Below are 57671 nucleotides of genomic sequence, written 5' to 3'. Positions count from 1 at the left end.
TCCGCGCTCTCCCCGTCAGTTAGCCCGTATCCGAAAAGCGTGGAAAGGGCGGGCGTTCCTGCGATGACCGGGAGGTGTGTCAGTTCGATACCGACGTTCGAGCGGTCGGCCACCACGCGGCTCTGGCCGGCGAGGCCGAAGCCGGTGATGTCGGTCGCGGCTGTCGCGTATTCACGGCACGCCAGCGTTGCGTCCCGGTTCGGGGTCGTCATCCACGCGATGGCCTCCGAAGCAATACTGTCGAGCGGGCGGTCAGCGGCGTCGGTGACTGTCTCAACGAACTGCGCGTCGGTCACGCGGGTCGCCCCCATAGCCGGCTGTGTCCCGAGCGGTTTGGTCAGGTAGAGCCGGTCGCCCGGGCTGGCCCCTGCGAAGTGAGCAGGGCGTCTGGCCGTGCTGTCGCCGAGATGGCGCCACCGGCGAAAGGCCACGGACTCATGATTGTGTGGCCGCCGGCGATGACGCCGTCCATCGCGTCCAGTGCGTCGGCCATGCCGGCGAGGATTGAGGCCGCGCTGTCGGTTAGTTCTCGTGGGAGGCCGAGGACGACCAGGCAGTCGACGTTCTCGACGGCCCCCGTGGCGAACGCGTCGCTGGCGGCGTTACAGGCCGCGACACGGCCGAAGTCGTACGGATCGTCGACGATAGGCGTGAAGAAATCCACCGTCGAGACCAGCGCGAGCTCGTCGGTAAGTTTCCGGGCGGCGGCGTCCTCGCCGACACCGAACAGCAGCGCGTCGCTGTCACCCGTGAGGCCGGCATCGGCGAGCAGCGAATCGAGATCGCTCTGGCCGACTTTGCAGGAACAGCCGTGGAGTTCCGTGTACTCCGTCAGGCGAGTCGTCTCCTCGTCTCCATCAGCCGCCGTATCGGTGCCCACACTCAGGCCTCCGATAGCGACGCCATCTCGGTCACCTGAAGTTCGAGTTCGAACTCGTCGGACTCGCCGGCGGTCTCTGCGGTCGTCACGTCGATGCCGTGAGTCGTACACATCCGCCGCAGGTTCTTTTCGGCCGGTGGGTAATCACCTCGAACGACGAGCGTCTCCCCAGGGTCGAGGTCTGAAAGCGCCTGCCGGACAATGAGCGCCGGCCGGGGACAGATTTCACCACGAACGTCTACGCGGGGCATACGGGTACGTGTGCCACTAGATCACAAAAACGCTGTCGGCGACACACGTTGTTGCCCCGGCAAGCTATTTTTGTGTGTCCCGCGGAGCGACTGTATGCATCTGGCTGCTGCGCTGGGTCTGGGTTCCAGCGCTGCTGTCGCCTTTGTCGGGGCCGGTGGGAAGAAAACCGCGATGGGACAGTTGACCGCCGAAGGGACCGACAGGGGGTACGACGTGGGTTACACGACAACGACAGCGATGCCACCGCCGCCTGACCTGCCGCTGACGCTCACTGGCCCGGACGAGTGGCGGGCCGACCTTCACGCACACGAACTGCCAGTTGCCTTCGCTCGCGAGGAGGTAGCCGATCCGGCGCGAGTCGACCGGAAGGTTCGTGGGTTCGACGCGAGTGTGGTGGAACAGCTATCCGAGGCTGGACTGTTCGACTGGCTGCTCGTCAAGGCTGACGGCGCACGCAAGCGCGAGTTCAAAGCGCCCGGTGCTAGGGAACCGGTCGTACCGAGGACAGCGAGCCACGTCGTTCCGGTCGCCTCAGTCGCCGCCGTCGGTGAAGTGCTGACGACGGACGTGGTCCACCGGCCGGAGCGGGTAGCGGACATCACAGGCCTCGATGTGGGCGACACCATTACGGTGGAGGCTGTCGGGACAGTGCTCACACATCCTGAGGGTGGGCTCCGAAACGCGCCAACCGAGGCGTCTGTGATACCGCTGGTCAACAAAGCGGATACCGAATCACAGCGGCGTACCGCCAGAGACGTTCTCAGCCACGCACTGTCGCAGACAGGCCGGTGTTCTCGGGGCGTGATTACGTCGTTCGCGTCGGATATCTGTGAGGTCGTCGCTGCGACGGATGTGCAGGAGGACCAGCGGTGACGAACGTCGGTGAACTACTCAGTATCGTTGTGAAACGAGGGCCACGATGAGCGGGCAGCACCGGACCGAAGTCGGTGGCGTCGTCCTCGCCGCTGGGCGGAGTTCACGGTACGAGCCGGGTAACAAACTACTGGCAACCATCGGCGGAAGGGCAGTCGTCCGACAGGTAGCCGAAACCGCATGTGAGTCACCGCTGTCGGACGTTGTCGCCGTCCTCGGATACGAGGGCGTGGCTGTCGCTGAGGCGCTAGAGGCGCTCTCAGTTTCGCTTCGTCATAACGACGATTACGCGGCCGGCCAGAGCGCGTCGGTTCGACATGGAGTCGACTATGCACAGGAATCCGGCTGGGACGCCGCCCTGTTCCTACTGGGCGATATGCCCTTCGTCCGGGCCGAAACTATCGAGGTGCTTATCGAAGCGTACCGTACAGGGACGGCAACCGTCGTCGTTCCCGAACACGAGGGGACGCGGGGCAACCCCGTGCTATTCGACGGCTACCACTTCGATGCGCTCGCCTCAGTCTCCGGCGACCGCGGCGGTCGGGATATCATCGAGACCACCGAGCGGACAGCGTTCATCGAGGTTGAGGACCCCGGCATCCACTGGGATATCGATACCGATGCTGACCTCGCCGAGTTCGCGGACCGCCGCGACAGCCTGTAAATTTAAGACACTGATGGTGGAACACTCGACTGATGAAACGGACAATCAGCACGGCCGATGCACCCGATGCGGTCGGCGCGTACAGCCAGGCGACGACAAACGGCTCGCTCGTGTTCACCGCGGGCCAGATTCCGATGACGCCAGACGGCGACCTGCTGGACGACGAACCGATAGCGACGCAGGCGGAACAGGCGCTATCGAACGTCGAAGCGGTGCTAGCTTCGGAGGGACTGGAGATGAGCGACGTGTTGAAAGTGACCGTCTATCTGGACGACATCGACGATTTCGAGTCGATGAACGACACGTACGCCGGCTTTTTCGACGACGAGCCGCCGGCCCGGAGCGCGGTCGAGGTCGCAAGCCTGCCAAAGGGCGTGGGAGTCGAAATCGAAGCAATCGCGACGAGCGAGTAAGGGCACCGCCAAGGGCCACTCAGGGCTTCTGTTCCTGTGCGGACTTGCGTTCGTCTTCGAGGTCCATCTCAAGCCCCATAGTCGAGGCCTCTTCACGCACGGCGTCGGCGTCGATGGTGGTTACCTCGCCGTGTTCCATAAGCACGTTCCCGTCGACCATCGTGAAGCGGACGTCGTCGCCGTGGGCCGCAAACACCAGATGGGAGAGCACGTCGTGCAGCGGCGTTGCCCGCGTAAGGTCCGTATCCAGACCGACGATGTCGGCGCGCCACCCCTCCCGAATCGCGCCGAGTTCGTCGAAGCCGGCGGCTTTCGCGCCGTTGCGCGTCGCCATCTCGAAGATCTCGGCCGCGGGCGTCACTGTCGGGTCTAGCTGATCGACTTTCTGGAGGAGACTCGCCTGTCGCATCTCGGTGAACGCGTCGAGCGTGTTGTTACAGGGCGGTCCGTCGTTGCCGATGGCGACGTTGATACCGCGGTCACGGTAGTCCCAGATCGGCGCGATGCCGCTGGCGAGTTTCATGTTCGAGGACGGGCAGTGGGTGACGTGCGTCCCCGTTTCTGCGAGGACTTCGCGCTCGCTCTCGTCGGTCCAGACGCAGTGCGCAAGGACGACGTCCTCACCGGTGAGACCCACCTCGTCGAGCCAGTGGATGTTGCGCATCCCGGTATCCTCTTTGACCGTCTCGATTTCGCTCTGGTTCTCACTGGCGTGGGTGTGGATGCGGACGCCGTCGTATTTGTCCACGAGTTCGCGCACTCCCCGGAGACAGGCCTCGCTACAGGAGACGGCGAATCGCGGGGTGACAGCGTACCGAATCCGGTCGTTGTAGGCACCGTGATACTGCTGAATGAGCCGCTCGGACTCCTCCAGTGCGGCCTGCGTATCCTCCAGCAGCCCATCCGGCGAGCGCTGGTCCATCAGCACCTTGCCGAGCACGCCACGGATACCGATCTCGCCCGCCGCTTCGAAGGCGCGGTCCGCGTGGGCGACCGAGAGGTGGTCGATACAGGTCGTAGTCCCGCTTTCGATCATCTCCAGATAGCCCAGTTTCGCCGCGACTTCCATCTCCTCGGCGGTCAAGGAGGCCTCCATCGGCAGAATGTAGTCGAATAGCCAGTCGAGCAGTTCCGTGTCGTCGGCGATGCCACGGCCAAGGCTCTGTACGGAGTGGATGTGGCCGCCGACGAGTCCCGGCAACAGCACGTCGTAGGACTGGTGTTCGTGGTTGGTGTACTGCGATTCGAGTTCGGCACGTGAACCCACAGCCTCGATACGGTCCCCGGAGACGACGACCGCCCCGTCCTGCAGAACAGTCTCAGAATCCGCAACGACAGTCCCAGTGAGTAACATACGTCCTGCAAGACGGTCTCTACATAAAGAAGGTCCTCATATCGGGACGAGCGCCGAGTGCAGACAACCCGGCCACAGACGTGTGGCATTCCGTGTGTCGCGTGTGCTTCGCAGTGGCCTCATCTTTGCGAGCCGTTCCGTGTCCGTTTTTGATGGGTGATGTATCTGGTGAGTCTGGTTTGGGTACGAAACGAATCCACGCTGGCAAGTCGCTGAACGAGACGGGTGTTTGTCTCGTACTGCTCAGTAAACAGTTCGGGGTACTCCGACAGTAGCCTGTCGCCGATGTCGATTATCTCCTGAGGGTCGGCCTGCATGGGTGTGAGAATCGCGGAGTGTGGCTGTTAACTGCTTTGCTCACAGAAATACCACGTTTGGCTCGTACTGTTGGCTGTCCCTCTTGCGAGAGATTTGTGACTCCCCGAGGGTGGCGAAATACGCCACAGACGAACAGCCGACAGTGTCAGTTATCCATCGATGGCTTTGGTGGCGTGTGTCGCTTGTGGCGCGTACTGGCACACCACTGAACCGTACGCTCAACGACAGATTCGCTGACGCCGACCTTGTCGGCAACCACCGACACGGAACAGCCTCTATCAATCGCGAAGTGGAGGACGCTGTCGAGGTCTCGCTGGTCGATACCCAGTTCCGCCGCATCAGTTGCCCCAGTGTGCTCCATTGGATGGGGTGACTGGTCGAGGAGGTCCGATGGAACCGCAAGTGCAGCAGCCAGGGCCTCGATCTCAGTTCTATAGAGGTCGCCAAACAGCGACAGGTCCACGCCGTTCTCGCCGTGTTTCGCAACGGAGCCCAGCAGTCGGTCAGTCCGGGAGACAGTCCCTACAACGAGTTCGTTCCTGGTGTTTGCGACGTAGTACTTACACGCCATCCGGAAGCGTTCGCCAGCGTTTTGCATCGCCACGAGGTCGTCGGTCGGCCCCCCGGTCTCACCGACAACTCGCTGGAACGCCGTCAGCACTGGCTGCAGATTGAGCCGGTGACAGTCGATGTCAAGCAGCGACGCGACGGTTTCAGCCGTCCGAGCAGGCCCCTCGTCGCTTAGCTGTACCGGCATCACCAGTCCAGTCACGTAGTCGGCCCCGATGCCGTCGACAGCCAGCGCCGCCGCAACTGTCGATTCGATGCTGCCGTCGAGCGGAACGACCAGTCCGTTAGCCTCCGCCTCCGTGATCTTGTTCTCCAGGAACACCGGAAGGATTCCCTGTATCCGTCTGGTCGCTGCCTTCGACGTCGCCAATCCGTGGTCCTCACGCGGGAGTGTGAGCGTGTGAGGGTGCGTCGCTTTACTCACGGACTTTCTCCTCCCCCGCTACCCAAGGCACGCTCGGAGATACGACTACCGAACGCGTGCATCCAACCAGCCTAATCATACTACAACGTAGGCCACTGGTGTCGTATAACTGTTGTCGACAAACGTCATGAGTGTCTTCGGTAGCCTCGATACACCTTATACATTACCTATGGTTATACAAAACTGTATACGGGTATCTGACCAATATCACAATATTCTTGTGACTATAATCGGATGTGCGCTTCACTATATCCAGTATATCGTTTTATCTTTAACCCTTTGCTGAGGGGGAACGGGCGCTTTCAGAGCAATTGTACTCCCCGCTCATCCCGGCCCCGCCAAACCGTGTTCTGAAAGGCAGACCGCGTACACCAGCAATAAGCCAAGACGGTTGGCATCGTGATTCATCAGGTCGTGGGTTTGGTCGTTCCCACGGCCTGCTCGGCGACGACAAGTTCCCGGTTGACGATCCGGTCGACGATTGCACTGCTGTCTAGCTGGTCCGAGACGACATCGCCGTCTGCAGCGTAGCGTCTGACTGTGTACGCATCCATCGCGTTCCGGTTCTCGGTGACAGCTTCGACGACTTCGATTCGCTCATCAGTCACGGTGTTGCGATACGTGACGCCGGGGACAAAACTGACAGTCGGGACATCAGTCGGCCAGTCCCAGGAGAACTGCTTGTGATACTGATCGAACTGCCACACGAGACGGTCGGCAGGGGCCTCTGTGTCGAGAGTATCGTTAGCCGCCGCCTGCAATGTCCGGTCCCAGTAGTCTATCACACAGGCTTTGAGATCTGCCTGAAGCTGTCCCTCGATCATCTTCTGTTCGATTGGATACTGCAGTTCGATAGCGACGATGGCCCAGCTGTCGAGATGCGTAAGACACCGCTGGCACTCCATCTCAAATACGGAGCAACCAAGCGGCCGCTCGACCGTGAAGTGGACGAGTTCGTTCCCGCAGTTCGGACACCACAGGAACAACACGTCGTCGTGGCTACCAGTCAGTTCTGCCAGCACAGTCATATCGTCGAACGGCTTATCGATGTCGGCGTCCTGTGACTGCACGGACTCGCCAGTCACGGTATCGGAGGCGTCGTCCGCGTACTTCGCGATTTTACGGTCTTTTAGCAGTGTTTTGACGACCGAATCGTACGATGAGTGTGACTCCGCAGCCCGTATTCCCCTCAATTTATTTTTCGTCCAATCTTTGACCCGTATGTTTGCCATCTGGTTTGAAAAAGCCGTCTTTGTTAATAGTATTTTTGTATTATTGTCCTAAAAGTGAAATTACACCTAGGTAGATATGCTATTCTCAGACACCAGAGGCCTGCAGCTAAGGGTATCGGCGTCAGTGACGAGAACACTCCAGTTCGGTCGCTATCAGTCGGCCGAGGCCTCTTTCTCGTTCGCAACAGTCCACTGGGTCGGGTCGATCTCGCGTCCGTCGAACGCCGTGTATTCCGGGTACGCAGTAAACACCAGATACTCCGTTCCCTGCTGCAGGTACTCGATGAGGGTGTGGAGGTTGTCGTCGTCGAGCCCGCCCAGGCCGTCGACGAGCAGAAGTGGCACAGCGTCGCCGACATCGAACGACTGCCGACCGGCCAGCGCTGCCACAAAGCCGATGAGTTCGAGTTCCCCCTCGCTGAGGGCATCTAAGCTCGCTTCCTGGCCGTCGCGGGCGACCACAATATCGAAGTCAGCGGTGAGTCGAGCCGTTTCGAACCCTGTCCCGAATCGGGAGAGGATATCCTTCATCGCGGTGTCAAACGCTTCCCGTGCCTCACGCTTGATTCGGTCTTTCCGGTTTCGAAGTTCCGCGAGGTCGTCACGGACGGTTTCGAGGTCGGTTTCGAGCGTGTCGACACGGGCCGCCCTCGTTTCGAGTTGCGCCAGTTCGTCGGCGGTGTCTTCGAGTTCGGCCTCGCGGTACTTGATCTCACTTTCGACGTCCGAAAGCTCCGCCACGGCCGCATCAACGTGGTCCGAAAGCTGCTCCACGTCCGACTGAGCCTGTTCGAGCCTGTTTCTGGCTGCGTCGAGACTCTGTTTCCGGTCGGCCAGCGTCGCCTCTAGCTCAGCGATGTCTTCCTCTAGATCGGCCTTTCGACGGCGGGCCTGGCTGATCTCCTCGCGCTGTGTTTCCAGTTCCTCGACAGTATCTCGGTAGGTCTCTTTCTGGGCCCGGAGCGCCGTGAGTTCGTTTCCGAGCGCGTCCAGTTGGTCAGCCAAGTCCGCCCGTGTCGTCTCACTGCCGCACGTCCAACAGGCGACGGTGTCACCGTCGATATCGCGCTCCACCTCGGTAAGCAGGTCAACCCGGTCCTCGCTGAGTACCATCTCAGTGGCCGAGTACATGGACTGGAGTACCTCGGCGTCTCGCTCCACTTGCGAGAGGCTCTCGCGCGCCTCCGAGAGTTTGTCCGCGACGTCATTGTACTCCGGTATTTCGAGAGCGTCGAGAGCGTCCTGGCGCTCCGAGAGACGCTGTTCCGTCCGCTCGATACTTTGTTCGAGTCGTTCGACGCGGTTTTTCGCCTGATTCTGTTCAGTCCGAGCTTGGCTGAGTTGGCGGCGGACCGACTCCGGACTGTCGTCGCTTCCTGCCTCACTGTCGATCGTCTCGCGTTTGGCCCGCAGGTCTTCGATCTCGTTTTCCAGCCGTGTCACTTTCTCTTGCACGCTGGGGAGCCGCTTTTTGGCCTCGCGTGCCTGCGTGAGTTCCGTTTCGATCTGTTCGCGTTCCCGTTGTAACGTCTCGATCTGCGAGTCGATGTTCTGGAAGTCCAGCGGCCGTAACAGCACGTCCTCGAGGTTTTCTCCTGTCCGGACAGCGCGACGGACTTCGTTACGCTCGTCCAGACACGCGAACAGTTCAGCGCGGATCACGTCGTACTCGTCGCTGAGGTACGGCTCGCCGTGCCGGACTACGGTACCGTTCTCTCGGGTAAGCGTCACGTCGTAGACACCGGTTGGCGTTTCGAGGTGCACCGCACCGCTGTCTGCGCCTTCGGTCAGTTCAGTGGAGGTGCCAAGGGCCGTCTTGACAGATTCGATGAAGCTCGATTTCCCCTGCCAGTTCGAGCCACGGACGACGTTCACTCCCGGCTCTACTGTCGCCGATCCGTCAAGTATACCCGCGATTCGTTCGATTTCGATGTTCCAGGTCATGAATCGTGTGTTGACAAGTTCGCGCTCCGGTGTTGCTTGCAGACGTACCCACGTTCGAGTGCAACATCGAACGGAACACGGGTCGGACAGTCCGGGCATCCGAGTTGTATCTGGGCCTCTATCTCCGCGGTGTCACCGCCGTCGATATCACCCTTCTTCGCGAGTGAGGACAGTGCCGTTTCGGCCTTCCGTTCGACGACCGTTTTGGCCGTTGCCACGCTCTCCTGCTCCCAGTTAGTTGTCGCCTTCCTGGGCTCTTTTTCACCGTCTAAACAGTCGTTGAGGTGCGTTCGCATCGTTCCCCACGACACCATATCGTCGTGAAGCGACGCTCCCGGGATACCCGTAGCTTGCAGTCGCTCGATGAGTTCGTCCCGTCGCAAGTCGTCGTCACCACGCAACGTGTCGTAATCGCTGTCTACACGCGTGTCAAGGGTTTCACGCCCGTGTTCGGTATAGACTTGTTTAAGCAGCCGTTTGTTGAACCACGCTGTCAGCGACCGATACCCCATTTCGGTTCGGTCATCAGCGCCCGTCCAGCGTGCGAGCAGGCCATCATCAAGGGTGTCGTAGACTGGGTCTGTTGATGCCAACCCGTACTTGTCGATAACCGCGTCTACTTTGCAACCGGAGTTAACAGCCATTGTTCAGCTTTTTCTGCCTGCTCAGTAATAGTTTTTGACAGTCGGTGTACGCACAGTGTAGGTATATCCTGCAGAAAACACACCCTTAGTGTGTATTTTAGAGATGGAATACAGGGTTGAACAGAGTGTGTATTTATGAATCGAGGATACTATCAAATTTTCTGAATTTGGGGTGTTTATACTGAAATCTGATAATTAAAGAACGTTATTATACTATAATTTCACGCAGAACTAAAGTCGATTTTCCATCTATTCCTTCGATTATGGGCGTTTCAGGATGTTTCACATCTGTATAATAGTATAAGCAAAAAGTGTATTTTAGAACATACAAAGTTCCAAGATATACAACCTCCCAATAAAATTTGGAGGGGAACTAGGGTAGATCGCAGTATCCGTATACATTCCAAAATATGAGTTTCCTACGCATTTGGAGGGCAGACCGGATTCCTCGCGAGAGATGGTTACTGTTACCAGACGTAGAACCGTGCAGCGTTGCAACCAAGTCAAACGTTTATACGGACTGTTGCGTAAGTAGTGTAGTATGCGGAAGTTGGCCGGTGAGACTGGACCGGCACCAACGGATAGTGGAACGGCAGCCTCGAAAATCAAGGTGTTGTTAGTCGATGACTACGGAGAGTTCCGGCGGACAACGGCGGAACTGCTGGAACACGAGAACGACCGTATCGAGGTTATCGAAGCCGCAAGCGTCGAGGATGCGCTCAGCTACTTCGGTTCCGAGTCGATCGACTGTATCGTCAGTGACTACGAGATGCCCGAAGCAGACGGGATTGAATTCGTAGAAACGGTGCGACAGTCTAACGGCGACCTCCCATTTATCCTGTTGACAGGCCAAGGAAGCGAAAAACTCGCCAGCGAAGCGGTTTCAGCCGGCGTCACCGATTACTTCGTCAAGGGCGGCGGGCCAGAGCAGTACGCGGTGCTCACAAACAGGATAGAGAACGCGGTGGAATCATACCGATTCCGCCGAGAAACAGCGCGACTATCGCGGATTAATTCACTATTCAGGGAAATAAATCGCCAAGTGCTGAGGGCGTCAACAGCCGAAGAGATCCAAGAGGCTGTCTGTGAAATTCTGACCAGTTCGGATGCCTACCAGTTCGCCTGGATCGGCGAAAAAAACGAGGCAGGTGATATCGTCCCCACCGCGGGCGGTGGCGACGCACTCGAATACGTCGAAGCGATGGTCTCCCGCTATGGCCGCTCAGTTTTCGATGACGGGCCGTTCGGCCACGCGATCGAAACCGGCGAACATCAAGTAGCGTCAGATATCCGGACTGAATCATCTGTCCAGCCCTGGCACGAGCTCGCATCGGAGTACGGGTTCCGGTCGATGATCGTTCTCCCGATCCAGTACACTGGATCAGTACAGAGTGTGATTTCGATATACGCGGACACGCCTTTCGCGTTTGACGAAGCGGAGCAGGCAGTGCTGACAGAGCTTGCGGAGATTGTCGCCGATGGCCTCCATTCAACCGCAACGCGTGCCGAACTCGAAATGCGGGAAGAAGTCCTACGAACAATTACCGAAGTGTTCACAGCGCGGGACGGGGCGCTCCGGGAACAGATAGCGGATCTCATGCAAGTCGGTCGTAGCGTGCTTGGAACCGAGTACGCGACGCTCTCTCGCGTCAACGGGATGGAATACGATTTCGAAGTGCTCCAGACACCCGACGAAACGATTTTTTCAGGCGGAACGATTCCGTTGTCGGAAACCCCCTGTGCGAAAGCTATCGGGAACGAGGAGACAATCGTGATGACAGACGTCGATGCCGAATGCGGCGACGCTGACCGAGATCAGATATGGGGCGACGAAGTCAATCGGTATCTCGGAACGCCACTCACTGTGGGTGGGAGCATATACGGGACGCTCTGTTTCTATGGGTCCGGAACGGGCGGATCAGAGTTCTCAGACTGGGACGTGACACTCGTAGACCTTCTGAGCAAGTGGATCGGAAACGAACTACAGACGCAGCGGGCTGAGATGGGTTTTACACAGTTGTACGAAACGGCGACAGATCTCTTGGGTGTGACTTCAGAGGAGGAAGCCGCTCAAATTGTCGTCTCGCGGACCCGTGATATCATCGGTCTCCCTGAGGTCGTGCTGTACGCGTTCGACAGCGATACGAACACCTTTCGCCCGCTTTCGACCACGGAGACCGAGGAGCAACAAGCTATCCCAGCAGACGGTGATAGCTTCGTGAGTTCGGCCTTTTTCACCGAGGAAACTATCGTTTGCGACGGAAACTCGACCTCGAAAGCGGGCGAGGACACGATGACTGACGGAAAGGCCGTGTTTGTCCCGCTGGGCGACCATGGAGTGCTTCGAGCGGGCGACACGATCGGCGGCGAGTTCGATACCCAGACCCGTCGAATTACCGAACTCCTGGGGGCGACGATTCGAACGGCGTTCGATAGGCTGACATACGAGACAGAACTCGAAGACAGGCAGCGCGATCTGGAGCAACAGACGGTTCAGCTCGAGCAGATGAATCGGTTGACAGAGCTGAGTCAGAAAATTCACGAGCGAGTGCTCAGGGCAGACAGTCGCTCAGAAATAGAGCAAGCGGTGTGTGACCAGTTGGTCGCGTCCGACATCTGTTCGTTTGCGTGGATCGGGGAATACGAATCCGATACCGACCGAGTCACGCCACGGACGTGGGCAGGGACCGACCGTGGCTTTCTGGAGGAATCGCGCACGCCCTCCAATGAGACACCGCCTCCACCAGCAGTCCAGACAGCCCGGACTAACGAACAGACGCTGAACAACAATATCGCGGACGGACTCAGGGGAAAAGGGTGGCAACGGCGACTACTGGAACGTGGGTTCCAGTCAGTCGTCAGCATTCCGCTCAGCTATCAGCAACTCTCCTACGGCATCCTGACTGTGTACGCGAAAACGCCGGACGTTTTCGATCTGCCGACACAGTCAGTACTCGAGGAGGTGAGTGAAACGGTCGGATACGCCATCAACAGCATTGAGACGAAGCAGGGGCTCGTCGCAGATCGGGCTGTCGAACTCCAGCTAGAAGCAACGGAATCCGACGATATCATTCATCGGATTGCGGGCGTCGCCGATACAGAAATCACATTCGAGGGTATCGTCCCACAGGGAGATACCAGCTGTATCGTGTTTTTCAGCACTGACGCTCCACCAGATGACCTACAAGCGTGTTTGGACATTCTTCCCCGAATTGAGCGATTAGAGTGTTTAACTGACACAGAAGACACGAGCTTGTTCGAAGCAACAGTATCGGGTACACAGCTCGCACTGACAGTCGCCGAACAAGGAGGAGCCCCGCAATTAATCCAATCTGATGGGGAGACTCTGGAGATTCAGCTTGAGGTCCCACAGACGGTTGACATTCGCCAGCTCATAGCTGAATTACGGCGTTCATGTCCGGACATCGAACTCGTGGGCCGCCACAAGCGGGAACGTGGTGTCCAAACCCGTGAGTCGTTCCATTCAGAATTGACAGCACAGCTAACCCCCCGCCAATTCGAGGTCCTGCTTGCAGCCTTTTATAGCGGATTCTATCAATCACCCCGTGACAAGACCGGTCAGGAGATCGCCGATACACTCGATATATCACAGCCGACGTTCAGCCACCACCTCCGGGTAGCTGTTCGGAAGCTTCTAGAACAGTTGTTTAGCGAAGGGGGAACGACCCAGCATCTAGATAGATAGCGCCTGTTGTCTGAGTTTGCTAGTCTGATAGAGTATATGCTGATACGGGAGTGTGTTCATACAAAGAACAATGAGTCTGGAGTGGAACGAGACAGAAACTGTCTTTTGGACAAACCAGTACGAATCACCGAGTGAAGCGATTGTGACCGCTATAGCAGCTAAAGAATCCGTAACGGAAACCAGTCTCCCACCGTTGTACAACCGAATCGACCCGGACGCCCTTGATACCCTTGTCGCAGGGCAGACCAACGACGACATTCAGATTAGTTTCACATACAGTGGGTACACCGTTCGGATTCGAGACAGCGAGACCATCGAGATCACGCCGACGTAACCGGCTAGAACTTTCCTCCTGGTTCTTGACTGAGCGGATAACGAGGAACCTCCGGTAAGAGAGTATGCCATGGAGAAGATGCAGGAGAGTTCACGATGTATTATTAATAGGATGCTATGTAGTTTCTGTCTATCCTCACTGGAATTCGATAGCGTAGTACTAATATATGCATTTATACCAATATGAAAAGGTTCGGAGGTTCGCAGTAATGAAACAGAGACTTGTACCGAGCCGAACAATAACACACCGTACTGCGTTTTCACATGCAGATTTATTTTATTTATTGGAGGTCGTTGTGATTGAGTCATGTAGTACGCCAAATGATTCCGGATGTCACAAACTGAAGGATTATATACAGACTGTGGTCAGTCGGTGAAGAACGGGAGTACGACGTGCGATACAAGTAGCTATTTCTTACTCAGGAATTAGAAGGTAACGGGGGTGTAACAAAACGGTACCCCGGGTTTCGTGTATATATGTGGCTCTCGCGGCCTGAACACAAACCAATGCAGCAATCGAGGTCATGAGTGAACCGATGGTAGAGGAAGAACCAGAGCTCTCACGCGACCAAATGTTCGACATCCTCAGCAGTTCGAGGCGTCGATATACGCTTTACTATCTACGCCAACAAAAGGAGCCAGTCCAGCTAACCGACTTAGCTGAGGAGTTGGCTGCGTGGGAGAACGACACAACCGTCGAAGAACTCTCCTCGCAGGCGCGAAAGCGGGTGTACGTCTCGCTGTATCAGACCCATGCTCCGAAGCTTCAAGAGGCAGGGCTAATAACGTACGACGCCGATACGGGCGAGATAGCTCTTCGAGAGGATGCTCCGGAGGTTGAACCGTTCATTAGCAATAGTGATGATGATTCTAAATGGTATCAGTACTATGGGGCCGTAGCCCTGTTGAACGCCATTTTACTCCTCGCAGCAATTGTCGGTGTGTCGCCGCTCAGTGCAATCAGTCCATTAGTTATCGGACTAGTCGTCATTAGTTCATTTCTCGTGCTGTCCATTGCTCACGCAGTCTCCAGGCGGCGAGGGGAAAATGACAAGACCTTCGATATCGGCGAGCCGTGAGCTGAACTATGCGCTGACTGAAAATACCCCCCAAGGGTATGTTATTCTTCGTCGTCGGCCGCACCGTCCGGCAGTAACTGATCGGGCGACCGTTTGTACATCGGAGTGCTCGCGAATTCCGAAATCCGTTCCATTTCGCTGTCGGAGATATGTTCCGGCATACACCGCTACGTGTAACTGTTACAGTTTAGTAATTAAGTTCATATTTGAGGTAGTCGGCTACTTCTATAGTAACAATTGAAACGATTTACACACTGATCACACTGCTGTCGTGCGAGCAGGTGTGCATTGATTTCCAATCGCTACTATAGACGCTTGCCAGTTGTAGATATCCGGGGTATACTAGTGTTGATCTTTAGGAATTTTGTTGTAAAACCCCTCCGGGTATTGCGACTATCAGAAGTACTCACCCAGATATCGGCTATAGGAGTGTTTATCGGGGATTCTGAATGCAATCATAACATCCGTTACTCGGTCACAAGTTCTGGTATGCAGTTTCGCTGTGTCTGCTGGGCATCAATGACTTCTGATGACCTAAGTTTAAGTTATGGACGTCTGGAGTGTATCCATAATTAGTTAGGAGAATCGGCGAAGCCTTAGCAAAGGATTAGAATCCACGTCATAGCTAAAAAATCAAGAACGGAGTGAGCCGGAAAGGACGGTGTGACCGAAGCCGTTCCGGCTCACTATCAAAGTGGAGAGAGCGATCCGAGTCGACAGCGACTATACAGGGCACGAGCGTCCCTGAGGGGGGTGGTAAGGATTGGGCCGGTGTTGTGGGTGTCGGGTAACTGCCCTCTCCACCAGTATCTTATGTGCAGGAGTGTATTGTTATAGTCGTGTTATTCCGCCATAGCGGAGCTTACCACTCCAAAGGTATGTGGAGCAGCTGTAGCTGAGCCTTTTACTCAAGTGTTGAATGCGGGTTGAAGTACGTGGTGGCGCCATTTGAGAGGCATTTTCGGTTTAGAGCTTCAAGCGTAACGATCACACCTATAAGAGAGTAAGGAGTAACATAGATAAATTGAGTTTCATATACAGGAGAGATACTGATACGGGGACACTCAAAAATCTCCGAATGAACTTGATCCGATAGTAAATTCGAAGGCTGTACCCAGTTCATCTGCTCCTCCGCGCTATGCCACAAAACAGTGATATGTCCCAGTCTAGTTCATCGAATGTCGGAGTAATTTTATCCTACCATTGGAGATTAGTCTGTTTTCACCGTATTATTGGGGGGAGACGGTAGGATAGATTGGTAAGTAAATGGAGTATAAATGATGTGTAGATGCTGGGTATAAGGACGCAATCTTTAATATAGTAATTACACCTTTCCGAGATATGCTCGATGTAAGTGCAGTAGAGAGACAATTTAAAGATTGTCTTAATCTAAGAGTAGGGCTATGGGGCCAGGGTCAGAGTGCGCGGTTTACACACAAGCGATTGAATTTGTCAAGACCGGGAAATTTGAATGGAGTGGCGGCTGAATGATGTCCTCAGAGGAGTGGGAAGACGTACCGACAGATCCAGACTGGGAATCGGACCTAGGCTACGAGATGGAAGAACTAACTGTTGTCAAATCTTCGACTGATTCACAGTTGATATTTTTGCCGGAGCATGAGTCACAACTCGGTGAAGAAGAGTTCATCGTTATCCACTCGGATTCGCTTCGAGATCTACGCCGATAGCTGAACAACGTTACCAGCGGAAAGAATAGTGGTTTACCCACCGATGACAGGGCCGATTAGTAGCAGCATTACAATGTGGTATCTGGGAAAGCGTGTGAGTGATGAAAGCAGTAGTTCTCGCGGCCGGGAAGGGCACACGACTTCAGCCGCTGACTGATGACCTCCCGAAAGCGTTAGTTGAGGTAGACGAAAAACCGCTTCTGACCCACTGTCTTGACGAGCTCGTTTCACTTGATGCAGACGAGTTTGTTATCGTCGTCGGATACCGAAAAGAGCAGATTATCGACTATTACGGAAACTCGTATAACGGCGTCCCGATAACGTACGTCCATCAGGAGGAACCTGCTGGGCTAGCACACGCCTTGTTACAGGCCGAACCGGAAATCAAGGACGATTTTATGTTGATGCTGGGAGACAATGTGTTTCGAGGAAACCTCGACACAGTCGTACAACGACAACGAGAACAGCGTGTCGACTGTGCATTTCTGGTAGAGGAGGTTCCGGAAGACGAAGCGTCTAGATATGGCGTTTGCGTGACGAATAAATATGGTGAAATAACCGATGTAGTCGAGAAGCCGGACGACCCTCCGTCAAACCTAGTCATGACCGGCTTTTACACGTTTTCGCCAGCAATATTCCAAGCATGTAGTCAGGTTCAGCCCTCTGACCGTGGCGAATACGAACTTAGCGATGCCATTGATTTACTGATGGACAGCGGAAGAACGATCGACGCTGTTCGTCTCAACGGGTGGCGTGTCGACGTTGGGTATCCTGAAGACAAGGAGACTGCAGAACAGCGCCTTTCAGAAGAAGCGGCTACACTAACCTGACATCGAAGGTTCACTCAAAAGACCGGTCCACTAGGATCACGACGATGTGACACTGGGAGTTCCTATCAATTAGCTATATTATGTACCGTGAGTTGATCGCGGATCCCAACGCCAGTTACATCATTGGCTTCGAAATACTGTCTATTTCATTGCCAGTTTTCTATGGCAGAGATTGTGCGCCGGCAGTTACCACACGGTGGCTGCCGCTGTAAGTAGATCCAAACCACCTACCAATAGTACGCGCTAGTAGTAGCATAACAAAACAGGAAGACCATGTATTGATTGGCTATGTGCGCTGGATGGGTTCGACAGTTCGTGGGAGTCTTCATCATCTGGCTCTCGGCGACGTTGGGGGGGATGATATTTATCGGCCGTTGGAACCCGTTGTTGTATTACCTGCTCAGCTACGCAGGCTTTCTGTTTGCGGTCGAACTCAGTAATCCAGACGGTGTCCGCCCAAAAAATCACAAACGACTACGCTGGGTTTCCATGGGTGGGTTTGTGGTGTTCATCTATGGAGTTGTATCGTGGGTACAGGCAGTCATTGCGACCATGCCAGGGTAAGACAGGTGAATGCGTTGCCTACTAATAACAGGATGCCTATACTAATGTCTTGAAGGAGAGTTCTACTTCGTAGAAGAATTAATGGTATCGGTCAGCGTTGTTATCGCGACATTGAAGCCGCGGGATGAGATTGAAGCAATACAGTGCCTCAAAGAGCACGCGTTCGACGACTTTGAGGTTATCGTGTGTGATGAGAGCCCTGTGACTAGAGCCCGAAATGAGGGGATCAAACAAGCCTCAACCGACAAGATCGTATTTCTGGATGATGATTCCCGACCTCGCCCAGAATATCTTCAAAAAGCGGATGAACTCCTCGAAACAGAGGCGGCATACGCCGGTCGAACCATCCACCCAGTCGATGATGTGTTTGCTCGCCATTTCACCACCCATTACGACTGGGGGGACGATCCTTGCTATGTCAACCACTTCTGGGGCTGTAACATGGGCGTTCACAGGGACGTGTTCAAGGCGGTCGGTGGGTGGGACGAACAGATGGGGTGGGGTCACGAGGAAAAGGAACTCGCCAGGCGAGTTAGAGCCGAGTTTGATATTCGGTACGATCCCGAACTCATCGTTGACCATCCGTACGCGTCGTCTATTACTGAATACTGGAAGAAACAGTATAAGCTCGAAACAAAGAGTCCGTACTACTGGTCAAAATGTAACGTCTCGCGAGCAGATCAACTCAAGAATATTTTCTGTGAGGCACTTGACCCGCTGAATTATGTCAGAATAACGCCGGTAGCTACCGTTATAGAAGCGGGCAGTACTGTTGCAAAGACAGCTGGACGTATTCGAGGATTCCTCAACCACACCCACTACGAAGAGGACAGAGGCGAAGTACCTAATATTGACCGACCCTCGGAATCCGCGGGACCGTCAGACTAACTGTCTCTGGGTCTCTTCGGTGTTCTGAATTTAGGCAAACTAGCAGCTGCTGGCCCAACTCTTTCCTCAGAGAGAGTCGTGATATATGCCGTACTAGTTACTCGCCGAACCCCTGTTCACCATACCCATCTTCGCCGTACCCACGATACAATATCTCCCGCTTCAAAAGCACTGCAACTCCGAACGAGAGTCCAGTCGCAACAAGGGATAGAATGGTCCGTCGGGTCGCCTGCTCCGACTCCACGGTCCTAGTCTCTTCATCTGAAGACATCAGTACGGTGAGATAGTCCCCCTCGCGACCGTAGCTACGCTTTGTCGGCGACGAATGTGGTCCATCGTTATCAAGAATCCAACGACGGAGACCGTTTTAGTAAACAGGCCATACCGGCAGCCATGCTGCAGCGTATCCTATCATTGATCACATATGATTTGGACAGGGACCCGGCTACTATACAAATAGGGGCATCCCGGGATTAAACGCCAACTGGTTTAGCTGGCTTCATATATTCGATCAAGAAGCGACCGTGGTCAGTTCACGAGTGAACAAATGCTTAGCTGGTGGTCTGATTGTCCTGGTTGGAATCCGCCAAGATCGCAGTAGTTAAGAGTCATATAATACACTGTGCGTGTTCTAAAACTACACGAGATGGCTGCGTACACCCTCTCTGATAGAAGGAGCCCAGAGTTTCAGATATATTGTCACGGTAGCATTGGTAGACCAGCCAGTCAGTGTGGACTGTCTGAGTGAATCGGTACGAGGTTACTACTATTGAGGCTACTATCCCACCTTCCATCGATGACTTACACTGTCGCAGTCATTGGGACTGGTGCAGATCCGGACGACCCGGATACCGACGGGTTCGCAATGGCATATAGGCACGCAGGCGCGTACAGGCGGTTAGACTCGTGTGAACTTACCGCCTGTGCCGACGTCGTCCCTGAGAATGCGAGAAGTTTCGGAGAACAATGGAACCTCCCGGACAGAAACGTCTACACGGACACTGAGAAGATGCTCACTGCTGTCGAGCCCGACATTGTCAGTGTCTGCGTTCCGCCCCATATCCACGCACCTGTCGTGATGACGTGTGCTGAGAGTGGGGTAATGGACGCGATCCACTGTGAAAAGCCGATGGCAACGAGATGGGAGGACTGTCAGAAAATGGCATCGGCCTGTAAGCGGGCCGGAATCCAGCTTACGTTCAACCACCAACGACGGTTCGGAAAGCCGTTCCGGAAAGCCAAGTCGCTGCTTGAAAACGGAAAAATAGGCTCGTTAGAGCGAATCGAACTCGGTGGAAAAAATCTATTTGATTACGGGTCGCACCTGTTTGACCTCTGTGGGTACTTCACTGACCAAGCGATGTCGAAATGGGTGATGGCTGGGATCGAATACAGCGAGGAAAACGTACAGTTTGGGGCCCACAACGAGAATCAGGCCATCGCGCAATGGCGGTATACGAACGGTGTCAACGGGCTCGCATCGACAGGGGACGGTGGCATTGTCGACTGTCATATGCGGCTGCTGGGCTCAGACGGAATGATAGAAATAGGTGGTGAGGTTCCGCTACGGGTCCGGACCGGGAAAAACTGGACAACGGTCGACACTGGGGGAGAGGACGTACACGGTCCCAACGAAACAATATTCGACGCTGCAAAACAGAAGATCAGCGCTCGTATACCGGGAGCCACTGTAGAAAACGCGAGACCTGAAACCTATATTGACCGTGCCATAGCGGACACCGTCGACGCACTGGACACGGGTCGTGAACCTGAACTTTCAGCTGACAACGCTCTGCAGGCAACGGAACTTATATTCGGGTGCTGGGAGTCCGCTCGGCGGTGCGGGCGAGTCGATTTCCCACTAGAAATCGACGACAACCCGCTGGAATCGATGGTCGAAAACGGGCAAGTACTCACTGCTGACAATCGATAAATTCCAGTACACCCCGAACAGTTGCACACTGAGACGGAGTGGCAAGATACGCCCTGATAATGCGGCTGCGTCACAGTTACCCCGCCCATAACAAACAGATGGTATCCGAAGTATGTAGCAACGGAGAGTCTATGCAGGCACAGCAATATCGAGTACTGAGTCGGAAGAACACACTGGTGTCCGTCAATCGGCCTAGTGTTGTGGCTCGTCACACACGCAACAGGGAGTTCGAACGACGATGCTAGATAAACTGAAACGGTTGATAAAGCGGCTGCTCCCGGCCAGTGATGACGTGATGGAGCAAACCGTAAAGAGTGGCGTGTGGGTCGGTGTGATGAACGTCACAGAACGGGGACTAGAACTGTTGTTGCTGGTCATCGTTGCCTCACTGTTGTCCCCGCGTGCAGTCGGGTTGATGGGGATAGCGCTGTTGACGCTCTCTTCACTCAAGAAGTTCTCCGAGTTGGGAATCAAGTCCGCTCTGATACAGGCCGAGGAGGACAACGTCGACGACGAGCTCAACACTGCTTGGACAATCGAGACAGCCAGAGGGACTGTAATTGCCGTTATTCTGTTCCTCGGGGCCCCGTTTATTGCGTCGTTGTTCAACGAACCTGCAGCGACCGATCTGTTTCGGGTCATCGCCCTCTCACCGTTTATTGTTGGGTTACGAAACCCTGCTGTCGTCTATTTCCAGAAGAGTCTAGATTTCCACAAAGAGTTCGTGTATAGGGTCAGCGGCGCGGTGGCATACTTCGTCGTCACCGTAGGCATAGCTCTGTATGACCCAACTGTCTATGCACTGGCAATCGGATACATCGCCGGCGACGCCGCCCGGTTCCTCGTCTCGTATCTGGCGGACGGGTACCGTCCGTGGCCTTCGTTCGATATCGATGTGGCGAAGAAGCGCTACAGTTTCGGAAAGTGGGTTACGGCCAATTCAATCCTGTATTTCCTGTACAGTAGAGGAGACGACGCGTTTGTCGGCTGGGCGCTCATGGCAAGTGCACTGGGATTTTACCAGCTCGCCTACCGGCTCTCGAACGCGCCGGCGACCGAAATCACACAGACAATCTCCAGTGTGACGTTCTCGGCGTATTCGAAAGTGCAGAACGACGTCGAGAAGCTGCGGTCCGGATACTTCCAGACGCTCAGAATGACCACATTGGCTTCGTTCCCAGCGGCAATGGGTATCGCGGCAGTCGCACCCGCGTTTGTCGAGGCGTTTTTTACCCCCGAGTGGCAGCCGATGATACCAGTGATGCAGTTGTTGGCTATCTACGGACTGTTGCGTTCGATGGGTGCGACGATGGGACCGGTCTGGAAAGCAGTTGGGCGACCGGACTATATTGCTAAACTCTCTGCTGTACGTGTGGCCCTCATTGCTGTATTCATCTATCCGGTCACGATGATGTATGGAATCGAAGGCACTGCAGCTCTCATTACGGGTATTTACATTTTCCCGATGATGCCGATTGACACCTATCTTATCGCCCGGACCATCAATGTGTCTCCAGTTCGAGTTTTCAGGGAGGTATCGTATCCCCTGGTGGCGAGTCTTGGGATGGCAGCCGCAGTGACCTACGTCTATCAGACGGTGACTCTCACTGGGCCGGTGTTGGAGTTTATCCTGTTGGTCCTCGTTGGTATTGGAGTCTATGTGGCCCTGGCCCTGGCGCTCATGTTTAGTTTCAATTGGGAAGTCAAGCAGAACCTCGAATCAATATTCGATGCGTTGGCGTGATCAAAATGAGACAGACAATCCAAATCAATCGATCCGGCGAAAAGAGGAGCACAGCGCGATGAAGCGACGAACAGTGCTTGCTGGCGTCGTCCCGTTCTTACAGGTCGGGCGGTGGTTAGATCAGCTGCTGCTCGTGAATCAAGGTGAGATAGTTCAAAAGCGGTTCGTCGGCATCGCCGAGGGGGAGACGACTGAGATCACCGTCACTGACGATGACGGGACAACTGTTTCATCCGAACACGAGGGACAGCTTGGGCAGTCACCAGCAGAGATATCACCTGAGGTTGCAACCTCCCTGCGGGAAAGGTACGACTCGATACGGTTCCACGTCACAGTAAACCACCACAACGACAGTCCCAAAGTGTTCGGTCGGACCGGGACGATAGAATATCAGACGTCTAGAACGCTCTACAGCGGGATTGCAGTGGGCGACCACATTTCGTTTCAGACATCTCTCCTGAACGCTAACAGCATCATTTCGCTGTCGTGCCTAGCAAACGAGAAGGAGTCCCTACAACGCCGGTGTCGAGTCGGAGTCGAGGACCCGACCGCGGAATGAGATAGACCGCTCCAAAGTAGAGCCTCATTCAGAAATATCGCGTAGAGCGTGGGACGCATGTTCCCAGAGAATATCGCCTTTGAATACACTGCTGCGTTAGATCCAGCAACAAGGTTTGTTTTCGAGTGAATTCATCGCAATCGAAAATCCCGGATACCCAAGTATTGCACGAAGTGGTTCACAAAAGTCAATCCGCATCATATTAACAGTCCAATAGTACGGCTGCTGAACCGAATATACTCCGAGAGGCTGTAATGGTTCACAGCTAAAGACGGGAGTGACAGCCATCTTGGACTCACTGCTGAGAATAGCATGTAAATCGGACAGGACTGATAGAGACCACGAAATTACTCGCAAACGGCTTGAACATCTTGCCACCACAAGAGAATTTGAGCGACGGGATCGTGGTCTCTGAAACAGGACTCGGTGACATAGGCCGATTGACTTTCAGATCGAGCGGATCTGCTGGTCACGAAGTGGAGTGATATCAGATGGTAGTACCTCCCTAACATTACAAAGATGCCGTAATTCGACTATACTAAACGAGTATTAGTTTCTCAACTGCCATTTTCGATTATAATATTTGCTTTAAACGTGGTATGCAAGAAAGTATCGCATGGTCAGCAAGTTATGCAAACAAGACCCAACCGGTAACAACGAATAAAATAGTAAATAGGGATTACCGGAGTGTGACCAACGAAGAACAGAATCGCTCGCACGACAGTGGTGAGGTGTCGCGAGATAAAAGTAGTACGACGGGAACAACCGTCATAGACCGCCGCACGTGCATGAAATTAGTAGGTGTTGCCGCTGCGTCCTTGGCAGGATGTGCCGGTAAAGGTGATCCTACCGCGGGAGGATCGGCAGCAAAATTCGGATACGGTGGTGAGCCTGCAGTTACAACACAACTCAGCGCAGTCGATGTTTCGAAGGTGGCCGGAGACACCAGTATAGCAAGTTCGGTCAGCAGCCTCAGCATCGATTCTCCGCTCTCAACAACACTGTCTCCAAGCTCCTCTGATCTCTTTGCGTTCAGGCCCGACAGCGAAAATGTAGCGGTTAAATTCACGCCGGGGTCAGACACAGGTGCTGCTGCGGTCGGGCTGTTCAATCCCGACGGTGAATTACTCTCCCAAGCGTACGCGAGTTCAGATGTCCCGGTGTATCTGCCGGAATCTCTCTCGGCCGGCGGCACACACTACCTGCAAGTCATGGACGTCAGTCGGAGCGGTGGCGATTACTCACTCACCATTTCGACGGATAGTACGACGCAGTCTCAATCACCGTATGAAGGGACAGTCAGGACAATTCCCGGGCGTATTCAGGCCCAGAACTTCGACATCGGTGGCGAAGGCGAGGCGTATCACGACACGTCTAGCGGAAATATCTACGGTTCCGCTAACCGAGATACTGACGTTGATATCCGACCAACAGAGGACGAGTCAGGAAAGTACAATATCGGCTACTTTCAGGCCGGAGAGTGGCTCGAATACACAACCGATGTCTCGCCGGGAACGTACGATATTAGAGTCCGAGTGGCGTCAGCACTCTCTGATGGGCGACTCGAACTGTCTCTTGGAGATCGGACCCTCACAAGGGTCACTGTCCCTAATACGGGCGACTGGACCTCGTGGGAGACAGTCACAGTAGAAGACATCGAAGTCGAGTCCGAGCAGCAATCGACGCTTCGCGTCGAAGCACTGGATTCCGGTGTAGAATTCAATTGGCTCGAATTCGATAGAGTCGATGCGCAGAAACCGTACAATGGGACTCTAGCAACGATTCCCGGGCGCATCGAGGCACAAAACTACGACACGGGTGGCGAAGGAGTATCGTACTCCGATACGACCGCTGGGAACGAATACGACACCAGTTACCGTGACACCGATGTCGACATCCGGCAGACCCAAGACGACTCTGGGGAGTACAACATCGGTTACTTCGAAGACGGCGAATGGCTCGAATACTCGGCTGATGTTTCGCCAGGCCAGTATGATCTAAAAGTCCGTGTCGCCACGACACAGGACGACAGACAGCTCCGGTTCCACTTGGGCGACCGAGAACTTGGAACGGTAGACGTGCCGAACACCGGCGGCTGGACGACCTGGGAGACGGCAGTAGCTGAGGACGTGACCATCGATGCCGATGGACAGCAAGTGCTCCGGGTCGAAGCTATCGGGTCCGGCATCGATTTCAACTGGGCCGAGTTCGAGGTCGCCGGGAATCAGCCGTTCGACGGCGCCCCGACGCTTCCCGGCAGGATACAGTCACAAGCATTCGACCTGGGCGGCGAGGGCGTGTCGTATCACGACACTACTGCCGGCAGTGAGTACGATCTCGGTTATCGGGACTCCGACGTCGATATCCGGGAAACGCAGGACAATTCCGGGAAGTACAACGTTGGGTATTTCGAGGACGGCGAATGGCTCGAATACACCGCGGAGGTGCCGGCCGGAACATACGACATCGACGTTCGCGTCGCGACGACACGAGACAACAGGCAACTGCAGTTTAGCCTCGACGGCGAGCAACTCGGGACAGTGGATGTACCGAACACCGGCGGCTGGACGACTTGGGAAACGGCAACGCTTCCTGACGTAACGGTCCAGGATGGTGGCGAGCACGTCATTCAGGTGAAAGCAGTTGGCTCCGGCATTGATTTCAACTGGTTCGAATTCCGCGAAGCGGCCGAGACGGAAACATCGACTGAAACTGAGACGGCGACACAGACATCGACCGAAACGGAGACGCCGACAGAAACCGAGACAGCGACCGAAACTGAGATCATGACGGAGTCAAGCACTGACAACTTCGGCAGCGACGGCTACGGAATGGGTGGGTACGGGGGTACCCAGTAATACAACAGAACAATGGCAGAACGATACAACACACCCGCGGAGGGCACGCTCGATTGGCACGTACCACTTAACGAAAACTTCGAAAAGCTCGACAGCCACGTCGAGCTCCGGGACGCTGAGTCCAACATCAGCCAGTACGAACCGAAGACAGGGTCGAAGTTCCTAGCGACCGATACCGGCACGGTATACATTGGCGACGGCAGCAACTGGAACCGCGTCGGGAGCCTCAGTGCGTCCGACGACTCAGTTTCCGAGGCCGACGACGGTTCGCTCATCGCACCGCCGGGCGAAGTACAGTCCGTGATCGATCAAGCGTCCAAGTCACACACATGGGCACAGGGACCGAGCCGAACTGTAAAGCTCGTCTCCGGGGAGAACTACTTCCCGTCGGATACTATCAAACTGAAACGGAACATCCGACTCGAATGTAACGGCGCTCGGATCATTCCGGAAGGTGACTTCAACGTCATCGAGATGTACCGCGGGACGCAGCTCATCGACCCGTTCATTGACACCCGATCGGTCAATTGGAATTCGACGCAGGTCGTCGTCGGCGCACCGGACGCAGACAAAATCGAACTGGCGAACCGCGCAACCGTCGAAAATGCCTATCTCTGGGGAACCCCCGGAGAGGGCATCGGACTCCAGTTCTTGGGCGGCTCGAAACCCTGCTCGATGCAGGTCGCCAGCGGAACAATACACGGATTCGATATCGCGATCGACCTCTATGCCAGCGGTGACGATTACAGCGGACAGGGCGACTGGTCGAACGGGAACCAATTCTACGGCTCACTGGAAGCCTTCCGTGTTGGCGTCAACCAGCGCTCTGAGGGCGCCGAAGTCTCCGGTAACGTCTTCAAGTTGATGGTCCAGCCTGACAACGACGTGAGCGAATGGCTCTGGTACATGGAGGACGACCCCCGATCCGAAAGCGACCGAGACGACAATATGTACCGGAAGTCTGGGAACACCATGATGGTGTATCCGTGGGACAACAACAATTATATGGACAATAATCCCTTCGCTGAGAGTAGCGACCGTAAGCCGCCGGTGTGGTATATCGGCGAGGGAATAAACTACGGTAATTCACTCGTTGACCAGTCCGGAAAGCTCGGAAACCAGTATATCGTTAACAATTCGGATTACCCAGATCGGAACGGGATTTTCACCTATCATGGTGGCGAAGTCACCGGCACCAGGCAGTTCTCACACCCGCCTGCGTACCAGCGGAATAGCGAAAGTCGTATGTGGCACGAAGACTCAAAGAACTAAGGTCTGAGCGGTCCTTAGGCGATAATAGCGTGGGAGTAACTATCTACTCCGCATTGCGCGACTGCGGGTGCCAATGTCGGCTATCGTTTCGCTGATATGCCGGATTTGTCTCAAACTCTGTTGTACCAACGACGAAGCCACCGTGTGCAGTGAAGATGCCGTTTCGGTCGGGCGTATCTGAATCGTTGAGTACGTACTGGTTTCCTCGTACTCCGCTCAGATCCACGAGTGAATTTCCGTACCGACGACCACGTCCGATAAACCAGAATGGCGCATCTCGATCACTCTCTGAATAATATGAGTTGTTCTGCTTGAATGACGATACGTCCCACGGATAAGCCATTACCGTATTGCCTTTCATCACGAATTTGTTATCACCGCGAGACTCTCGGGGGTCGTCTTTCATTTTCCAGAGCCATTCACTTACTTCTGGGTCAGGCTGAGTCTGTACGCGGACGGTATTCCCGCTCACCTCCGCACCGTCCGACCGCATACTAATCCCGATCCGGAAGTCCTGTATCCGCCCCCAGAACTGATTTCCGTTCGACCAGTCGCCTTGCGGATCGCGGTTCTCCCCGGCAGCGTAGAAATCTACTGCTCGATCAAACCCGTCGAGGGTCCCATTGGCGACCTGCATCGAGCAGGGTTTCGAGCCGCCACGGAACTGAATGCCGATACCCTTGCCTGTGTCTCCGAGGAGATACGCGTCCTTTACCCAGGCGCGGTTGGCCGTATCTAACTTCTGTGCGTCTTCGGGACCAATAACAATCTGTGTCGAACTCCAGTTTTTGCCGCGAGTATCGACAAACGGGTCAAGCAGAACGGTATCACGGACGAGTTCGAAAACATCAAAATCGCCAGTCGGGACGACTCTAGCCCCATTACACTCCAGTCTAACACCTCTCTTGAGCCGGACAGTCTCGGATACTTCGTACGTCTCACCGGAGACCATCTTGACTGTCTGTGCAGGAGCCTGTCCGAACTCAGATCCAGTAGATGCGGTATCGATAACGTCCTGTAGTTGTCCTGGTTGGGCGATGAACGTTCCGTCACTCATTACCGTGGCTCTCTCACTGGTCTCACCAAGCGAGACGGAACGTGCGCGGCCTGCCGTGCTTCCGAACTCCAGCCACTCTTCTCCGTTTCCCATAAAGATACGTCGCGAATCTGTCGCGAGGAACTTGGCCCCCTCTTTTGGTTGATACTGATCCAGATTTTCGGCAGCATCCTTGATCTCGACCTCAGTATCGATACGAGAGAAATTCTCGTTCAACGGGATATGCCAATCCTGTGTTCCGCGATCCGGACGCTGGTAGCTATGATTCGGCGTCTCTTCAGCCATATCTGTCAATTTACACAAACCAAGTAAAATATACTGTTGTTACTCTCCCGGTAAGCTTGCGGGGGAGCCGTTACCCGGTCAGCGGCTGTACGTAGGGGGTCTCTTCGGGCTCTGTCTCGATTTCCTGATACAATCGCTCGAACCCGTCCACCATCGATTCGATCGTAAACTCGCTTGCCGCCCGCTGTCCTGCGGCGGTTCCAAGCGTTTCAGCGAGTGGCTGGTGCTGATGTAGACGGATGGTGGCCCACGCAATTTCGTCGGGTGCCTGCACGTCGACGAACAACCCCGTCCGGTAATTCTCCAACAGATCGCTAGTACCATCCACAGGTGTCGCGACGATCGGAAGCTCCGCGGCCATCGCTTCGATCACTGCACCTGGGAGCCCCTCGTAATGAGATGGGAAGGCGAAGACATCCATCGCACCGAGAAGCGCTGGGACATCCTGTCGCGTTCCGAGGAAATGAACCGAATCAGCACATCCGAGTGAGTCGACCCGTTCCGTCAGCCGCTCCCGATCGGCACCATCACCGACGAATACGAGATGTGCATCGGGTATCTCGGAGACGATAGTCGGCCACGCATCGAGCAGATCGAAGTGGCCTTTCCGCTCGACGAGACGACCGACGGTGCCGACTACAGTGGCCTCCGTCGGGATGTCTAGCTCTGATCGCAGCTCCGCCGAGTCTGTCGTTCGGTACTGTTCGATGTTCCGGCCATTGTAGACCACCGCCACGTTTTCTTCCTCTGCACCGCGTTTAACAGCGTAGTCCCGGCCCGCTGTGGAGTTCGAAACGATCACATCCGAGAGTGAGATCGTCATCCGATCGATAACGCGGCGTACGAACGGTTCCTCGTTAGGTACTTCACGAATGCCGGTAATAATGGTTGCAGAACAGAACACGCCGGCAAGCCTGGCAATTACGTTGTCGTAAAAAAGGAACGACTGTATGAGATCGGGCTGTTCACGGCGGGCGGTAAGACAGAACTTGAGCGGGGCGAGCAGATAGACGAGCGGGCTTTCGACGCCCTCTATCGCCCCGTTCGCAACACGACCAGCGTCCGTAAGCGACCGAACGGTGACCTCCGGTGAGAGTTCTGTTTCGAGCGGGTTCGTAGAGAATATTGTCCAGATGGTGACGTCGTACTCCTCGCCGTTGACTTCGTTCGCCAGGTCGATGAGTGTGCGCTCGGCACCACCGACGACAAGTGCACCGATAAAGTACCAGAGAGTCTTCCGCTCCGCTGTCATTCTTGAATCACTCCATAGGGCTGTCTGCTATTTGTAAGATGAGGTGTGGACTCCGTGTTCACGGGAACGGTCATGCTCAAAGGTAACCCATGTTTTCGAGCTGTTCTGTCGTCTCCTCGTCGATGTCGCGTACTGTCTCCTCACTCTCCCCGGAGAGGATATCCGCAATCTCCGCCCGCGCTTCGTCCTCAGTAAACTGCGGGGCCCCATACGCCTGATGTCCCGGCAGGAACCGACAGTATGAATCTCGAAGCTTCCTGTTGTGCAAGACCTGTCGACCGAAGGGCTTCTGCAGTAGCAACGCCAGAAAGACAATCGATGATGTCGTTTTGTGTCCGTCCACGAACGTGTGGCCACCGTGTTCGTCCCAGAGGCTCCTGATTGTCCGCTCAAACCCGCCAGTGAGACTGACGAACGTCTCGGCGGGTCCCGGTAACGAGCCGTATCGAATGTGGTTCAGGTGCGTATAGCCGGTCGCCCGACCCTCTCCCTCTGCGTTCCCATCCACCCTACCGAAATCAGGTCGCGAGGACATCGCACTGGCGACCGTCGGTAAGATGTCCACATGGTGTAAGAGCCCGTTCTCGCCGGAGGAGTCCAGCTCCGGATGAATGAACGACGTCGGAACGTATACGACCTCAGGCGTCGCGAGGTGTGTGTGTCCGAAGTACCCGTACTCTCCGAGGACCTCACCGTGGTCACTGGTATAGATGACGAGGGTATCTTCCCGAAGGCCTCTGCGTTCAAGCGTCTGGAGGACGCGCTTGAACTCTTCGAACGAGCGGTCTACACCATTGTAGTAGTCTTTTCTCGCCGTTTCCGGGTCCGACGATACGCGCCAGAGATATTCGAGAGCGGTCTCGTTGCGATATTCGTAGTCGTCCCAGTCGAATCCGTCGTACGGCGCGTGGCCACCGGGCCGGCGCGCAACGTGGACGAATGGTGGCTCGACATCGTCAATCGGTTTCCGTGGGGGATTAGCAAACATCTCCGCAATACTGTGGTTCATGCCGCCCTGAGCAGCTATCGAAACCTCGTGACTCTCAATATCGAATACTGAGCGGACGTTCGCAGGGACAGAATGCTTGAAGCTGTGGATGTTGCTGTTCGGTGGTAACAGCCCGGTCAACAAACTCCCGAACGACGTGGGCGTGTGTGTTGATGCTGCAATCGTCTTGTGGGTCTGCCCGAGTTCCGCGAGATCATCGTTAATTGCGTTATATCTGACAGCGTCGTCAACGTATATGAGGACGTTCTCTACGTCGATCTCCATGCTACCAGAGGGTGGCTACTACAACAATATAGTAAAGACACACCTACGAGGTATGAAACAGCACATAAAAAACAGTACCCGGTGACGGGACGGGATATCTACCGAAAACATCTCATTTCGTAATTGTTTCAGTTTTAATCGAGTTGAGGGTCTTCATGGCGTTTTTCGCCGGCTTGTAGCTAAATCTGCCCCCAAGCGCAGCGAGTGCAAACAGCCACCTGTCGGTTCGAAACGGCCAATAATACACTGACTTAAGTAGTTGCGTTCTCGCATCAGAGTATGCTTTGGAACGTAACGCTTCTTGTCCAAGAATGAACAGCAGTGACGCGAGGAAGGCCCGTTCGTACCGACGTCCGTACCCTGCAGCGAGTTCTCGGTGTTTCTCTACCATTAATGGGTAGGAGATATCCCGCTTCTCAGCGTAGTTATTGCTGATTCGGTCCGCTCCCTCGGGACAGTTCCGATATGTCAGTACTTCGGGGATCACGCGAAACTCGCTATGTAGCGAGAGTCGTATCAGCCACTCTCTATCTTGCCAGCTGGGAAACCGGTCGTCAGGGAGCCCGGCCTGTGGGATGATATCAGCCGAAACCATCAGTGTCGAGAATTCACCGAACGACTCCCCCAGAAGGAGGTCTTTGGTAACATCCCCTTCCGCCGTGAAGATAACGTCCCGTGTGTAGTCCCCGTAATCGTACTCACAGCCGGTGTAGACTACGCCGACGCTGTCAGCGCTCTCTGCCATCTCAGTAACCTGTCGAGCAATCTTTTCGGAGTCCCAGGCGTCGTCGTCATCTAACAACGCGATGTACTCGCCTTCTGCCCGCTCAATGCCCGTGTTCCTTGCCTGGTTCGCTCCTCTGTTCTCTTGGTGACGGACACAGTTGACTTCGATACCTCGTAGCGGCTCTCCGGCAAGTGTATCGGCTGCCGGCTGCGGGGAGTGATCGTCGATGACGATGAGTTCGATGTTTGGGTACGTCTGCTCTGCGACACTCCGTGCTGCACTCCGAAGTCTGTCCGGTCGTTTGTATGTCGGGAGGACAACGCTGACGAGCGGATTTGGCATATGGCTGGTGGTGGTTTGCGGCATCTAAAGTTAGTGTCTGGCTATGCGTGGCTCTGCTGGCTAATTTTGGGGCGCTACGGACCACCCAGTGAACCCACCGTTGGTATAAACCTTGTTTGCCGTTGGATCATTGTGCATTCTCGTCAGACTGTCTTCACCGTATCGGAATAGATATTCCTGTTGGTCTTTTGTATAATACGAGGCAGTGTGCTGTTTGACATCGTGTGTCTTCGTGACAACGTAACTTCGGCCAAACGTATCAGAGGCGATAACATCCTGGCTGAAATAGCCGAGGTTCCGAGGCAAGTTATTGTTCATACCGAAACTCTGTGGGTAGTAGCGGGGATGGTTTGTGCCTAAGACGAACGCTTCCATCTTATGTGACGTATCCATTGCATGGATCGGAACCCCTTCGTCAATATTCGCTGCCATGAATTGAGACCCATCGTACTCTGCGTAGGTCATGTGACGGTTTGGCTCGTAGGCAGCACTTGCAGCGAGACAGGCACCTAGGAGTACGAGTACGGTCAAAGCAACGGTGGTTACCGAGTTGCGCTTGGTGGCGCTATGGATGAGTGCCATCCCCACGAGGACTGCAGCGAACAGGAGTGCGTATCTGTTTACTCTTATTATGCCTTTCACGATGAGATTGCTAAGGAGGAAGATCGCTGCGATACCCAGTCCTGCAACGAAGTGAACCGAACCGAAGCCCCAGTCGTACCGCATCCGTTCGGAGAGAAACCAGTATAGGGTCAAAAGGACGAACGTCCCGGCGATAGTGAAGTAAATTGTGGTCGAGCCGTACAGAGTGATGAATTTCTCGGCGAGCTGTAGAGGTGAAAACTGGACTGAGCCGGCTCGCTGTACCTCTCTGGCTGCTGGGTTCATATCATCCTGTGCCGCAACGACTTTTATTATGGCCTGGCGTGTCTGACCGAAATTGGTGAGCCAGGCGAATAGGAGCGGAAGAAAGGCCACACCAAGCCGCGGACTGAGTTGCGGAGTGGACGATAGGGAAAGCCGTCCGAACAGCCCGGAATACACCGAGGTTAACAGTAATATACCTAGCATAAACAGGGTTGTCATCGGGTGTGAGTAGATGATGAACAGGCCAACCAGGAGAATCAAGAGCAGGTACTCGTTGTCGTTACTCCGTCGGTACAGTTCTGTGAGCGTGAGCAGGACCGGAACGACCATGAATGAGTTCATCGCCGGGTGGTTTGAGAGATGGAAGGTCGTATAAATGAGAGTGCTACCGGCTGCTAATCCGGCCGCGAGACTTCCCCGTTTACCCGAGAGCGTCTTCACAAGGACTCCGATTCCGATTATCTGAAGCGTCGTAAACAACAACGCTACCAAGTATGGCATCGCGTCAATCGGGACACCTAGCATCGCCATCTCGGCCATCAGCACATGTTCACCTGGATACCAGATTCCGGGAAGTGTTCCCGTTTCGAGAATCGCCCTAACATCGCCGAAGTGTTGCAGTGCATCTGCCGTTCCTTGTCCGTAAAACCGATAGCCGCGAGCTTTTGGGAGGAAGAAGTACAGCGCGTAGTTTGAAAGGACGAGGCCAAGACCATGTCGCCAGTACCTCGTTTGCGTAATAGCCGCTGCTATCAGCGTCAATATTCCACCGATCATGACCGAATAGAAAGTGAACCAGAACAGCTGGGACAGTCCATCTGCCAGCGAAGTTTCATATCCGGTTACCGGTTGAATGGACAGGAAGAGCGCACTCTCGAGGATAAGGATACCGGCTAGGAGTATGACCAGATATTCCTGTATGTCACGGTTGGCGAACTCGAAGCTGTCGAACGACTCCCGGTCGAGATTTGTCTCGTGACTCATTTATTACCCTTCTGGCTCGCGATGCAGTGTGAGGTCCACGTCTTTCCCTGCCTTGCATACGGTAGATATTAAGTAATCAGCGACTAACGCGCAGTGGATACACGCCCTCACCAAAGTCAGGCCTCGACCAGCTTCAATAGACCACCTGAACCGCAATATCGATTGGGCCACGAAGACGCGACAGTGGTATGGAACTGTGCAACCGGAATCAGTCGAGGCTCGATTCGCCATTCGTTCAGATCTCGTCCTTGACCACAGGTGTGGGACTGCTGGTCGATTCCGTCTTGTCTCGAATCACGGAGTCACCGATTTCAGCCACTTGGCCCAGTATTTCCGTTGTCTCTTGCACTGTCTCTTCCCAGTTGTAACGCGTCGTGACGATTGCTCGGCCGTGTTTTCCCAGTTCTGAGAGGCCGCGCTGATCGCTGAGCAAATCAGAAATCGCCGTCGCGAATCCCTCGACGTTGCCAACTTGGACTGTCTCTCCCGTTTGGTTGACTATTTTCGAGGTCTGTTCGAGATCGCTGGCAACAACTGGTGTTTCACAGGCTAAAGCTTCGATAACTGTCCGTGGAAAGCCTTCAGTCCGACTCGGAAGGACGAACAGGTCCGCTGCTCTGAACACCGAGGGCATTTTCTGATAGGGGACCCGCCCCAGGAATTCTACAGCATCTGTAAGTCCCTCGTCAGCGACCGTCGATTCGAGACTGTCTCGAAGCGGGCCGTCGCCACAGAAGAACAGCGATGCGTCCGGACAGCGCTCTCGTACCGTATCGAATGCAGCTAACACGTCCTGAGGTCGCTTTCCGTCGACTAAGCGGCCGACAAACACGATTGCCTGGCCGCCCTGGCTCGCGATATCGGGATGGGTCTGTCCAGCAGGGGAGAAGCGGTTGGTATCGATCCCGTTGTTTACAACCGCGATGTCAGCGTCGACACCGAGGTCACGAAGTTTGGATTGCTCGACATCGGTGTAGCAAAGCGTGACGTCGGCCGAGTCATACGTCCACTTACCCAGCGTACGAAGGTGTGCACGCGAGAACCAGAACGGACCTCGTTGTGAGTTGAGGCCGTGACATGTGATTGCAATCGGGATGTTGGCCATTCGGCAGTACAGCGCGGCCACGTTACTCGAGAAGAACAGGTGAGAGTGGGTGTGAACCACGTCGAAGTCTTCCAGACCACGTAGATCACCGACAGTGTTGGCGAAGATCTGATTCCCGAGGAGCTCTAGCTTCGGCGGTTGTTTGATCAACGTATACCCGTCTTGATCGGTAACCTCTCGCTCTTCCACCTCTTCCGAGACAGTCAAGACGGTGACCTCGTGCCCCATCGCAGCCTGATCACGGCTCAGAGCATGTATGTGATATGGCGCACCACCGACAGTTTCAGGGAAGATGTCTTGGGCGACCCGGAGTATGTGCATTTATTTCGCCCGACTCTTACAGGTAGAGGGGTATAGTTAATAGTCCGATTTTTTGAGTAATAGGCCTCTATAGCCAGTACAAGACACCAGATGGTGGTATGTAGTCACACTAAATCCTGCTACCGTATTCCTATTCGAGGACCCCCTGCTCTTGCATACGCACAGCCCAGTGCTTGAAGACGTAGACGGTCCAGAGGAACCGCGAGTGATCGTGGTTTCCATCGAGGTGTTCATCGAATAGTTCTAAAATCGCCGCGGTATCGAGAATCCCCAGATCAGTAGCACGGACCATCGAGACGAACTCGTCAGCAAGCTCGTGTTTAAACCACTCACCGATCGGCATATCGAACCCGTGTTTGTTTCGCTGTAAGATAGACTCCGGCAGTACATCATCGAAGGCTCGTTTCAGCACACGTTTTCGATCGCGGCCAGTTAGTTTGTGGTCTGTTGGGAGACTGAGTGCGTACTCAACGACATCAGTATCGAGGAACGGAACGCGTACCTCGAGTGAGTTGTACATACTGGCCTGGTCGACTTTCGTGAGCATCTGATCTGGGAGCGATAAGCGGGTATCGACAGCCTGTATCCGTGCCAAGCTCTCTCTATCGGCCAGTTCTGGGGATATCGCGGCGTGCTGTGTCCGGAGGGCGGTCTGCCCAGCTTCGATTGGGTCAACGTTCGTCACGGACTGGATAGCTTGGTCGTCGGAGACACGCATTAAATCGAAGTGACGCTCCGGAACTGATCGTTCTCCGCTCCGATTTATGAACCACTGTCCTTTGTAAACGGCGTCGCCGACCGCAGTCCCTCGTGAGGCGGGTAGTGCATTCACAGCCGGCTCGACGGCGTATTTCCGTATCTGGGCCGGAAGCGCTCGATAGTACTTTGACAGTGACTCGACTCGGTACTTATCGTAGCCGGCGAACAGTTCGTCAGCACCGTCACCAGAGAGTGCGACCTTGACGTTATTTCTCGTGGCTCGAGACACAGCGTAACTCGGCATCAGTGCCGGGTCGGCGAAGGGCTCCCCCAATTTATTCAGTACGTCCGGTACGGACTCGCGTACGTCATTCGCTGTGAGCGTGATCTCGTGATGGTCGGTGTTGTGGAAAGACGCCACTTCTCGTGCCGCCCAGGATTCGTCGAATCGATCCTGATTGAAACCGACGGTAAACGTCTTCACGGGATCATCGAGTAACTGTGCCATCGTCCCGACGATTATCGTCGAATCGATCCCCCCGCTGAGGAACGCTCCGAGGTCAACGTCGGCCATCAGGCGTTTTTCGACCGCCGATTCGACGAGCGAGCGTAGGTGAGAGGCAGCGGTATCAATGTCGGGATCACGAGGCGTGATCGATGGCTCGTGGTATTTGTCGCGGTCGATACCGTCGTCCGATATGAGTATCCGCTCGCCGGGTCTGACCTTCGAGACGTTACGGAAGGCCGTTTTCGGTGCCGGAATATATCCGAATGCGAAGTACTGAGCCAGTGCGTCCCGATCTATGCCGCCGAGGTCAATGTCGCTCTCGAACAGCGATGGGAGCTCGGAGGCGAACGCGAGCTTGTCGTCCGTTTCGGCGAGAACGAGAGGTTTGATACCCATCGGGTCACGGGCCAGTAATAGACGTTCTCGCTCACTGTCCCACAGAGCGAACGCGAACATTCCGTCGAGTTCGTCGACGAAACTTGGACCTTCTTCCTCATAGAGATGGACCAGTACTTCGGTGTCGGTTTGAGTGGTAAATCGATGTCCTGCGGACGTGAGTCGTTCCTTGAGAGCCCCGTAATTATAGATCTCTCCGTTGAAGATGACGGTTACGGTACCGTCCTCGTTGTGGATCGGCTGTCCCCCGTTCTCGGGGTCTATAATGCTGAGCCGGCGGTGTGCAAGTCCAACACTTCCATCTCTGAAAACCCCATCGTCGTCAGGACCTCGGTGACACTGGCAGTCGTTCATACGTTCAAGAACGTCGGTTTCAGGAGAGCCAGATCGAACATACTGACCACAGATTCCACACATTGTTCGCGTAATCTACATCGATGCTCAAAATTATACCCTCCCTACATGGGCGAGTCAGACAGGCTATCTTCCGCTCAACGCTGCCTATATGGGTCTGTCAGTCCGCTGTGGAACGTCCCCAGAGAAATTCTGTGCCGTTACGCTGCCTGAATGAACGATTCGAGCTATTCGAATCGACCAAAGCATTGCGGGAAGTCAAAAACGTGTCCCGAGAATCGGCGTAGGGTGAGTATAAACAAGCCCTTTCACACAGACTGTGAACTAATGGAAAACACTGGACCGATAGCGTTCTTCGTTCCCTCTCTGACAGTCGGTGGTGCCGAGCGTGTGACAGTTTCTGTCGCGAACGGGCTCTCTAAGCGCGGATATGACGTAGACCTTGTCGTGTCGTACAACGAGGGGGATTTCCGGACCGATGTCGCCGGAAGCGTAAACGTCGTCGACCTCGGAACACAGAGGATACCAGGGATAGGAATCGGTGCGAGCGTTCCCGCTCTCGTACGATATCTGCGGCGACAATCTCCCCAGATACTCTTCTCACAGATGACGTATGCCAACGATATGCACATGATTTCGCAGATTCTATCGGGCGCTGACACTACCGCCATCTCGACGATCCACAACACGCTCGGGATGCAAGAGGAATCGAAAGAGAAGCTCGTCCAGTGGCTGCAGCGTCGCCTCGCCGGTCAGTCGGACCAGTTCGTCGCCGTTTCAGAAGGTGTCGCTAAGAGCATCGTGGAACACGTCGGTGTCGACCGCGAGAAGGTGTCTGTCCTCCACAATCCGATCCCTGTCGATGAGGTCCAAGAGCGGGCAGGGAAGCCGGTGGATCATCCATGGATCGAATCGGCAAACATTGACGTCGTTCTCGGTGTCGGACGCCTGGAGAGAGCGAAGAACTTTGGATCGTTCCTCCGCGCTTTCGAACGGGTCCATACCGCTCGACCGGACACGCGTGCGATTATTGTCGGCCGCGGGTCGAAGCGAGCCGAACTCGAAACCCTCGCGGCCGAGTTAGGTATCGACGCTGCGGTTTCGTTTCCCGGCTTTGTCGACAACCCTTACGGCTACATGGCGGGTTCGGACGTCCTCGCGATGTCTTCGGTCCACGAGGGACTGCCGACCGTGCTCATCGAGGCCCTTGCCTGCGGATGTCCGGTCGTCTCGACCGATTGTCCCAGCGGCCCGGCAGAGATCCTCAAAGATGGTGAGTACGGCCCGCTCGTCGATGTCGATGACGACGAGGGACTCGCAGCGGCCATCCGGACGACGCTCGACGAGCCACTCCCGAGCGATGTGCTGATCGAGCGTGCGAACGATTTCGCTCCCGCGGCTGTGATCGACCAGTACGAAGCGTTTATTCGAAATTTCGTATCGGTGGAGACCACCGATAGTGTCGATAAACGATCCGAGCCGCTCACCCCCTCGTGACTATAGTAGCCATTGAAAATCAATGCACACCTGATCGCACGACGGCAGTGCGATCAGTGTGGAAATCGTTTCAATTGGTACTATAGCTCCGGTCTATACCATCCATCAGAACTGTCCAAAACCTACTCCCAGACTCCTGTCGTTGTTAGCTCACGTTATGTCGACCCAAATGTGAGCCTCACGGTACGCGTTCTCAGCTGTGGGTTGATCCGGCGGACTTCCCCTGTACAACAAATACGTCAACCGCAGGCGCTCGCCCTCCAGTACCGGCGTCACCGTGTGACGCTGCAGCCAGCGGTCTCCAGCCGCTGTCCGGTTGCTGTAAGTATCGAGACGTATGCGCTCGATGACCTCTCCTGTCGGTGCGGTTCTGGCCATCTGCACGACGACGACATACTCGGTTGTCTCCATCTCGTGATTCGTGGCGGTGAAGTACATCTGTTCAGGCTCGCCCAACGCGATCTGCTCCGGATAGCCGCTTGCCTCCAGATCGCCAGTCTCATTCTCGGTCAGCAGCCCGAATTCTGTGTACGCTTCGCCGCGCTGTGGCTGAGCCGCGACCAGCGTCACGCTGGCAAACGTCACGAGGATCGCCACACCGACAACTACGGTCCCCAGCTGGACTCCCTCCCCATCGGAACCACCGCTGGCCGCTCGTGAGTTTCCGAAGGGCATCGAGGTCTGGCTCAGGCCCGTCTGTGCCCTTTTGTAGCGCCGATACCACGCGATTCCGGTTGCCCCAACGGTTACGATAGCAAGGGCAGTGACAACCGGAGTCGGGCGAATCGGCCAGGGCGTGAACTCAAGATTGACTCCGACGATAATTGCCAAACAGATACTTGCTACAACCGAGTACAGCATCCGTTCTGTGGTAATCAGCCGGTGGTGTTCATCCTCCGGGTTCCGAGTTGGAAAAAGGGCCGCGACTACAGCATAGCCCGGGACGAACAGCAAGAAGGGTAACGCGACGGCCGCGAGGAGCACCCCTTCAAGAGACGACAGCGTTGCGAAGAGTACAACCGCTGTGTACCCCCCGGTAACAAGCAAATCGACAGTCGCTGGCGAAGTATCCGACCACCTGCCCATAAGTTCCGCTCACGCCTACGCCATGATAAGTAAAAACTGCATAACGGTCATTGACGGTGTCGAATGTGGTGTCAAAGAACGATATCCAACCGTTCAGAGTGATCACTCTGATTCTGTTCGGGAGAGATACTTTTGCTGTAACCGCCAGACGTACCCACGAAGTAACAGAATCGATAGTTTCGGAATGAACGAGCCGTATCGAATCCCGCTCGACTCGTCGCCGTAGAGTGCTTCCATCGGTACGTCCTGAACAGTCATCCCATTCGCATCTAAGTGAATTAGCATATCGTTCAGAAATCCGTAGTCGTCAAACAGATCGTTCAGCGAGAGCTGGTCAAGCGCCGTCGCAGAAATCGCGGTGTATCCGTTCTGTGGGTCGCGCATTTGCCAGTGTCCGCTCGCAATCTTGGTCAGCATCGTGAGGAGCGCATTCCCGAACAGCCGCCAGTTAGACATCTGAGTACAGTGGCGTCGCGATATGAGGCGGTTGCCTTTCGCGTAATCCGCATCCCCCTCAACGACTGGGTCGAGTATCTCATCGAGGATGTTCGGGTCCATCTGGCCGTCGCCATCAAGGACTGCAACCGTATCCATGCCGCTCATAAGCGCTAGCTCGTATCCGGTTTGTACGGCAGCCCCGCGACCGCCGTTAGTCTGATGACGGACTGGGACGATCCGCTTATCGAGAAACGTCTGGCTTTCAGATACCGTTGTCCCAGCCCCGTCGGCGACAACTATTTGTTGTGCGGAGTCACCAGTCACACTTGCGTGTTTCACCTCAGTATCCACGTATTCCTTGATTTCGGTCCATGTGCCATCTGTCGAGCAGTCGTCGATAACGAACACCTGATCGACGTACTCCGGAAGTGAGTCGACGACCTCACCGATGAACCCCTCTTCGTTGTGTGCCGGAACGACGACACCGACGGTCGAGCCTTTATACACTCTATGTCCCCCCTGTTGGTGAGTGGAATGGGTCCGCTACGGTACGCACAGAGTTACCGAAAAGGGAGCTACTCATCTCGGGTCGGCTTTCATGCCAGACCCACGCGCCAATAGCAACCTCTGATTCAGTGATAGTCATGGTAGGTCGTAGGGCCGCTCACCGGCCACCAATAGGGCCCTCTCTGTCGCCATGTTGGACAAATCGATCTATTGTTATTCCTTACTTTCCAGGGTTAGCGGTCATATACAGTGGACTGTCGGATCGATAAATATCTCGTTAGGCCGATTCCGAAAAGCGCCCACGTACGGCGATTACTACTGTTAGAGGGAGTGGTTATTCGAATTGATCCTGATACGTCGTCCTGATGTCCGCCTGACGACTATCGGTTAGGTTCTCGTACGACTTCCCGTACGTGTCGTTGGCCAGTTCGTCCCAAGATTCGATTCGGTCACCGGAGTCAGTCTGGAACTGTGCATCGAAGTCCGCTTCGACCTTCTGTTGGGTTTCGATTTCTAGTCCTGTGAAATTAAACTTCTCCCCAGGTTTCACATCGGCACCGTACTCTTGCCGGGCGATTTCCTCACGCGTCCGCACCTCTACGGCTGCAAGGCCGTCCGCGAACGGTTGGCGTTCGTGAATCTCTTCGATCTGGCGCTTCGTTTCACCGCTCACCTCATCATAGTAGAGTCCGTACTTGTCCTGGGTTATTTCATCAAGCGAAGCGCGGTCACCATCAGAGACACTGGTACTTCCGCCGGAACCGCTGGACCCGCCGTCTTTTGCCCATGACGGCTTGACCGACATAGCTGTTGACGCACGCGCGTCTTTTGAGTAGACGCCATAGACGTACGTCTGCAGACTCAGTGGTTCTACGGGGTAATCCGTCGAGTCGGTTACCGTGTATTCAACCTCGAACCGAACGCGAGTCGACTCGCCGGGTGCGAGCGTGACATTTCTGTCGACTCCATAGGCTTCCGGCCGATCATCGTCATCGCTGTCGATACGATGCTGGATCGATTGAGTTCCGGTGGTTTCACCGGTGTTCGTTACGTCCGCGGAGAACACAGCCGTATCACCGACATACAGGACATTCGGTCCAGCCAAATCCGACACCTCGAAATGACTATCCTGTACCGTCATCGAGACGGTATCTATGTCGTCAGCAGTTCCAAGCGAATGGTTGTGTGTCCCGCGGCTCAAATTCGTCGTATTCACATCAATAGACACCGTTGTCGTTTCGTTGGCAGCAAGTGAAACGGTGCGCGAATAGGTAGTGTTCATGGAATCACTCCGGAGCGTGACGTTGTCGAGCCCGTCCACGTCACCAACGTTCTCGACGACTGCTGAGACATTGGCAGTTTCCCCCCTCGTTACGTTGGCCGGTGCAGTCGTATTCTGCACACGGAACGTCGCCGGTTGCTGGACGTGGAGTGTTCCGGTCGTTGTCGTGTTTTCGGTGGCGACCCTGTATTGGTATCCGCCAGGCTCCAGATCAGCAGTTCGGACCGTGGCAGTGCTCATCTGGCTCTGGCCGCCCGCAAGCGAGTGGACGCTCTCATTCAGCGTTTCAGCATCGGAGTACTGGCCGTTTTGGTCTGCATCGACAGCGATTTGCACTGTCTGGACGCCACGATATGCACCGACATTGGTCAGGTTTGCTCGGATGGAGGCGTTGGTTCCACGGACGATTGTAGCGTTTTCAGTGGTATCAGCGAGGACAAACGTAGGCGGGGTGAGGACAGCCACATTCCCAGTTGACTCCGGGGCCGATGACTCACCGACGGCAACGGCGTACGTGTATTCCCCGGGACTGATTTGATCAGGTTCGACAGCGAACGTCACGTCCGCCGGTTCTGCAGCCGAAACCTTGACTTGTTTTGTTGCTACCGTTTCAGGAGACTGTCCGTCCCTGTTCAATCGTAGCGCTACTTGTTGTGTTGTCGTTTCCGACCCCGCGTTTGTGATTTGAAGTTCCACACGCAACGGCTCATTCGGCCGAATTTCGGTCGGAGACTGCACAGTGCGTATCTCCAGTTCGTCCTCGCTCACAGTGGTCTCCGTATCGGCCGGTCCATCGGCGAAACCACCGATTCCAAGCCCTAACGTAGCACCTCCAATGAGTAACAGTCCAGCGACGCACCCAATCAGTAACTTTCCGTAGCCTATGGACAACATGCGTACGCAGGTATGTTACAAATCATTATTGTTACGGCTGCTATACCCACCGGTAGACACTCTTTGCATTCAATATCGAAAAGCGGGTTTCTACAGGTAGGTTTCAGAATGGGTAGCAGACGTTTACCACCAGACACGTTCCCCAAAGTGGAGCTTTCAGCCATAGTCGTAGTGAGTCGATACCGTTCGTCGGCGTCTCAATTATGCGACTACCGTTAGCTGAATCTATGAAAAACACACCATCTTGTGATCTAATACCGGAGTTGGTGTAATGGAATAGGTTATACGCGAGATACCCACATCAAATTACAAGTTCAATTCGAATCGAAAACAGGGAGAGAGATAGTTCTAAGTCCACGCGCTTGTGCAATTCTATCAGTTCGCGGCCGAGACGCGACAGTTACGCCATGTTCTTCCGTTCGATTGTTTCCCAAATATCGACACCCTTCTCAGTGATGTCGTACACGCGGCCTTTCTTCCGATCTTCCGAAACTAATAGGTCGACCAGTTCCGACTCACGGAGTTCCTGCAGGGCGCGCGATACGTGAGCAATGCTCATTTCCCTGTCGTCCGCAATTAACGACGGTGTCGCAGGGCCTTCTGACAACCGGCGGAGAGTCTCGACTCGATACCGTGAACTGATTACGTAGCTCACTTCGTCCCACTGATCAAAGTCTGCCATCGTATCTATTCGTATGCACGAGTGTACCAGCTACCTTCTTTGGACACAAACTCGTGTACAGTGATATTCCATGTGCCTGTGGTTAATTGTTTCGCTCGTGTCTCTTGGTCTCGCTTCGTAGCCATACACGATTCCGGTTGAGTACCCTGCATACTGAGTATGTGGTGAGTAATATCGTTCTTCCGCTCAATTCAAATAACACGCATTTCATCTACGTGTTTGGCAATCAGGCGACAACCGATCAACAACAGATACCGTGGAGATCGTAAGGCTCCAATTCCCGACGGGAACCCAGAAGGGCATCTTATCGGGGACTGCGTTCCTGCAGGGACCTCTCTGCGGTCCAGATAGCTGTTCAATTGACACTGATAAGATTGCGTTACTTGCATGACCGATAGAAACGGCCGATATACGCTACGATTTACCCTGGGCGATTTCGAGAAGGTGAGTAACGTGTAACCGTAACAGGGGGCCGTCTCAGCGTTTTTACGGGAAGTCTACGTATTTTGCGTATCTCAACACACACTGTCGCGGACATTTATTATGGATCACCGAAAATTGATTCAAAGAACGCTGTTACTCCCGGAATACCCAAACAACTACTGACTACCCCGGCGGTAATCAAAGGAAAATTATCTAATCGATTACATAACAAAGTATTAAGTGGCAAGGTGATGTTGATTTGAAATGCTGGCTGACAGCGTAACGCTCCGTCGATACAGCCGGGGGGCTGTGTGAGCACGATTCCAGACGGGTGGACGATGTCGCAGCACACAGGAAGTGGGTAAATATGGGAGTCAAAGACACCGCACAAACGAAAGCAGAACCGAATAATAAACTAAGCGACGAATCTGTCCCATCGCCAAAAGGGAAAGAAAGCAGTGCGGACCAAGCGACGTCACAGGAGCAGGACGACTCAGGTGCATCTCTAGACGTTATTTTTGAAATACTGAAAAACAGCCGCCGCAGAGAGGTCCTCCACTTTCTTCGAGAACGAGGCGAACAGGTCTCTCTTGGAGAACTCGCAGAACACGTCGCGGCCATCGAGAACGAGACCACAACTGATGCGTTGACATCAAGTGAGCGCAAGCGCGTGTATGTAGGACTGTACCAGTGCCATCTCCCGAAGATGGACGACATCGGTGTCGTCGATTTTAACCAAGACCGAGGGCATATAACCCTTACCGAGAAGGCTGACGACTTCGAAAAGTACCTCAACCGCACTGAAGAAGAGGCGGAGGGCCGACAGTGGTATCAGTATTACGCGGCCGTCACGGTGCTCGGTGCGATGGTCCTAGCCGCCTCTGTCGCCTTCTCACTTCCCGGGAGCATAGTTTTAGGTTTGTTCTCCCTGGTAGTGGGTGTTGCAGGCGCATGTTCGGTGTATCACTGGTCAGTTGAGCGCGAAGAGCTGGACAGCGAGTAGCCCGATAAGAACGGTTTGGTTCCGCGCGCAGTTTTTACACAGTACGCGTCACGAGTAGGCTATCCAGAGCGATACACTTCGTCGCCGGCAACATATGTTCGTGCTATCGATGGAACCGGGTCTGGATCGACGATAATCAGATCGGCCCTTGCTCCACACTCCAATCGGCCACGGTCGTACAGGCCGGCAGCGGCAGCTGGTGCAGTAGAGACACGTAACACCCGGTCTTTGAGAGGGTCACCGTTTTCGATGAAAACAGAGCTAAGCAGTGATTGCGGACGAAAGTCGCTACAGAGAATGTCGACAACACCGTCTTTGATTGCCTGAGACGCATCGGGCCCGTCCCACAGACTCCCACCGCGAACCACATTCGGCGCACCCATCGCAACGGCCAAGTTTAACTCGGTTGCACGCTGCGCAACACGGTGGGAGAGCGGATACTCACTTATGTCTACCCCGATAGCAGCGGCGTTGTCCACGCTCGAAACGGTTTCATCGTCGTGTGAGGCGACTGGGATATTTCTATTGCTTGCTAGCTCTGTAATCTCTCGTGCGCGCGAGATTACTTCTGTTTCGGAGACACCATTGCGGCGTGTTTCGAGGGTCTGAAGGCTTGACTCTGAGACCCCGTCCGGAAGATTATAGCGTTGTGTAAGTGTATTTTCGCCAGCGAACTGGCCCGTTCCGGGAATGTGTGAGACAAGGGAGACGAGATCTCCCCCTGATTGGATTTCTTGCGAGACGGCGTCGACAGCCGTTTCGTTGGTGAGTTCACACCGCATATGGAGTCTGTTATCGACCCTGGCGCCGGTTTCGCAGTTGAAATCCCGGATATGCTCGGCCAAGCGACGGGCTAATTCGATACTCCGGTTATCATCTGGGACGTCTTCGAACGCAATGGCATGATACTTTGTCGTAACTCCCGCGCTGGCATTGGCAATATCACATCGGTCCAGAGCGACAGTCGTGTTGACGCGCTCACCAGCTCTCGGAAAGAGGTGCCGTTCGATATCATCACCGTGAAGATCAACCAATCCAGGTAGGACATACTTCCCCGTCGCATCAATGTCCGGGGAGTCATGAGATTCTGCTTCCACCGAGACTATTTTTCCATCAGAGAATACTATTGTCCCGTTCTCAATTTCGCTGGTCGGCGTAACAACAGTTCCTCCCGAGATCAATGTTCGGTTTGCATTATTTTTCATTCGACTTGGCTCCCTGTAAGATTTGCCAATGTGTTTACAACCGACTTCCGAAAACATGAATATGCGCTTACTACGGCTATGCTACAGTCGGATATAGAGTGCATATTTATGTGTAATTGACAGCCGTAGCTGTTGTGCTTAATGAGATAATGGGAGACGAGGCCGTCAATCGTCACTATCAGTTGCTAAAGACGGACCTAGGACACTCCAACAATTCTCAGGGTTTGAATAGAGCCCCAATCCAGGGGATTTAAACCTTCGCAGTGTTTCAAATAGTACATACAAATATCAGCCTAACTTAATTTCTAAGTTATGATTATATAATACCTTCATAGAGTGGACAATTTGCGGGTAATTCTGGCGGATTCATATCCATTAGGATACACCTACCCACATAATACCGTATTAACTGTTTGAACGAGTGCGTTTGAGCAGTAATATCTTTCTATTTTTTCCATAGTGAGAAAGAGTATAATAGCAATAGCTGAAGAAGAGAGCCAGTAGTAACAAGATTACAGCATAGTACAGTGACATACTCCGGCGACGTCACCCCACCCACCAGCATGGTGTTTGCGTGTTCAGAAACCGAAGTTTTTAGCGTCAAGGTTTAAAACATATTTGTATGAAAGACTGGATTGATACGTATAACGAGCGTGACTGGCAAACCACCACGGACGGAACGGTTCGATACGCGCTGTTAGGACTTGGCTGGTGGACAATCGACCTAGCACTTCCCGCGATTCAGGATTCTGATCTGGGTGAAGTTACAACGCTCGTCAGCAGTTCTTCGGAGAAAGCGAAACGTCTCGCCGACGAGAACGGTGTGGACCACGGGATCAGTTACGAGGAGTTCCACGACGGGGATGCAGCCGACAGGTTTGATGCCATCTACATCGGGACACCGAACGCCTTGCATCTGGAATACGCCGAGACAGCCGCAGAGTTAGACAAAGCGATCCTGTGCGAGAAACCGATGGAGGCAACAGTCGAACGGGCTCAGAAAATGGTTGAGGTCTGTGCGGACGCCGCTGTGCCGTTGATGATTGCCTACCGAATGCAGACTGACCCCGCTGTTAGGCGTGCAAAAGAACTCATCGAAGACGGATTCATCGGCGAGCCAGTATCCGTATACGGAAACAATAGTCAGCCGTTGCTTGAGATGAATCCGGACACGGACCAGTGGCGGCTCGATCCGGAACTCTCAGGTTATGGCACCTCAGTGATGGATTTGGGGATTTACTCGATCAACACGACTCGGTTTCTGCTCGACAGGGAACCACTGGCAGTGCAGTCACAGATGGATTCTCATGGGGAGGCCTTCGTCGACGTGCCTGATGAGCGCTCCGGGGCATTGCTGGCGCTGGAAGACGGTATCAAAATGGTCACGACTGATAGCCAGAACGCCCACAGTGATACGCAACTGAAAATAACTGGGACGGACGGACAGATCGAACTCCGTCCAGCGTTCCATGGGAAAGCAAAACTCCACCTGTCCCGAAACGAGACGACAGTAACTGTCGAACACGAGAGTTTTGACGCGGAGGACGAAATGCGGGAGGAGTTCGATTACTTCGCTGACCGTGTTTTGACTGGTACTGACATTGGCCCGGACGGCCGCCACGGCCTCCAGGATATGCGAATCATCCGGGCAATTCACAAAGCCGCGGAGAGCGGCGACGTCGTCAAATTGTAACTGATTCGTTCGAATTTAGCTGGCCCCATCGCTGTCAGATTGTCTTAGATTTATTCATGTGACGATCACGGCTATCGCGTTATCCCAGTCAAAACGGAGTACAGCGTGATCGCAGTATAATACTCAAGATCAGTGAACAGAAGCGACCCTGACATTGGTTTTACACTCACTGTATTGGGTGATCAATGATCAACGGCGGCAAATGCTATCAGCCGTCCGATTGATTTGTTTGGGTAGACGTGACGAAACCACATTTGAACTGGTCGGCTTTGTCTAGACGCAGAGTAACAGCGAGTTCGTTTCGTTAATGACGCTATAAATCAGCCACTCAGTTAAATTACATATACACCCCGACAAAAGGATACAAGTGGCTGATGGTGCTACAAGACGGTATGATTTCTGAACAATTCGACGCGTTCTTGCTTGACCTCGACGGGGTAGTGTATCTCGGGGACGAGGCCCTACCGGAGGCGGTCGAGTCGGTGAATCGTCTTGATGAGCGGGACAAGGAACTGCGATTCCTGACGAACGACCCACGCTTTCAGCGTGAGACGATCGCGAACAGGCTTCGCAAGCTGGGGATCGACGCGGAAAAAGGCGAGATCATCACGTCAGGCTGGGCGACCGCCCACTACCTCTCCCAACAGGATATGACCACCGCTGCTGTTGTCGGTAGCGGAGGGCTGGAAATCGAACTCCAAGAAGAAGGCATCGAGATCACGGACGACGATCCAAATGCGATGGTCATCGGCGCGGACGAGAAGACGTCATATCAAGACATCCAGCGGGCGGCGAGACACATCCAGCGGGGAGCGACGTTCGTGGGGACGAACCCGGATGGGTCGTTCCCGACCCCAGACGGGCCTGTACCCGGGGCCGGGGCCATTGTCCGAGCAGTCGAAGCTGCGGCGGGAACAGAGCCAACGGTCGTTGGCAAACCCGAGCCGCTTATGTTCGAGATGGCTCTCGACGGGCTGGCTGACGACGTGCAAGCGGCCGCGATTGGCGATAATCCTGCCACGGACATTCTCGGCGCCCACCGTGCGGGGCTCACCGGGATTCTGGTGGCCGAGGACAAACCGACTGCCGCATCTGCTCGTGATCTTCAGCAACCAGATTTGACGATCTCGTCGCTTGCACACCTCTTCACGGACACAACCGACACATGGGAGGCACCACCCTATTCGTGGCCGGATGAGATACGTCCGGGCGTCGCTGCTGTCGTAGTGAATGACGCAGATGAGGTGCTGTTGCTGAAACGCGCCGACAAAGAGCAGTGGGCGCTCCCGACGGGCACGGTCGAACGGTGCGAACCAGTCGGGGACGCTGTCACACGGGAGGTTGACGAGGAAACGGGACTGCAAATAGCGGTTGAGCGGCTGATAGGCGTCTATTCACACCCGGAACAGCAAGTGTTTTCGTATCCCTCAGGCAAGGCAGTTCACTTCGTCACCAATTGCTTTCGGTGTTCCATCGAGGGGGGTACACCCGAGGCCGACGAAGATGAAGCCCTCGAGGTCGGATTCTTCGACATGAACGATTTACCGTCGGATATCCTTCCGATGCAACCGCAGTGGATAGCCGATGCAAATGACGCAGATGGCTCACCTGCAATTCGATAAATTCACAGGCTGTACCGACTGAAGTTACGGAGCAAGTTCGATATTTCTCAGAGTCGCTCTCAGAACGAGTTCACGGAGCTGGGCGAACCACGTCCGTGTCCGAAGCGTGTCGCCGTACCGCTGCTTGAGCGAGAAAACCACAGCCTCGACGAGTGACCGTCGATGATCGGTATCGTCGTCATGGCGAGCGGTACGCGCCATATCTATAGTAGCCATTGAAAATCAATGCACTCCTGATCGCACGACAGCAGTGCGATCAGTGTGTACATCGTTTCAATTGTTACTATAGCGGGGAGAACTCTCGGTGTTTGTTCACTGGCCCAACGTGGGGCTCCAGAAGTTCTTCCGGGATCGTCTCAATCATACCTTCCTCAGCGGTCACCGTCTGTAGCCGGTCGAAGTTCCGATAGATCCCTGCCCTCCGCTACCCAATCCGGAACTATAAATCATATTAGATGATAGTCGTGCGAAGATTTACAGTGTATCGCACCAGGTATCACTTAAAATGGCTGTGCCTCAGAGCTGAAGCAAGTAGGTGTTATAACATCCGTACAGGTGTTATTATTTGACGCCGGCGAACTCGACAGGCTCTCAGCGGCCGCTGGTATCAAAAAATCGTGTTTTGAATAGCAACTATCTGATTGGATGTCGCGGATATCATATCCGGATTAAAATTGAGTACGTGTTATTATCCAAGAGATATCAGCCACAATGTAGAACAATATAGTCGTAGAAGTACGTTTTCACACTTGTATATTGATCTCAGAGATAAGACCGAGTTTCCTGAGTTACAATCTCGGTTTCGATGTCTAAATATATTACCGGTACATTCATACTTGTCATATTCGACCAACTGTGAGTGTATAGTAGTAGATCTATAGTCAATTGTATCATATAGGTGAGATTCACAGACAACTCCGAAGAATCTGTCATAGAACAAAGTTGGTCGAGATTCACGGCGGTGATAGAGTGGTCAGTCCTTCGTCCTGCAAGCGAAGTACACTGGTTAATCCGAAAGCCATATACGTCACATTAGGCCAACCTAAAACATGGACGAGACAGACGGTACAGGTAGTCTCACCAGACGAGACTACCTCTCCGGCGGTGGTCTGCTGCTCGGCACGTCAATCGTAGCCGGCTGCTCCAGTAACGGTGGGGAACCGCCCAGTACAGCAACAGCGAGTGACAAGGAAACGGGCACATCAACCCCGTCAGATGACGGCTCCTACGTTGCCTCGCTTTCTCCTGTCGGAGAGGTCGAGTTCGACTCCGTACCGGAGAAGGTCTTCACGATGTACAATCAGTATGCAGATATGTTAGTCGCGCTTAACCACGGTGACGCGGTCAATTCGATGTTCGTTCCAGAGATGGCTGGGCCATCGATGAACCACTACTACGAACGGCTCTCTGGTGTCTCTTTTGAATGGGAGGACCTTCCGAACCCCTACGATAATTTTAGCAAGGAGTTCTTCTACAGCCTCGGTAGCGACGTTCACTTCCTTGACCCCGCATGGGCGATTACCCAGGAGAACTGGGATATGGGCGATATCGAGGAAATTGTCGACAATGTCGGCCCCTTTTTCGGGAATTTCTACAGCGGAACACACGGTGACCCGCAAGAACCCTACAGTGAGAACTACCATTATTACACGCTGTGGGAGCTGTTCGGTCGTGTCGCCACCGTGTTTCAGGAACGAAAGCGTTACGAGCAACTCAGAGCCGTTCATCAAGAACTCATCGAGACCATCCAGACGGAGCTTCCACCCGAAGAAGATCGACCGACCGCGGTTCGGGTTACACTTGGCGACGGCCAATTCTGGACGTATCACCTGAACCGACCGGGGTTCTGGCTCGCGGACACGCGTCCGCTCGCAGCCAACGACGCCTTCGGGGACGAAACGTGGGACGGTCTCTGGGGTTCGGTCGGCTATGAAACGATGCTGGACGCGGACCCTGACGTAATCCTCCATCTCTGGGGGATGACACCGCGCTACGACATGGACGATGTCCGCGAGAGGCTCGCGTCACACAGCGTTGGAAAAGAACTCGCAGCGGTCAAAGACGACCGCGTATACGCACACGGAATGCGATACCACGGCCCGATCATGAATCTTTTCCAGATCGAAATGACCGCGAAACAGCTCTACCCGGATATCTTTGGCGAGTGGCCACCCTACGAGAACGGGGATCACTATCCAGAGATTCCATCGGATGAGCAGCTTTTCAGCCGCGACCGCGTTGCCCAGATCGTTACGGACGGATAGCTTCGGCTGGTTTCAGCAACGCTGTCGCCCGAATGGAGCAAATCGCCCGATCAGTGTGGGATTCACGACAGGATGATGACGTTGCCGACGCCGCGCCGCTTCCGTTCGATGAGGTTCTTGGCTTCGAGCGTATCGAGGGTCCGGCTGACAGTCGCCTTCGAGAACTCCGTTCGATCGACGATTTCGCTCTGTGGAAGGACCCCATCGGCATCAAGCATGATCTCATACACGATCCGTTCGTTGCTCGCGAGGCGACTCGCAGTCTCTTCCCATTCCTGCCGACGGGCTTCGAGTAGGCCCGCTGTCGGTGCGTGGTCATGGTCAGCGTCCGGCGATCGAGTGTCCGGCGAGTCCATAGTAGACCCCGATGCACCCCGATCGACACGGAACAACGCCACGGCACTCGCACCGGAGGCGAACGCAGCCACTGTGAGTACGGCGATATCGACTGTTCGGATGGACGGCCCCGGAGATCCTGATTGGACAGTGGTCTCGCCGATTGTGACTGTGGCTACTGCCGGCGTGATGAGATGGCCGGCCAGCAAAAGCATCAGAGCGGTCGAGATGACGAAGACGCCTGCCGCGACGACCTCGCTACGTTGGAGGGTGTTTTCGATCATTGTTGAGACCAGCGATGTATCCGGACTACTCCGGTACCCCACGGAGTCGGACGAACGCATCTATCCTCTCGTTTCGGATATCGACGACGACACTGTATCGGGTTTCCCGATCAATCGGTTCAACGACAACCAGTACACGGCGATCACTCAGTCGCTGCTCCGTCCGTTCAATGACGACGACCCCTGCAGTCGTGCCGTTCCGAACGGTGAAGGTGGACTCGTTGACTGCGGTGAGATCGTGCCACTGCGCTGTCGGATCTGCACCGACGACCGCGGCTCTCTCGCTAGCTACCCCGCGTGGAACCGGCCGCATCGTGTACACTGCGTCGGCCGGTGATGCAACGGTATCGGCGACCGACCCGTCCGTCGTGATAATCCGCTTGGCTCGCGCTTGCTTTGAGCGGGACAGTTCGGGCGGTTCCCATGGTGTGGCCCGCACAACGGGGCTCCGGTTGATATTCGTAATCTCGATATGGTTGACAGTTCCGATATCCGATATCAGAACCTCAGTAGTTCTGCCGCTCGTTTCGACGAGTGCATCGTCTTCAATAGCGAACTCGTATCCGGTATCAGCTGTCGCCGTGGCGGCGATACCAGTCGCGGTTGCGAAGACGGCGATACTCACACTGAGGACGGTGAGCGAGAGGACCAACACCAGACGGGACCGTCTAACCGACTCCATGTCCGTCGTGACCGGACGTTTTCGTATGAAAGTGCTGGTTTTCAGTAAACTGAAACGAATGGAACAATCTCTGAAACGCGTTTCAGATCCGTTTCACTCCCGTTTCCAACGGGGGTTTACAATGGTTTTCGTATAACTTCCTGATGCCGTGATCGGGCCAGCACTCACAGCGAGCACACCGGCCCACAGCATATGCTCGGCCCGCCACTGCGAACTCGGCCCGCCGCTACGGGCCCGGCTTTACTGTACTGTGCTACCGACCGCGCTCGTGCGTCCTGTCCGATCACCCCCAAGACAATGAAACGAAAACTTCCCCGCCAACGAAGTGATGCAGATGCATCGTGACTACCGACTCGCAGCGTACGCGGTTGCGGTATCGGCCCTCCTGCTCACTGCCAGCGGCGCAGCCGTCGTAGCCGATGGGAGTGCCGGAAATGCCCCATCCGAATCGTCCCCCTCTGAGACCGAATCCAATGAAACGACCGGTAGCATCACAGTTACGAATTCGACGGCGTTCGAGGTGACAACGGTTTCCAACGATAGTGGCACGGTCACGTTCGATCAGGGCGACCGGACCTGTGGTGGCGGGTTCCGTATTGACACCCCGAACCGAACTCGGACTGACATACAGGTCCGCGGTGTCACCGTGACACTTGTCGAACAGCACAGCGGCGAGCCGTTCGACGAAATCGGCCGCGAGCAGTTCGCGTCACTGGTCTGGAAGGAAATATCAGGATACGCGGGGCTCGGCGCGTACGATCACATCGAAGTTCAGGTCAACCAGTACTACGAGACGGTCGCCCGGGACGAACCGTTAGACACCGTCGGCATCCACGCCCGTCCCGTGGACAATTGCCTCCCAGCTGTCGAAGGTGAAGTCGCCCTCAACAGTCAGTCGGTAGCTGTCCGTTCGAGCCACTCGGAGCTCGAAGGCCTCAATCTGAACATTACAGATACGATCGGCGCTCTCAACGAAAGCGAACGGGACTCCATCGACCGGCTCATCGAATCGAACGAACGCACCAGCTACGCCATCCAGACGGAGTTCGACGATCCGGACACGCTGGACGCGACCGTCGTCGAAGCAACAGACGACAGCCAGGTCAAACTCGAACTCACACGGCCAGGCGGCGGTCGCACGGTCGTCGTTCGAATCGATCTCGAATCGGAAACCGTCGAGCGTACCTGGACGAGGGTCGCAGTTGAGCGGATTGACGGTACTGATTCGGTGACAGTCGGTAACCACGGTGAGAATGAAACGACATCGTTCGAAGTGAACTACACTGAAGCTGCGTCGTAAAATCCGAACTGGTCTTCCAAGACACTATTGGGTTTCAGCCACATCGAACCGGAGCGGCAATTACATCGGGGCCGAAGCCCCACCTCAGGTACGTAGTCCGAATCGTACGGTCAAGTCCCCGTAACGACGCAGTAGGTCAGGTCGAGCCAGTCCAGTCGTACCGCATGACGAGGTCGTCATCGTCGATCTCGCTGGCGAGTTTGTCCACGAGTTCGTCCCGTTCGAGGTCGTCAAACTGCTCCAGTTCGTACGGCTTGACCGTCACCGGCGAGGACTCGCCCTCGGCGATGCGCTCCTGCAGCTTGGCGACGCCGTAGATCAGCGCTTCGGGGCGGGGCGGACACCCCGGGACGTGAATGTCAACCGGAATGACTTGCTCCGCACCTTTGATGACGTTGTATCCTTCCTGAAACGGCCCACCGGAAATAGTACACGACCCCATCGAGACGACGAACTTCGGCTCGGGCATCTGGTCGTACACGCGCTTCATCCGCGGCGCGAACTTCGAAACGATGGTCCCCGGGACGATAATCAGATCTGCCTGCCGCGGTGATGCCCGAGGGACTCCGGCAGCAAAGCGGTCGAGGTCGTGTTTCGTAGCGAGAGTGCCCATCATCTCGATGGTACAACAGGCGATGCCGAACTGCAGCACAAACATCGAGGACCCCCGGACCCAGTTCATGAACGCGTCGAATTTGGTCAGGATGAACGGGGACGAACCAAGCACCTCCCGAAGTGTAGAATTAAATCGGGCATCCGGGTTTCTACCACAGCATATCCGTTCATCAGACTGTGCGTCGTCCACATTCCGCCGATCACTGCTCATGAACAGCTACGGATAGATAGTGGGATCGGATACGCGAACTGTCGTACACACTAGTGTCTTTATATGGGAGCCGCCACCAGGGCTCGTCCGTGAGATATCTCCGCTTAGAGATCCAGTATGCACCGGAGTATCAGCGTCCGATGCACCGCTTTATGACCGAAAGCGACGCAATCAAACGCGAGTGGCTCGTTACGTGGAAAGTCGGGGTCGAGGACGAGATCGCCTATACGTTGTTTTATATCGTCGGCGATCGCGAACCCTACGAATCGGCGCTTTCTGCGGTCGAAACCATGGAAAGCTACGATATTACACCCGTTCGGGACCAGGCGTTCTACGCGTTCGTCCGTGGCCGGGAGACTGAACAATCACGACAGTTCTACGCGGCGTTCGAACAGCCGACGCTAATGGTGGTCCCACCGGTTGCCTACCGACCGCACGGAGTCGTGTTGTTCGATGTCGTCGGCGAACCCGCCACTCTCGAACAGGTCCGGGATGCACTTCCCGACGGAATCACGGTAAACGTCCAGAAGATCGGCGAATACGATGCCAGCCCTGGAACATTCGCCATCGGCCTCACTTCACGTCAGCGCGAAGCACTCGCCGCAGGACGGGAAGTCGGTTACTTCGACGTCCCGCGAAATGGGAGCGTCAAGGACGTCGCCGAGGAGCTCGGTTGTGCTCCGAGTACCGCATCGAATCATCTCAGAAAGGCGCAGGCACGGCTTGTTGAACGCGTATTCAGATGACAGCTAGCGTAGAAGGTATCGATGCACCACGACTGTGTTTGAACCGCTCGAATAGGAGGAAACAGCAGAACAAGAGGGAAGGGAACAGCAGAACCCAGCGGGTGGATTGTTGGTTATCGCGATAGCTGGCAGACTGGGCTGTCGCTGAACGTGGGCAAGTAGTATTCAGTGATCGGTTGAGTACAGTAACTGTCGCGGCAGATGAGCAGGAGCGCTGCGACGACTAACGTGACCAATGCGGCGCGAACAGTGAATCCCGGACCAGAAGCAGAACCCGAATCGTTGAGCGGGCAGGATGAAACAGAGAACACCACAGTGTCTGCAGTAACACTTCGTTAGAGGTATTCTAAACCCATATTACTGCGGACATTGTGGCGTCTGACGGGGAGGTCTGGTGCATAATCGTGAATAGACACCACGATGTCCGCTGTTCTATTGGGACAGTTGAGAAATCATGCGCCGATTACTGCGGACATTGTGGTGTTGCTTCGCCTGGGCCACACCACGATGTCCGCTGTTCTAGTGGGGGTGGACACGAGAACAGCGGACACGGCGGTGTGTGCTTGAACAATAGAAGCGCTATAAATTGGCCACAGAGAGTCTGAAGACCGTAAATTAGGCGAGGAATGGGAGAGAACACTCCCACCCCACTTTGTCCGCTGTTCTTCAAAAGAGAGGGAGGGGGGAAGGAAACAGCCTCATTTGATTCGAAGGGTAGTCAATTTAGAACAGCCTGGATACTATCTGAACTTCATCTAGATAGAATCTAGACAGTTTAGATTTTACTTAGTCTCAACTAGATTGTGTCTAGATACTACCCAAATCTTATCTAGACTAGAGATAGCGTCAAGTATTGCTATAGCGTCTTTCTCTATAGCTATTAAACTGCACTACGGTCTAGCTCTCAGCATAGTATTATAAACTTTTCCTTAATGAATAGTTTTTCTGAGTTACCCCCACCTACCGTTTTCTAGTTACTGCGGACATAGTGGGGTGGGAGGGTCCCGCCATTCTTTTATAAGCAATAGAACAGCGGACACTCCGGACACTGCGGACAGGGGTGGTTTTATGTATGTTCCTTCCAATACATCAGGCAACGACTATGGGGATGTTCGAACGCGACACCGAGATCTACTTGGACCGGGATGCCCTCCGGGAAGACTATCAGCCTGAGAACCTCGTCGGGCGTGACACTGAACTAAACCGGTATCGAGCGGCTCTCCAACCCGTAATCAACGGTGAACAGCCCAACAACATCTTCTTGTACGGTAAAACGGGGGTCGGCAAGACTGCTGGTACGCGGTATCTAATTGACCATCTCGAAGAAGACGCAGCGAAATACGAGGATATCGATCTCACGGTAAAGATGCTAAACTGTGATGGCCTCTCCAGTAGTTATCAAATCGCGACCCGACTCGTCAACGAATTCAGGGACGAAACGAGCCAGATCAGTACGACAGGGTATCCTCGTGCAACGGTGTATGACATGCTGTGGACCGAACTCGACTCCTGTGGCGGGACGATCTACATCGTGCTCGACGAAGTCGACCACATCGAAGACGATAGTATTCTTTACCAACTCCCGCGTGCGCGAGCGAACGACAACCTAAGTTCAGCGAAGATCGGTATCATCGGTATCTCGAACGATTTCTCTTTTCGCGATGACCTCTCCCCGAAAGTCAAGAGTTCACTCTGTGAAGAGGAGATCC

At 54.7% G+C, this 57671-nt stretch carries 43 protein-coding genes and 2 pseudogenes (2 of these 45 running past the window's edge); 21 read left to right on the top strand and 24 right to left on the bottom strand.

Translation table 11 applies throughout. The features are described from left to right. Window positions 1–880: pseudogene (gene selD / locus SG26_RS18255) on the bottom strand (selenide, water dikinase SelD); it reaches 160 nt to the left of the window's first position. A 2-nt stretch (window positions 881–882) separates the two neighbouring features. Beyond that, window positions 883–1131: a sulfurtransferase TusA family protein gene (locus tag SG26_RS18250; protein WP_014031298.1), complete on the bottom strand. Its 249-nt coding sequence runs from the start codon at window positions 1129–1131 to the stop codon at window positions 883–885. A 94-nt stretch (window positions 1132–1225) separates the two neighbouring features. Here SG26_RS18250 and yqeC point away from each other — a divergent pair, with 94 nt between their 5' ends. From yqeC to SG26_RS18235, 3 genes are read left to right on the top strand one after another with little or no spacing between them, the layout of a single operon-like run. Further along, entirely contained in the window at window positions 1226–2005 is a 780-nt protein-coding gene (gene yqeC / locus SG26_RS18245) for a selenium cofactor biosynthesis protein YqeC (protein WP_050038401.1), read from the top strand. 46 nt (window positions 2006–2051) lie between these two features. Continuing rightward, window positions 2052–2669, top strand: coding sequence for a nucleotidyltransferase family protein (locus SG26_RS18240; protein WP_014031300.1), 618 nt, complete (start codon window positions 2052–2054; stop codon window positions 2667–2669). A 32-nt stretch (window positions 2670–2701) separates the two neighbouring features. After that, window positions 2702–3082 (top strand): Rid family detoxifying hydrolase, encoded by a 381-nt coding sequence (locus tag SG26_RS18235; RefSeq protein WP_008312058.1) that lies wholly within the window; start codon window positions 2702–2704, stop codon window positions 3080–3082. A 19-nt stretch (window positions 3083–3101) separates the two neighbouring features. On the opposite strand, the gene SG26_RS18230 is transcribed toward SG26_RS18235, so the two are convergent. From SG26_RS18230 to rdfA, 6 genes are all read right to left on the bottom strand, one after another. Next, window positions 3102–4436, bottom strand: a complete 1335-nt coding sequence (locus tag SG26_RS18230; RefSeq protein WP_050038400.1) for a 5'-deoxyadenosine deaminase — start codon at window positions 4434–4436, stop codon at window positions 3102–3104. A 119-nt stretch (window positions 4437–4555) separates the two neighbouring features. Next, window positions 4556–4753 carry a 30S ribosomal protein S17 gene (locus tag SG26_RS18225; protein WP_050038399.1) on the bottom strand — a complete coding sequence of 66 codons (198 nt, stop codon included), beginning with the start codon at window positions 4751–4753 and terminating at the stop codon, window positions 4556–4558. Window positions 4754–4899: 146 nt separating this feature from the next. Further along, window positions 4900–5748: an NAD(+) synthase gene (nadE, locus tag SG26_RS18220; protein WP_050006959.1), complete on the bottom strand. Its 849-nt coding sequence runs from the start codon at window positions 5746–5748 to the stop codon at window positions 4900–4902. A 407-nt stretch (window positions 5749–6155) separates the two neighbouring features. Then, window positions 6156–6980 (bottom strand): hypothetical protein, encoded by an 825-nt coding sequence (locus SG26_RS18215; protein WP_050038398.1) that lies wholly within the window; start codon window positions 6978–6980, stop codon window positions 6156–6158. 153 nt (window positions 6981–7133) lie between these two features. Then, entirely contained in the window at window positions 7134–8924 is a 1791-nt protein-coding gene (locus tag SG26_RS18210; protein WP_050038397.1) for an archaea-specific SMC-related protein, read from the bottom strand. Next, on the bottom strand, window positions 8921–9568 hold the full coding sequence (gene rdfA / locus SG26_RS18205) for a rod-determining factor RdfA (protein WP_050038396.1): 648 nt from the start codon (window positions 9566–9568) through the stop codon (window positions 8921–8923). Before rdfA ends, SG26_RS18210 begins: the two co-directional genes overlap by 4 nt. A gap of 541 nt (window positions 9569–10109) precedes the next feature. Between rdfA and SG26_RS18200 the strand changes: the two genes are divergently transcribed. The 10 genes from SG26_RS18200 to SG26_RS18145 all read left to right on the top strand — a co-directional run bounded on the left by SG26_RS18200 (window position 10110) and on the right by SG26_RS18145 (window position 27022). Continuing rightward, window positions 10110–13274 carry a GAF domain-containing protein gene (locus SG26_RS18200; RefSeq protein ID WP_050038395.1) on the top strand — a complete coding sequence of 1055 codons (3165 nt, stop codon included), beginning with the start codon at window positions 10110–10112 and terminating at the stop codon, window positions 13272–13274. 70 nt (window positions 13275–13344) lie between these two features. Continuing rightward, a complete protein-coding gene (locus SG26_RS18195; protein ID WP_014031309.1) occupies window positions 13345–13608 on the top strand; it encodes a HalOD1 output domain-containing protein in 264 nt (87 codons plus the stop codon). 535 nt (window positions 13609–14143) lie between these two features. Further along, entirely contained in the window at window positions 14144–14686 is a 543-nt protein-coding gene (locus tag SG26_RS18190; protein ID WP_044952849.1) for a hypothetical protein, read from the top strand. A 1789-nt stretch (window positions 14687–16475) separates the two neighbouring features. Next, on the top strand, window positions 16476–17204 hold the full coding sequence (gene aglF / locus SG26_RS18180) for a UTP--glucose-1-phosphate uridylyltransferase AglF (RefSeq protein WP_014031312.1): 729 nt from the start codon (window positions 16476–16478) through the stop codon (window positions 17202–17204). 645 nt (window positions 17205–17849) lie between these two features. Continuing rightward, entirely contained in the window at window positions 17850–18656 is an 807-nt protein-coding gene (locus SG26_RS18170) for a glycosyltransferase family 2 protein (protein WP_014031314.1), read from the top strand. A gap of 796 nt (window positions 18657–19452) precedes the next feature. Next, window positions 19453–20589, top strand: a complete 1137-nt coding sequence (locus tag SG26_RS18165) for a Gfo/Idh/MocA family protein (protein ID WP_050038394.1) — start codon at window positions 19453–19455, stop codon at window positions 20587–20589. A gap of 238 nt (window positions 20590–20827) precedes the next feature. Then, window positions 20828–22333 (top strand): lipopolysaccharide biosynthesis protein, encoded by a 1506-nt coding sequence (locus SG26_RS18160; protein ID WP_014031317.1) that lies wholly within the window; start codon window positions 20828–20830, stop codon window positions 22331–22333. 58 nt (window positions 22334–22391) lie between these two features. Beyond that, the gene (locus tag SG26_RS18155) at window positions 22392–22892 is read left to right on the top strand and encodes a hypothetical protein (protein WP_050038463.1); all 501 of its coding nucleotides are present in this window, start codon (window positions 22392–22394) and stop codon (window positions 22890–22892) included. A gap of 1211 nt (window positions 22893–24103) precedes the next feature. After that, the gene (locus SG26_RS18150) at window positions 24104–25750 is read left to right on the top strand and encodes a carbohydrate-binding domain-containing protein (protein WP_225306820.1); all 1647 of its coding nucleotides are present in this window, start codon (window positions 24104–24106) and stop codon (window positions 25748–25750) included. Window positions 25751–25762: 12 nt separating this feature from the next. After that, window positions 25763–27022, top strand: coding sequence for a hypothetical protein (locus tag SG26_RS18145; RefSeq protein WP_014031320.1), 1260 nt, complete (start codon window positions 25763–25765; stop codon window positions 27020–27022). Between the two features lie 43 nt (window positions 27023–27065). Here SG26_RS18145 and SG26_RS18140 read toward each other — a convergent pair whose 3' ends face one another. From SG26_RS18140 to asnB, 7 genes are all read right to left on the bottom strand, one after another. Next, complete coding sequence (locus SG26_RS18140; protein WP_014031321.1) at window positions 27066–28364, bottom strand: hypothetical protein; 1299 nt, start codon at window positions 28362–28364, stop codon at window positions 27066–27068. A gap of 70 nt (window positions 28365–28434) precedes the next feature. Further along, window positions 28435–29616, bottom strand: coding sequence for a glycosyltransferase (locus SG26_RS18135; RefSeq protein WP_050038392.1), 1182 nt, complete (start codon window positions 29614–29616; stop codon window positions 28435–28437). 76 nt (window positions 29617–29692) lie between these two features. Further along, window positions 29693–30889: a sulfatase-like hydrolase/transferase gene (locus SG26_RS18130; protein WP_014031323.1), complete on the bottom strand. Its 1197-nt coding sequence runs from the start codon at window positions 30887–30889 to the stop codon at window positions 29693–29695. 112 nt (window positions 30890–31001) lie between these two features. Beyond that, window positions 31002–31958, bottom strand: a complete 957-nt coding sequence (locus SG26_RS18125) for a glycosyltransferase family 2 protein (RefSeq protein WP_044952851.1) — start codon at window positions 31956–31958, stop codon at window positions 31002–31004. A gap of 60 nt (window positions 31959–32018) precedes the next feature. Continuing rightward, on the bottom strand, window positions 32019–33809 hold the full coding sequence (locus SG26_RS18120; RefSeq protein WP_014031325.1) for a hypothetical protein: 1791 nt from the start codon (window positions 33807–33809) through the stop codon (window positions 32019–32021). A gap of 235 nt (window positions 33810–34044) precedes the next feature. Next, window positions 34045–35235, bottom strand: a complete 1191-nt coding sequence (locus SG26_RS18115) for a glycosyltransferase family 4 protein (protein WP_014031326.1) — start codon at window positions 35233–35235, stop codon at window positions 34045–34047. Window positions 35236–35365: 130 nt separating this feature from the next. Next, window positions 35366–37192, bottom strand: coding sequence for an asparagine synthase (glutamine-hydrolyzing) (asnB, locus tag SG26_RS18110; protein ID WP_050038391.1), 1827 nt, complete (start codon window positions 37190–37192; stop codon window positions 35366–35368). A gap of 213 nt (window positions 37193–37405) precedes the next feature. Between asnB and SG26_RS18105 the strand changes: the two genes are divergently transcribed. After that, on the top strand, window positions 37406–38689 hold the full coding sequence (locus SG26_RS18105) for a glycosyltransferase (RefSeq protein WP_369804310.1): 1284 nt from the start codon (window positions 37406–37408) through the stop codon (window positions 38687–38689). 150 nt (window positions 38690–38839) lie between these two features. Here the strand turns inward: SG26_RS18105 and SG26_RS18100 are convergent, their stop codons facing one another. From SG26_RS18100 to SG26_RS18085, 4 genes are all read right to left on the bottom strand, one after another. After that, window positions 38840–39775, bottom strand: coding sequence for a DUF1616 domain-containing protein (locus tag SG26_RS18100; RefSeq protein ID WP_008311680.1), 936 nt, complete (start codon window positions 39773–39775; stop codon window positions 38840–38842). A 102-nt stretch (window positions 39776–39877) separates the two neighbouring features. Beyond that, on the bottom strand, window positions 39878–40720 hold the full coding sequence (locus SG26_RS18095) for a glycosyltransferase family 2 protein (RefSeq protein WP_008311681.1): 843 nt from the start codon (window positions 40718–40720) through the stop codon (window positions 39878–39880). 334 nt (window positions 40721–41054) lie between these two features. Next, entirely contained in the window at window positions 41055–42896 is a 1842-nt protein-coding gene (locus tag SG26_RS18090) for a CARDB domain-containing protein (protein WP_050038389.1), read from the bottom strand. Window positions 42897–43296: 400 nt separating this feature from the next. Continuing rightward, the gene (locus tag SG26_RS18085) at window positions 43297–43578 is read right to left on the bottom strand and encodes a winged helix-turn-helix domain-containing protein (protein WP_004515801.1); all 282 of its coding nucleotides are present in this window, start codon (window positions 43576–43578) and stop codon (window positions 43297–43299) included. Window positions 43579–44368: 790 nt separating this feature from the next. Here SG26_RS18085 and SG26_RS18080 point away from each other — a divergent pair. Continuing rightward, the gene (locus SG26_RS18080; protein ID WP_050038388.1) at window positions 44369–45004 is read left to right on the top strand and encodes a hypothetical protein; all 636 of its coding nucleotides are present in this window, start codon (window positions 44369–44371) and stop codon (window positions 45002–45004) included. Window positions 45005–45063: 59 nt separating this feature from the next. Here SG26_RS18080 and SG26_RS20835 read toward each other — a convergent pair whose 3' ends face one another. Beyond that, on the bottom strand, window positions 45064–46209 hold the full coding sequence (locus SG26_RS20835; protein WP_079980864.1) for an alpha-D-ribose 1-methylphosphonate 5-triphosphate diphosphatase: 1146 nt from the start codon (window positions 46207–46209) through the stop codon (window positions 45064–45066). 622 nt (window positions 46210–46831) lie between these two features. Here SG26_RS20835 and gfo6 point away from each other — a divergent pair. Both gfo6 and SG26_RS18070 read left to right on the top strand, forming a co-directional pair. Then, window positions 46832–47902 (top strand): D-xylose 1-dehydrogenase Gfo6, encoded by a 1071-nt coding sequence (gene gfo6, locus SG26_RS18075; protein ID WP_014031334.1) that lies wholly within the window; start codon window positions 46832–46834, stop codon window positions 47900–47902. 392 nt (window positions 47903–48294) lie between these two features. Continuing rightward, window positions 48295–49524, top strand: a complete 1230-nt coding sequence (locus SG26_RS18070) for an HAD-IIA family hydrolase (protein ID WP_050038462.1) — start codon at window positions 48295–48297, stop codon at window positions 49522–49524. A 24-nt stretch (window positions 49525–49548) separates the two neighbouring features. Here SG26_RS18070 and SG26_RS22035 read toward each other — a convergent pair. Continuing rightward, a pseudogene (locus SG26_RS22035) lies at window positions 49549–49731 on the bottom strand (IS5/IS1182 family transposase); the annotation flags it as partial. An 842-nt stretch (window positions 49732–50573) separates the two neighbouring features. On the opposite strand from SG26_RS22035, the gene SG26_RS18065 reads away from it, so the two are divergent. Beyond that, window positions 50574–51788, top strand: coding sequence for an ABC transporter substrate-binding protein (locus SG26_RS18065; RefSeq protein ID WP_014031337.1), 1215 nt, complete (start codon window positions 50574–50576; stop codon window positions 51786–51788). A 62-nt stretch (window positions 51789–51850) separates the two neighbouring features. Here the strand turns inward: SG26_RS18065 and SG26_RS18060 are convergent, their stop codons facing one another. Both SG26_RS18060 and SG26_RS18055 read right to left on the bottom strand, forming a co-directional pair. Continuing rightward, window positions 51851–52408 (bottom strand): MarR family transcriptional regulator, encoded by a 558-nt coding sequence (locus SG26_RS18060; protein WP_044952853.1) that lies wholly within the window; start codon window positions 52406–52408, stop codon window positions 51851–51853. 25 nt (window positions 52409–52433) lie between these two features. Then, window positions 52434–53090, bottom strand: coding sequence for a hypothetical protein (locus SG26_RS18055; protein ID WP_014031339.1), 657 nt, complete (start codon window positions 53088–53090; stop codon window positions 52434–52436). 328 nt (window positions 53091–53418) lie between these two features. On the opposite strand from SG26_RS18055, the gene SG26_RS18050 reads away from it, so the two are divergent. Next, entirely contained in the window at window positions 53419–54390 is a 972-nt protein-coding gene (locus tag SG26_RS18050) for a hypothetical protein (RefSeq protein WP_023843024.1), read from the top strand. Between the two features lie 136 nt (window positions 54391–54526). Here SG26_RS18050 and SG26_RS18045 read toward each other — a convergent pair whose 3' ends face one another. Further along, window positions 54527–55216 (bottom strand): NADH-quinone oxidoreductase subunit B, encoded by a 690-nt coding sequence (locus SG26_RS18045; protein WP_050038387.1) that lies wholly within the window; start codon window positions 55214–55216, stop codon window positions 54527–54529. A 152-nt stretch (window positions 55217–55368) separates the two neighbouring features. Here SG26_RS18045 and SG26_RS18040 point away from each other — a divergent pair, with 152 nt between their 5' ends. After that, window positions 55369–55962, top strand: coding sequence for a helix-turn-helix domain-containing protein (locus SG26_RS18040; RefSeq protein ID WP_050038461.1), 594 nt, complete (start codon window positions 55369–55371; stop codon window positions 55960–55962). A 1102-nt stretch (window positions 55963–57064) separates the two neighbouring features. Next, window positions 57065–57671, top strand: the beginning of a protein-coding gene (locus tag SG26_RS18035) for a Cdc6/Cdc18 family protein (RefSeq protein ID WP_004594978.1). It continues 638 nt past the right edge of the window; the window shows 607 of its 1245 coding nt (coding positions 1–607); it begins with the start codon at window positions 57065–57067; the stop codon falls past the right edge of the window.

The organism is Haloarcula sp. CBA1115, from assembly GCF_000827835.1.
Lineage (GTDB): Archaea > Halobacteriota > Halobacteria > Halobacteriales > Haloarculaceae > Haloarcula > Haloarcula hispanica.
The sequence above is the reverse complement of the archived record's forward strand: the minus strand, read 5'-3'. Positions and strand labels throughout refer to the sequence as shown.

Coding starts and splice junctions, on each gene's coding strand:
- SG26_RS18195 (WP_014031309.1), top strand. CDS start 13,345: ATGAGTCTGGAGTGGAACGAGACAGAAACTGTCTTTTGGACAAACCAG.
- SG26_RS18105 (WP_369804310.1), top strand. CDS start 37,406: ATGAACGATTCGAGCTATTCGAATCGACCAAAGCATTGCGGGAAGTCA.
- SG26_RS18165 (WP_050038394.1), top strand. CDS start 19,453: ATGACTTACACTGTCGCAGTCATTGGGACTGGTGCAGATCCGGACGAC.
- SG26_RS18170 (WP_014031314.1), top strand. CDS start 17,850: ATGGTATCGGTCAGCGTTGTTATCGCGACATTGAAGCCGCGGGATGAG.
- SG26_RS18130 (WP_014031323.1), bottom strand. CDS start 30,889: ATGGAGATCGACGTAGAGAACGTCCTCATATACGTTGACGACGCTGTC.
- yqeC (WP_050038401.1), top strand. CDS start 1,226: ATGCATCTGGCTGCTGCGCTGGGTCTGGGTTCCAGCGCTGCTGTCGCC.
- aglF (WP_014031312.1), top strand. CDS start 16,476: ATGAAAGCAGTAGTTCTCGCGGCCGGGAAGGGCACACGACTTCAGCCG.
- SG26_RS18160 (WP_014031317.1), top strand. CDS start 20,828: ATGCTAGATAAACTGAAACGGTTGATAAAGCGGCTGCTCCCGGCCAGT.
- SG26_RS18240 (WP_014031300.1), top strand. CDS start 2,052: ATGAGCGGGCAGCACCGGACCGAAGTCGGTGGCGTCGTCCTCGCCGCT.
- SG26_RS18155 (WP_050038463.1), top strand. CDS start 22,392: ATGAAGCGACGAACAGTGCTTGCTGGCGTCGTCCCGTTCTTACAGGTC.
- SG26_RS18070 (WP_050038462.1), top strand. CDS start 48,295: ATGATTTCTGAACAATTCGACGCGTTCTTGCTTGACCTCGACGGGGTA.
- SG26_RS18040 (WP_050038461.1), top strand. CDS start 55,369: ATGACCGAAAGCGACGCAATCAAACGCGAGTGGCTCGTTACGTGGAAA.
- SG26_RS18115 (WP_014031326.1), bottom strand. CDS start 35,235: ATGCACATACTCCGGGTCGCCCAAGACATCTTCCCTGAAACTGTCGGT.
- SG26_RS18045 (WP_050038387.1), bottom strand. CDS start 55,216: ATGAGCAGTGATCGGCGGAATGTGGACGACGCACAGTCTGATGAACGG.
- SG26_RS18100 (WP_008311680.1), bottom strand. CDS start 39,775: ATGGGCAGGTGGTCGGATACTTCGCCAGCGACTGTCGATTTGCTTGTT.
- SG26_RS18225 (WP_050038399.1), bottom strand. CDS start 4,753: ATGCAGGCCGACCCTCAGGAGATAATCGACATCGGCGACAGGCTACTG.
- rdfA (WP_050038396.1), bottom strand. CDS start 9,568: ATGGCTGTTAACTCCGGTTGCAAAGTAGACGCGGTTATCGACAAGTAC.
- SG26_RS18065 (WP_014031337.1), top strand. CDS start 50,574: ATGGACGAGACAGACGGTACAGGTAGTCTCACCAGACGAGACTACCTC.
- SG26_RS18125 (WP_044952851.1), bottom strand. CDS start 31,958: ATGCCAAATCCGCTCGTCAGCGTTGTCCTCCCGACATACAAACGACCG.
- SG26_RS18055 (WP_014031339.1), bottom strand. CDS start 53,090: ATGGAGTCGGTTAGACGGTCCCGTCTGGTGTTGGTCCTCTCGCTCACC.
- asnB (WP_050038391.1), bottom strand. CDS start 37,192: ATGAACGACTGCCAGTGTCACCGAGGTCCTGACGACGATGGGGTTTTC.
- SG26_RS18235 (WP_008312058.1), top strand. CDS start 2,702: ATGAAACGGACAATCAGCACGGCCGATGCACCCGATGCGGTCGGCGCG.
- gfo6 (WP_014031334.1), top strand. CDS start 46,832: ATGAAAGACTGGATTGATACGTATAACGAGCGTGACTGGCAAACCACC.
- SG26_RS18250 (WP_014031298.1), bottom strand. CDS start 1,131: ATGCCCCGCGTAGACGTTCGTGGTGAAATCTGTCCCCGGCCGGCGCTC.
- SG26_RS18050 (WP_023843024.1), top strand. CDS start 53,419: ATGCAGATGCATCGTGACTACCGACTCGCAGCGTACGCGGTTGCGGTA.
- SG26_RS18090 (WP_050038389.1), bottom strand. CDS start 42,896: ATGTTGTCCATAGGCTACGGAAAGTTACTGATTGGGTGCGTCGCTGGA.
- SG26_RS20835 (WP_079980864.1), bottom strand. CDS start 46,209: ATGAAAAATAATGCAAACCGAACATTGATCTCGGGAGGAACTGTTGTT.
- SG26_RS18120 (WP_014031325.1), bottom strand. CDS start 33,809: ATGAGTCACGAGACAAATCTCGACCGGGAGTCGTTCGACAGCTTCGAG.
- SG26_RS18085 (WP_004515801.1), bottom strand. CDS start 43,578: ATGGCAGACTTTGATCAGTGGGACGAAGTGAGCTACGTAATCAGTTCA.
- SG26_RS18150 (WP_225306820.1), top strand. CDS start 24,104: ATGGACGTCAGTCGGAGCGGTGGCGATTACTCACTCACCATTTCGACG.
- SG26_RS18140 (WP_014031321.1), bottom strand. CDS start 28,364: ATGGCTGAAGAGACGCCGAATCATAGCTACCAGCGTCCGGATCGCGGA.
- SG26_RS18190 (WP_044952849.1), top strand. CDS start 14,144: ATGGTAGAGGAAGAACCAGAGCTCTCACGCGACCAAATGTTCGACATC.
- SG26_RS18230 (WP_050038400.1), bottom strand. CDS start 4,436: ATGTTACTCACTGGGACTGTCGTTGCGGATTCTGAGACTGTTCTGCAG.
- SG26_RS18080 (WP_050038388.1), top strand. CDS start 44,369: ATGGGAGTCAAAGACACCGCACAAACGAAAGCAGAACCGAATAATAAA.
- SG26_RS18135 (WP_050038392.1), bottom strand. CDS start 29,616: ATGACAGCGGAGCGGAAGACTCTCTGGTACTTTATCGGTGCACTTGTC.
- SG26_RS18060 (WP_044952853.1), bottom strand. CDS start 52,408: ATGATCGAAAACACCCTCCAACGTAGCGAGGTCGTCGCGGCAGGCGTC.
- SG26_RS18215 (WP_050038398.1), bottom strand. CDS start 6,980: ATGGCAAACATACGGGTCAAAGATTGGACGAAAAATAAATTGAGGGGA.
- SG26_RS18145 (WP_014031320.1), top strand. CDS start 25,763: ATGGCAGAACGATACAACACACCCGCGGAGGGCACGCTCGATTGGCAC.
- SG26_RS18210 (WP_050038397.1), bottom strand. CDS start 8,924: ATGACCTGGAACATCGAAATCGAACGAATCGCGGGTATACTTGACGGA.
- SG26_RS18200 (WP_050038395.1), top strand. CDS start 10,110: ATGCGGAAGTTGGCCGGTGAGACTGGACCGGCACCAACGGATAGTGGA.